A 43,976-nucleotide genomic window follows, 5' to 3' on the forward strand; every position below is an offset into this window, starting at 1 on the left:
CCGTCGCCATGCCCGCCGAATCCGCGGTCACGCGTCTGTACCACGCGCCGGATCTCGCCGACGCGTACGCGGTCCGCCTGCCCGAGAACGCCATCGACGATCCGGAATTGCTGGCGCGCTTTGTTTTCGCGCATCAGGCGGGATGGGTCGGCAGACTGATGGGGTTGCGCGATGCGCTGGTCGCGCGCTTCGGACTCAAGACGGCGAAGCAGTTGCGCACGGAAGCAGCTGTCAGCTCGCGGGAGCGTGTCGACATCTTCAGGATCTACACGCGCAGTGCGCACGAAATCATCCTCGGTGAAAACGACAGTCATCTGGACTTCCGGGTGTCGGTGCTGCAGCAAACCCGTGAGACGCGGGACGGCCGTTCGCGCTATCTGGTGCTGTCCACGGTCGTGCATTGCCACAATGGGCTCGGGCGCTTCTATATTCTCGCGATCGCGCCGTTCCACCGGATGGTGGTGCGCTCGGCATTGCGTCGAGCGGCGCGCATGGGCTGGCCGACTGCGTGAAGGAGGTTGGAAGTTGAGGCTTTCGCGGCGCGGCGCGCCGTTCATCACGCGCCCGCGCCGCCTCTTCTCACGCACTCAAGTGCGTCATCGCATCGTCACGAGCCGATGAACTCCAGCAGATCAGCATTCACCTTGTCCGCCTCGACGGTGCACATGCCGTGCTGGCCGCCCGCATAGACCTTGAGCGTCGCGTCCTTCACGATCTTCGCGGTCTGGCGGCCCGCTGCATCGATCGGCACGATCTGGTCGTCGTCGCCATGCAGCACCAGCGTCGGCACGTCGATCTTCTTCAGATCCTCCGTGTAGTCGACTTCGGAGAACTGCTTGATGCAGTCGTACAGGCCTTTGATCGAGCCAGCCATCCCCTGCGCCCAGAACGAGTCGATCACCCCTTGCGAGACTTTCGCGTTCGGCCGGTTGTAGCCGTAGAACGGCAGCGCCAGGTCCTTGAAAAACTGCGAACGGTCATCGACCACGCCCTTGCGGATCCCGTCGAACACGTCGATCGGCGTGCCGTTCGGATTATTGTCGGTCTTCAGCATCAGCGGCGGCACCGCGCCGATCAGCACGGCCTTCGCGACGCGCTGCGTGCCATGCCGGCCGATGTAGTGCGCGACTTCCCCGCCACCGGTCGAATGGCCGACGAGCGTCGCATCCTTCAGGTCGAGCTGTTCGATCAGCGCGGCGAGATCGTCGGCATAGGTATCCATGTCGTTGCCGTCCCACGGCTGCTCCGAGCGGCCGTGCCCGCGACGGTCGTGCGCGATCACCCGAAAGCCCTTGCTGCCGAGAAACAGCATCTGCGCGTCCCACGCGTCCGCGGTCAACGGCCAGCCGTGCGAGAACACGACCGGGCGACCCTTGCCCCAGTCCTTGTAGAAAATTGCGGTACCGTCTTTCGTCTTGATCGTGCTCATCTGTTGACTCCTGGTGGGTGAAGTCTGCCGTCGCCGGCAGGTGGATGATGCCTGTCGTGAAACCATGACGCGGCGCATGACGGGACGCCCGTTCAGCACGGCCTGCCCTGCACTGCCTGTTCATGACGGATTCGCGACGCGCTCCGCGGCCTGGCTCGCGGGCGTGTCAACGTGACTATTCGAAACGAATAACGGGAATGACGACTTGATGGCTACGCGGCGCGCGTGCCGCTCGAGCGTGCGCTTGCTCGAGAACGCCGACAACTGGCTGCTTGCATGGTAGAGGCAAAGCGATTCATTGGCTAGCCGGTGACCCGGTGGAAGTCGGTTCCGGATCGGCTAATTGTCGGTTGATGACGGGTTGGGCAGGCGCTCCCTATGGGCCCTTTGCGGCGTGAGGTGTGCGGGGTTGCTCGCACTGAATGCGGGCGTTGCACGCGAGCCGCGCGCGTTCAGTGTTGCTGAGGGACACCGGGCGATCGAACGGTCGGCAGACCGGCAATTGCCGAAACCCACCCCAGCGCCGACAAGCTATTCCACCTGCTCCTGCTGTTCCTGCACTTCGATCGCCTGCTTCACACGCAGCAATTGAGCGGCATGCGCCTTCTGATCTTTCTGGATGCGCTCGGTCGGCCCCACCACCGACAGCCCGTACCACTCGCCACCGACCCTCACCGCCACCGCAATCGCCGACAGCTCCGGCGCACTCTCGCCGAGATTCGCGCACCAGCCCTGTGCTCGCGCCGCCGCCGCTTGGGCGACGAGCGCGGGCAGATCGGCCACGGTCGCCGCCGTAAAACGTTCGAACGACAGTTGTGCACCGAGCGCCTGCTGCGCGCTCGAGTCCAACTCGCCGAAAATCGCTTTGCCGATCGAGTTCGCATACAAGGGCCGCAACTCGCCGGGCGCGCGCGTGTAGCGAATCGCCTTGGTCGACTCCACGACGTCGAGATACACCACGGCGGCGCCCTGAATCTTGCCGAGCACCGCGGTCTCGCCGCTCGCGTCGCGCAACTCGATCAGGCGCGGATGCACGATCTCGACCACCGGATCGACCGCATTGATCGCACTGGCGAGCATCTGCAAGCGCCGCGTCGGATAGTAGCCGCCGCGCTTTCTCACCTCGACCAGATAGCCGCGGCTCACCAGCGTGCGCGCCAGCGCGAGACAGCTCGACACCGGCACGTTCAGCAGACGCGCGAGTTCGGTCAGCGGCAGCGGCCGTTGCTCGGCGGCGAACAATTCGAACAGATCCAGCGTGCGGGCAACGAGTTTGACATCCATGGCGGTCGGGAGATACGTCAATACGACTTCGGCAGGCCCAGCACTTTCTCCGCGATGAAACACAGAATCATCTGTGGACTCACGGGTGCGAGCCTCGGAATCATACACTCCCGCAAATACCGTTCGACGTGATATTCCTTCGCGTAGCCCATCCCGCCGAGCGTGGCGATCGCGGTCTGGCACGACTGGAACGCGGCTTCCGCGGCGAGGTATTTGGCGGCGTTGGCTTCGGCGCCGCACGGCTTGCCGGCGTCGTACAGCGAGGCCGCCTTGAACACCATCAGGTTGGCCGCTTCGAGCTGCATCCACGCCTGCGCAAGCGGATGCTGGATCGCCTGGTTCTGGCCGATTGGCCGGCCGAACACGACGCGCTCATTCGCGTACTGCGTCGCGCGCCGCAACGCCGCCTGCCCGAGTCCGACCGCTTCGGCGGCAATCAGGATCCGCTCCGGATTCAGCCCGTGCAGCAGATAGCGGAAACCCGCGCCTTCGTCGCCGATGCGGTCTTCGAGCGGCACGCGCAGATTGTCGATGAACAGCATGTTCGAATCGACCGCCTTGCGGCCCATCTTCTCGATCTCGCGCACTTCCACCCGCTCGCGATCGAGGTCGGTATAAAACAGCGTGAGGCCATCGGTTGGTTTCGCGCACTGATCGAGCGGCGTGGTGCGTGCGATGATCAGCATCCTGTTGGCGACCTGCGCGGTCGAAATCCAGATCTTGCGGCCGCTCAGCACGTAATGGTCGCCCTCGCGCACGGCCTGGGTCTTCAGATGCGTGGTGTCGAGACCGGCGTCGGGTTCGGTTACCGCGAAGCAGGCCTTGTCGCGGCCCTCGATCAGCGGCGGCAGAAAGCGCCGCTTCTGCGCGTCATTGCCGAACACCTGCACCGGGTTCAGACCGAAGATGTTCATATGCACCGCCGACGCACCCGACAACCCGGCGCCCGAGCCGCTGATCGTGCGCATCATCAGCGCGGCTTCGGTCATGCCGAGCCCCGCGCCGCCATACTCCGGCGACATCGCGATGCCAAGCCAGCCCGCCTCGGCCAGCGTGCGGTGAAAGTCGTGCGGAAAACCGCCTTCGCGGTCTTTCGCGAGCCAGTACTCGTCGTCGTAACGTTCGCAGAGTTTTTCGATGGCGGCCTGGATCGACTGCTGGTCGTCGGTGAATTCGAAGTTCATGGCAATGTCCTGTGGAATATCCGCGCGTCACGCCGCGCGCTCATAACGGAAATACGCTGACCAGCACCGCGGTAACAACCATGATGACGGTGGCGGCGAAAAGAAACGGAATCGTGAACTTCTGATGCTCGGCGAGTTCGACGCCGGTCAGCCCGACGATCAGAAAGGTCGCGGGCGTCAGCGGGCTGACCGGAAAACCGGTCGTCATCTGCCCGAGCAAGGCGGCTTGCGCCATCTGGATCGGCGGCACGCCGAGCAGCTTGCCGCTTTCCGCGAGAACCGGCAGGATACCGAAATAAAACGAGTCGGGATCGAACAGCAGGCTAAGCGGCATCGACACGAGCCCGAGCACGAACGGCATGTGGCGCGCATGCTCGACCGGCACGTGCTGCACCATGACCTGCGCCATCGCCGTGAGCATGCCGGTGCCGGACATGATGCCGGTGAACGCGCCCGCTGCGAGCAGCACGCTCGCCATCATCAGCGCGGCCTTGGCGTGCGCGTCGATGCGCTCGCGCTGCTGCCTGACATCCGGATAGTTGATGATCAGCGCCGCGACGGTGCCGAGCATGAACATCACCATCGGATCGACGATGCCCCACACGAGCGTGACCAGCACGACCAGCGTCAAGACGATGTTGATCCAGAAACGGCCTGGGCGCCGCAAAGCCTGCTCCGCCGCGCTCAGCTCGCGCGGCGTTACCGCGACCGACGCGGCACTCGCGCGATCGAGGCCGAGACGCTTCTCTTCACGCTTGCCGAGCATGTACGCCGTGCCGAACACGAAGATCAGGCCGACGATCTGCACCGGAATCATCGGATAGAAAATCACCGTGCCGGGGATGTGCAGCGCGGCCGACGCGCGCAGCATCGGCCCCACCCACGGCAGAAAATTCACGCCCGCAGCCATCGAGGTGACGCAAGCGAGAATCCGCTTGTCGATGCCGAGACGCGTGTACAGCGGCAACATCGCCGGTAGCGTCACGAGGAAGGTCACCGCGCCGGAGCCGTCGAGATGAATCAGCAGCGCGAGCAAGGCCGAGCCCATCACGATGCGTGTCGGATGACAGCCCACCACCCGCAACACGCCATTGATGATCGGATCGAGCATGCCCGCATCCGTCAGGATGCCGAAGAACAGAATTGCAAATACGAACATGCCCGCCACCGGACCGATATTCTGCACGCCGTGCACGATGTATTTGCCCGTCGTAAGGCCGAAGCCCGCCACGAGCGCGGCCACGATCGGCACGACGATCAACGCGACGAGCGGCGACAGGCGCTTCGTGATGATCAGGCCGAACAGCGCGACGATCGCGACCGTGCCGATCAGCGCGAGCATGGGAAGGCTCCTCGTGCACGGTGGTTTTCGTCATCGGCGGATGCTGCGAACGTTGCCGGCGAGCGCCGTCCTGCATGATTCATGCACATGCTGTCTCCTTCGCGGCATGGGCCGCGCTGTGTTGTAGCGAGATGGAAAGCCGATGAAGCGCAAGCGCCCCAGGCCGACTCAAACCGATGGCAACCGTCAGCCGTCCGCCGGCGGCGCGCCGAACACCTGCCCGGCATGCTCGTTCAGCGCAGGCGGCGCACTGCGATAGGTGGCGGGCGTACGGCTTAGCTTGATCGGCGACGCAATGCCTTTGTACGAGCCCAACGCGACCCGCATCGCGCGATGCGCCGTATGCGGATGCTCCAGCGCCGCACCGAGGCCGAGCACCGGTGCGCACGGCACGCCGCGCCGGATCAGCGTATCGGCGAGCAGTTCGCCCTCCCATTCGGCAAAGCGCGCCTCCAGCTCCGCGCGCAATTCGCGGCGATGCGCACTGCGCTCCCGGTTGCTGGCGAAGCGCACATCGGCGGGCAGAGACGGTGTGTCGATCACCGCGCACAGTTGCGCGAACTGCGCGTTGTTGCCGACCGCCAGAAAAATATCGACGCTGCCGGTATGGAACATGTCGTACGGCGTGATGTTCGGATGCGCGTTGCCGCTGCGCTGCGGCTCGTCGCCCGAGTAGAACCAGTTCGGTGTATGCGGATGCAGGATCGACAACGCGCTATCGAACAGCGTGGATTCGACGAACTGGCCGCGTCCGCTCGTCTCCCGTTCTCGCAGCGCCATCAGAATGCCGAGCGCCGCGTTCAGGCCCGTGACGAGATCGACGATCGGCACGCCGATGCGCAACGGCGCGCCGCCGGCTTCGCCGTTCACGCTCATCAGCCCGGTGAGGGCCTGCACCGCCGCGTCGTAGCCCGGCAATGCGCCCAGCGGGCCGTCCGCGCCGAAGCCCGACACGCGGCAATGCACGAGCCGGGGAAAGCGCGCCTGCAACGCGTCGTAGCCGAGCCCCCAGCGCTCCAGCGTGCCGATCTTGAAGTTCTCGACCAGCACGTCGGCCGTGTCGAGCAGATGCAGCAGCTTCGCACGTTCGCTTTCCTGCGCCAGATCGAGCGCCACCCCTCGTTTGTTGCGGTTCACGCCGAGGAAGTACGACGCCGTGTCGCCGTCGAACGGCGGGCCCCAGGTGCGGGTTTCGTCGCCATGGGGCGGCTCGACCTTGATCACGTCCGCGCCGTGGTCGGCGAGGATCTGCGTGCAATACGGACCGCCCAGCACGCGTGACAGATCGACGATGCGAAGGCCCGCGAGCGAACCTGGGGTGAGATTGAGCAAGGCTTGTCTCCTGTGGGCCGACTGAAGAAGCAGCGGCTTTTAATTCCTGTATGTGAATAAAACTTTATGCTCAGGAAATACCGAAGTCAAGCGGGTCGCGGGCAAACACCAGGGCCGAGCCCGTGCGAAGGCGACGAGGCCCATTGCTGCGGCGCGGTCGATTGACGCAGTCGAGGTGCGCACGCGCAGAGTTCACGCGCGAAGACAGTCAGGAAAACTTGATACCCATCAATGGTTTGTCGCTTACAAACACAAAAACGGCTTAAAACAAGGCGGTTTTTTGACGCACGTCGCGGCGCAGCAAAATTGTTCCCGATCCCCTACCCTTTGCGCCATCTGCAGCCGCAGTGCGCACCGACACCGGTCGACGCGCGTAGTCCGCTCTCGCGGCCATCACGCACAAACACGCTCATGAACTCCGCAATATCGGCATTCGATCTCGCCCGCATTCAATTCGCGTTCACCGTCTCTTTTCACATCGTGTTTCCGGCGCTCAGCATCGGTCTCGCCAGTTTCATCGCCGTCCTCGAATGGCGCTGGCTGAAGACCGGCAAGGCGTACTACAAAGATCTTTGCCTGTTCTGGTCGAAAATCTTCGCAGTGGCCTTCGGCATGGGCGTCGTCTCCGGCGTCGTGATGAGCTATCAGTTCGGCACCAACTGGTCGGGCTTCTCCAGTTTCGCGGGCCCCGTCACCGGGCCGTTGCTGATGTACGAGGTGATGACCGCTTTCTTTCTCGAAGCGGGCTTCCTCGGCATCATGCTGTTCGGCTGGCAGCGCGTGAGTCCGCGCGCGCACTTCGGCGCCACGCTGATGGTCGCCGTCGGCACGCTGATCTCGACCTTCTGGATTCTCGCTTCCAATAGCTGGATGCAAACGCCGCAAGGTTTCGAAGTCGTGAACGGCCACGTCGTGCCGCTCGACTGGCTCAAGATCATCTTCAACCCGTCGTTCCCGTACCGGCTCGCGCATATGGCGCTCGCGGCGTTCATCGTCGCGGGGCTGGTGGTGGCGGCCGTGGGCGCATGGCATCTGTTGCGCGGACGGCGCGATCCGGCAGTGAAGAAAATGTTCTCGATGGCGCTGTGGCTGCTGTTGATTCTCACGCCGATCCAGGCATTCGTCGGTGATCAGCACGGTCTGAACACGCGCGAATATCAGCCGGCGAAGATCGCCGCGATCGAAGGTCTCTGGGATACCGAAAAAGGCGGTACCGCGCTGAACCTGTTCGGCATTCCCGATATGAAGGCGCAGACCACGCGCTACGCGGTGTCGATTCCGCACCTGGGCAGCCTCATCCTCACGCATAGCTGGGACGGCGAGATTCGCGGCCTCAAGGAATTCCCGCCGCAGGATCGTCCGAACTCGACGGTGGTGTTCTGGAGCTTTCGCATCATGGCCGGGCTCGGCGTTCTGATGATCGCGATGTCGCTCGCCGCCTGGGCGCTGCGCCGCCGCGGACGTCTGTTCGAATCGAAGTGGTTCCAGCGCTTTGCCGTCGCGATGGGCCCGACCGGGTTCATCACGCTGCTGGCCGGCTGGGTCACCACCGAAGCGGGCCGCCAGCCGTGGGTCGTGTACGGCGTGATGCGCACCTCGCAGGCCGTGTCGCCGCTGACCGCGCAGCAGGTGGGCATCTCGTTGATGGCCTTCGTGGTCGTCTACTTCCTCGTCTTCGGCACTGGCATCTACTACATGCTCAAGCTGATGCGCTCGGGCCCGGCGTTGCCGGGACACACGCCGCACGGCGTGCCGCGCCACGAGCCGAATCAAACCGCGCGCCGTCCACTGTCCGCCGCCGATCAGATGATCGACGCCGCGTAAGCGCAACCCTCACCCGAACCACTTGCGAGAAAGAAAATGGATGTAACCGTCGTGTGGGCCGCGATCATCGCGTTGGGCCTTTTCATGTACGTCGTGCTGGACGGCTTCGATCTGGGCATCGGCATCGTGTTCCCGTTCTTCCCCGACGAGAAGGAACGCGACCTGATGATGAACACCGTCGCGCCGGTGTGGGACGGCAACGAGACCTGGCTCGTGCTCGGCGGCGCCGCGCTGTTCGCGGTGTTTCCGGTGGTGTATTCGACCGTGCTGTCCGCGCTGTATCTGCCGCTGATCTTCATGCTGGTGTGTCTGATCTTTCGCGGCGTGTCATTCGAGATTCGCGCCAAGGCCAATCGCACGAAGCATCTGTGGGACCTCGCGTTCATCGGCGGCTCGGCGGGCGCGACATTCTTTCAGGGCATCGTGCTGGGCGCGTTCCTGCAGGGCATTCCGGTGATCGACGGCGGCTATGCCGGCGACGCGTTCGGCTGGCTTACGCCGTTCAGCCTGCTCACGGGCCTCGGCCTCGTCGTCACGTATGCATTGCTCGGCTGCTGCTGGCTGGTGGCGAAGACCGAAGGCGATCTGCAACGACGGCTGCACCGCGTGGTCTGGCCGCTCACGCTGGTGCTGCTCGGCTTCATCGCGATGGTCAGCCTGTGGACGCCGCTGCAGGACCCGACGATCGCGCAGCGCTGGTTCCACGACAACCTCTTCTACCGCCTGTTGCCGGTGCCGTTCCTCGTCGCGGTCTGCGCGTTCCTGATGCATCGCGCGGTGCGCGCGCGACATCACAACACGCCGTTCGTGCTCGCGCTGCTGCTCGTGCTGCTCGGCTACGCGGGGCTGCTGGTGAGCCTGTGGCCGTATGCGATTCCGTCGAGCATGACGCTGTGGGAAGCGGCCGCGCCCCGCGCGAGCCAGACTTTCACGCTGGTCGGCGCGGCGGTGATTCTGCCGATCATCATCGCCTATACGACGATGGGCTACTGGGTATTCCGAGGCAAGGTGCGCCATGACGACCAACATCACTATCACTAAGCAAACCGGCGGGCTTGGCCCGAACGGCACGCTGGCCGGCTCCCCGGCGCGGCGGCGCAAACTGCCTGGCTGGTTGTGGTTCATCGCGCTGTGGTGCTTCGGCGTGGCCTCGGCGATGTCGCTCGGTTTCGCCTTCAAACTGCTGATGAATGCGACGTTATTTGCCGTCAAATAGACGCGGCCGGCACGCCCTTTCATCCTCCGCGCATAGCCTGTTCGATCTTGCGCGAGAGATTCAAAAAAAGGCTCGCGCGGCTCGTCTACGTAGCAAGCCGGAACCTATGCGCGGGAGACCTGCCTTACACATCACGTGGCGCATCGAACCAGCCGGCGAGTACCCATAGCGCGCCACCAACGCGGCCAGCCGGAAGGCGCGCCGCGCCCCTGACCGGCGCAGGAAACGCGGGGTAGCCGACCATGATGCGGTTCACGAGAACAGAAGTAAAACGAGATCCCACAACGGCGGTAGTCCACAACGGGCAGGCCCGACTCGCGGAGACATCATGAAGTTTCTTGTGGCCGACGACCATGAACTGATCCGGCAAGGCGTCAAGGGCATGCTGCGCGGTTTCGATCCCGACGCCCAGTTCGACGAAGCCGATAGCTGGGAAACCCTCGCCACCGCCGCACGGCCCGACGCCGATCACGATCTGGCGATCGTCGATCTGCACATGCCTGGCATGACCGGCGCGTCGTCGCTTGAAGTGCTGTTGAAGGCGAACCCGGCGCTACCGGTGGTCGTGCTGTCCGCCGAGGAATCGCCGGACGAAATGCGCGCGGTGCTAGCCGCAGGCGCGCTCGGCTTCGTGCCGAAGCGGCAGCCCGCGAGCGTGATGCTCAAGGCGATTGAACTCGTGCTGTCGGGCGGCGCTTATGTGCCGATGGAAGCGCTCAGCCTGCTCGGCTCGCGTGATGCGCAGGGGGCGGTGGCAGGCGCCGGTTCGGCTGCGCCATCCGCTGCACAGGCGGCGCCCGGTCAGGGGGGCGCCGCGCTGACCGAGCCGCTCACCCAGGTGCCCGCCTTGCAGCCGCATCAGCAGCATCTGCTGGAAAACCTGTCGCCACGTCAGCAGGACATCATGCGGCTCGTGCATCGCGGCTGGACCAACAAGATGATCGCTCGCGACCTGGGCGTCGCCGAGGGCACGGTCAAGGTGCATCTGTCGGTGATTTTCCGGGCGCTCGGCGTGCACAACCGGTCGACCGCGATTGCGGTGGTCAACGGCTGGCTGGAAGCGGGGAAGACTTTGTAGGCCCGGGCTGACTCACGCTGCCGTCTTCCTACTTCTGCGGTTCGCTCCTGGAGCGCGGCTGCGAGCCGCCGGCCGCGCCTCGCGATGAACCTCCCGCATCGCCTGCCGCGTCATGCGCCACGCCCGCATCGCCACCCGCCCCGCCCTCGCGCAACGCAGGCGTCGCCACCGCCCGTCCCCGATCCAGCTCCGCCTGCTGCCACAGCATTTCCAGCGTGCGTCGCAAACGCGCGGGCGTCACCGGCTTATGCAGCACCGGAATGCCTTGCAACGCGAGCGCCGCCAATTCCGCCGAGGCCATGTCGCCGGTAATCAGCAGGGTCACCACGTTCTCATGGCCTGCGCGCGCGAGCACGCCGCGCACCGCCGTCAGCGCCTGCGCGCCGGTGCGGTGATGCGCGAGCTGGTAATCGCACAGCACCGCATCCGGCACGAAACCGCTGGCGAGCGCTGCAAGCGCCTCGGCCTCGTCACGCGCGCCGAGCACGTCGCAACCCCAGCGCCCCAGCAGACTCGCGAGGCCTTCGAGGATCGACGGTTCATCGTCGATACACAGCACGCGCCGCCCTTGCGCCGACGGACCGCCCGCGACCGCTTCGTTCAGGCTAGCGACGATGCCGCCGGCGTCGCCCGCCTGTACCGGAATGCGGAACACCGACCCGCGTCCGGGCGCGGAACGCAGTTGCAGCTCGCCGCCGAGCATCCCGACCAGACGCTTCACCGTCGGTAAGCCGAGACCGTGGCCCTGGCGCGCGTCGCGCTGTGGATTGGCGACCTGATAGAACTCTTCGAAAATGCGCTCGTGCTCGTCGGCCGGAATGCCGATACCCGAATCGCGCACCTCGATATAGCCGCCCGTCTGCCGCCCCGCGCGGCGAAAGCCGAGCCAGATCGCGCCGTCCTCGGTATAGCGCACCGCGTTCGACAGCAGATTGCTCAGCACGCGCTCGAGCAGCACCGGGTCGTCGTGGACGACCATCGTGGTTGGCGCAATGCGTAACGCGAGCCCCTTCGCTGCAGCCTGCGGGCGGTACTGGCTACCCACCCGCTCGAACAGTTCGGAGAGCCGGAAGTGCAGGCGGATCACCTGCGTTGCGCCGCTTTCGAGCCGCGCGAGATCGAGCACCTGATTGAAGAGCTGATTCAAGGCCTCGACGTTGTAGACGATGTGCTCAGCGGTCTTCGCGTGCTGCGCGGGGGTGGCGGTGGCGTCGTTGAGCGACGCCGCGAGCAGGCCGATCGCGTGCAGCGGCTGGCGCAGATCGTGGCTCGCGGCCGCGAAAAAGCGCGTCTTCGCGAGGCTCGCCTCTTCGGCGACGTGTTTCTGCGCCGCCAGCGATTGCGCCAGGTACTGCTGATCGACCCGCGCCTGCACGACCTGGCGAAACAGCTTGCGATAGCTCATCGCGTAGACGTTGATCGCGCAGAAGAAAAACGCGAGGACGATCGCGAGTATGGTGCGGTCGAAGGTATGCGAGCCGAAGTGCAGCACGATCGATGGAAACAGCAGGAACGGAATGGCGGTCGAGAAGTTCAGCAGGTCGAATCCGTTCGACATGAACACCCCGGCCGCCAGCGTCACGAGCAGGACGGTGTGCAGCAGCGGCAAATCGCTCTGCGGGACCTGGAACGCGAACCACACCGCAAGGCCGGGTGCGCTGTACAACAACACGCCACGCAACGCGTGCAGGTAGATCCAGTCGCGCGGCGAGAAAAACTGCGGATAACGTCGATTGAGAATCCACAGCACGAGGCCGCCGCAATTGGCCGCCGCATAAAAGCCAAAACACGCGACGAACAGCGGCGGCGACGGAATTCTTGGCCAGTAGACCGCCACCAGCACCGCGATAGAAAACCAATGCGAAAAGAAGGCGATCGGGTCTTGCGCGTACAGCACGCGCACCAGGTCTTCGTCGATGGCACGCTGGATCGGGTCGGCCCGCATTGCGCGGTCTCCTTGGGCACGGCAACTTCGGTGAAGGGCGCGCGAGCCCGGCGCCGCGGGCAGCCCCAGCGGTACAGGCCGGGCGAGGCGCGCCGCAGGAAACGCTGCGGGCACGGCAGAGGGTCATGCAACACGGTACGGCGGTTGCGAGAGTCGGTTTTCCGCTGCTGCTGAGCGCCCTCTCGTCAGACGAATGACTGGTTTCTCGTCAGAAGGTTTACCCGGCAGTTTACCCATCGGCTACCACTTAATCCATATAGGCGAAGCGGTTGCCGCGACCCATACTGGACTCACGTTCCAGCGCGGCTTCTCCACTCCACCCTTCACTTGCCAGCCCGCAGCCAAGGCTCACCGCGCTCCTCGCCTTACCCCTGACGGAGGTTTTCATGGGCGCAGTTCCGAGCGACGAGTTCGTCCGCAATCTCGACGATGCGATCCTGCCCGATCTATGGCGCCGGCGCACCCGCCTGTCCGCGCACGAAATGGTGTCGATGGTCGAGCTGGTCAAGCGGGCGCTGCGCACCTATCACCCGCTGGAACTGCAGGCGCTCGGTGAGGACAAGGAAGAACTCGTCGCGCAGTTCATCTACGCGAAAGTACTGCGGCTCGCGCCGGGCCACACCGAGACCCGTGCCTGTGCCGACAGCGCGCCGTCGAACGGCTACGCGGTGTGCGCGTATTTCCGCCGCTATCTGATCGACTGTCTGCGCAGCGCGGGCCATCAACGCAACGTGTCGATGGAAAGCGAAGGCATGGCGCAGGAAATCGATCTGCGCGCTCATGCACTCGAAGACCCGGTGGAAAGCGTGCTGCTGCAATATGGCCTCGACGAACAGCGCGTGCGGCTCGCCGCGCGCGAGCTCATCGATGGTCTCGACGAGCCCGAGCGCATCGTGCTGGCTGGCAGCCTCGGCTGGTGCTCGGAAGGCAAAGGCGGCCTGTCGGCGGTCGCGGCTCAGCATCGGGTGCCCTCCTATCACTATCGCGCCGTCAAACTCGGCGTCACGATGAAAAAGACGGCTGGCGCCGAGGATTTTTCCGATACCAGGATCGGCCGCTGGCTCACCGAGGTGTTGGGGATCACCATCGACATCGACAATCGCGCGGCCATTCTGCTCGCACTGAATCTGCTCGCCGCCGAATCGAGCGACAGCGAAATGAATGAAGTGGCCGCATAAAAGAGACGAAGTGAGCGGCGTCGGCCGCACGCGACACGCCCTTCACATCGCGCATTGCGCACGCCACGCTTTTTTTGTCCCCCCGCACCACGTACGATAAAAAAGCCGCGGCCGCGCACCGTCTTCCTTCCGAAGTCCGGCGCTCCCTTCCCGCATTCGATTCCAGACGAGGTGGTCCTGATGAACCGCTTATCGAGCGCGCCGACGGCGCTGAAAGACCATTACGACGTGGTCGTGGTGGGTTCCGGCTACGGCGGCGCGATTGCCGCGAGCCGCATGGCGCGCGCCGGCCGCAGCGTGTGCGTGCTCGAACGCGGGCGCGAATTCATGGCCGGTGAATTTCCGCGCACGCCGTTTCAGGGCGCCGCGCAGATCCAGTACAACACCGCCGCCGCGCACATCGGCTCGCCGCTCGCGCTGCTCGAAGTGCACGTCAACGAAGACGTGAACGCGGTGGTCGGCTGCGGTCTGGGCGGCACCTCGCTGATCAACGCGAACGTCGCGCTCGAGGCCGACCCGCGCCTATGGGACGACCCGCGCTGGCCGGCCGCGCTGCGCGCCGACAAGACGGCCCGCGATCACGGCTATGCATTGGCCCGCGCGATGCTGCAACCGTCGGCGGTGCCCGCCACATTTCCCACGCTGCCGAAATTGCAGGCGCTCGAGAAATCGGCGCGGGCACTCGGCATGGCTGACCGCTTCAGCCGCCCGCCGATCACCGTCACCTTCACGACAGGCGCGAACGCCGCAGGCGTCGCTCAGAAAGCCTGCGTGGGCTGTGGCGATTGCAATTCGGGTTGCAACTACGAAGCGAAGAACTCGACCCACATGAATTATCTGCCCGATGCGCTCGCGCACGGCGCACAGATTTTCACGGGTGCCGCGGTGCATGCGGTGACGCGTGAGCCCGGCGCGCAGCGATGGAAAGTCGGCTTCCAGCTCGTCGCGCTCGGACGCGAAAGCTACGATGCGCCCGATCTGTTCGTGAGCGCCGACATCGTCATCGTGGCCGCCGGCACGATCGGTTCGACGGCGCTGCTGCTGCGCTCGCGCAAGGAAGGCCTGAGCAGCTCGGACATGCTCGGCCGGCACTTCACCGGCAACGGCGATGTGCTCGCCTTCGCCTACAACACCGACGATCCGATCAACGGTGTCGGCTGGGGCTCGCACGAAGAAGGCGAGATTGCGCCGGTCGGGCCGACCATCACAGGCCTGATCGACAATCGCAACACCGCGAACGTGAAAGACGGCTACGTGATCGAGGAAGGCTCGCTCGCGGGCCCGGTCGGCGCGGCGCTCGTCAGCATGCTCGGCGCGGCCGCGCCGCTCGAAGGCGTGGACGTGGGCGGACCGCGCTCACTGCATGAGCGGCTTGCCTATGACGCGCGCGTGATCGAGGGCCTGCTGCGCGGCCCGTACCACGGCGCGCTCCATCACACGCAAAGCTATCTGGTGATGGCGCACGATGACGAAAGCGGCCAGATCGGCATCGATGACAGAGGCCGCGCGCGCATCGCGTGGCAAAACGCGGGCCGCCAGCCGATCTTTCAAACGATCGAAGACGCGCTGAAACAGGCGACCGTGCCGCTCGGCGGCAAGTACCTTCGCAATCCGATTTCCACGGAGATCGTCGGCAACCGGACCGTCACCGTGCATCCGCTCGGCGGCTGCGGCATGGGTGAGGATGCCGAACGCGGCGTGGTCGATCACATGGGCCGCGTGTTCAGCGGCGCAGCGGGCAACGCGGTGCACGACGGCCTGTACGTGATGGACGGCGCGGTGATGCCGATGTCGCTCGGCGTCAATCCGCTGCTGACCATTTCCGCGCTCGCTGAACGCAATTGCGCGCTGCTCGCGGCCGCGCACGGCTGGTCGATCGACTATCAGTCCAAAGGCAGCGCCGCGACGCCACCTGCCGAAAAAATCGGCCTGCGATTCACGGAAACGATGGTCGGCACGTACACGCCGGTCGGCCCCGGCCTCACAGGCGACGCCGCCACGAGTCCGATCGGGTTCACGCTGACCGTCGAATCGGACGACCTCGCCGATATGCTTGGCAATCCGCAGCATCTCGCCCACACCGCCGGCACGCTGACCTGTGCCGCGCTCTCGGCTCAACCGATGACGATCACAGACGGCACGTTCAACCTGTTCGTCGTCGACGGTTCGGACGTGGACGAGCGCGACATGAACTACCGTATGACGCTCAATGCCGTCGATGGGAAAACTTACTACCTCACCGGCCAAAAGATCATCACGCGCACGTCACCGGTCAATCTGTGGGAGCAGACCAACACGCTCTATGCGGAGCTTCGCGCTGCGCCGCAAGCCGACGCGCCAGTGATAGGCAAAGCCACGCTGATCATCACGCCCGAGAACTTCCTCAAGCAGCAACGCACGCTCGAAGTGACCCATGCGCCCGATCTGGAGACCCGTCTCGAATGGACGCTGAAGTTCGGCAGATTCTTCGCGGGCGTGCTGTTCACCGAATACGGCGGTGTGGCCGCACCGTTGCAATACTTCGACCCGAAGACGACGCCGCGCCCGAAGCGTGCGCTGCGCGCGCCGGCGCCGCAAATCTTTTTCTTCGATACACCCGACGGCACGACGCTGCGGCTCACGCGCTACGTCGACCCTGCGCGTAAAACGGCGCGACCGGTGCTGCTGATTCACGGCTCGGGCGTGTCGAGCCGTATCTATTCGACCGATCTGATCGCGACCAACATGGTCGAGTACCTTTGCGCGGCCGGCTACGACGTGTGGCTCGTCGATCTGCGCGTCAGCATCGAAATGCCGAGCGTGCTCACGCCGACCAACGTCGACAAGGTGGCTCGCCAGGATATCCCCGCCGCGGTCGCGAAAATCCGCGAGCTGACCGGCGCGCAGCAGATACAGGCGGTCGGCCATTGCCTCGGCGGCCTCGCGTTGAGCATGTCGTTGCTGTCCGGACTCGAAGGGGTGCGCTCGGTAGTGATCTCTCAGGTGTCGACGCATCCGGTGCCGGGCACGTTGCAGAAGATCAAGGCCGGCCTGCATATCCCGGACATCATGCAGCATCTGAAGGTACGCGATCTCACCGCGTACGCGCAGGACGACACGTGGCCCGCGAACCTGCTCGACGAAGCGCTGCGGCTTTACCCGATCGATCATGACGAGGGCTGCAGCAACCCGATTTGCCATCGCGCGACCTTCCTGTACGGCCTGCTCTACGAGCATGAAAAACTCAACGAGACACTGCATGCGAATCTGCAGGAATTGTTTGGCGTGCATGACGTCGAGGTCTTCAAACATCTGGCGACGATGGTGCGCGCGGGCAAGGTCGTCGATGCCGACGGCAAGGATGTCTACCTCACAGGAACCGACGGCATGAAGGGGCTCGCGGGCATGCGCCTGCCGATCGGCTTCATCCACGGCGACAGAAACGAAACCTATCTGCCGCAAAGCACTGCGCTGACTTTCGACCTGCTCGTGAAGCACTTTCCCGAGCAGCCCTACGAGCGGCACCTGATTTCCGGTTATGGGCACATCGACTGTATCTTCGGCAAGAACGCGTCGGTGGATGTTTATCCGCTGATTGCGCGGTATCTCGACGCGCACTGACGGCGTTCGGGCGAAGCGCCGTTCGCCGCATCAACCCGGCCTGTTTCGTTCATGCACGCCGCCTGATCGCCGTGCACGGGTTCTCCTGCTGCTTCCGTTCAGGTATGGTTCATCCTGCGCGGCATCAGCGGCCGCAGGCTGCGCGCCGCGTTTCATTCCGCTTTCATCACCTTTCGCACTACCCTACCTATTCCGATGAAAATCTTCTTTCTGTCCATGTTGACCGCTGGGCTGCTAGGCAGCGCGGTCGCCGCCCCCAACGTGCGGGCGGCGGAGCTTCGCGTCATGAGTTCAGGCGGCTTCACCGCCGCCTACAAGCTGCTCGGCCCGCAGTTCGCGACCTCGACCGGCAATACGCTCGACACCATCCTCGGGCCGTCGATGGGCAAAGCGCCCGAAGCCATTCCCAATCGACTCGAACGCGGCGAAGCTGCTGACGTGGTCATCATGGTCGGCTACGCGCTCGACGACCTGATCAAACAGGGCAAGGTGATCCCGGGCTCGCGCGTCGAACTCGCGGATTCGCGCATCGGCATGGCGGTGCGCGACGGTGCGCCGAAACCGGACATCGGTTCGGTCGAGGCGTTGAAAGAGACCTTGCTGCATGCGAAATCGATCGCTTACTCGGACAGCGCGAGCGGCGTGTATATCCAGCGCGAATTGTTCAAACGCCTCGGTATCGAAGATCAGGTGAAGGCCAAGGCGACGATGGTGCCGAAGATCCCGGTCGCGTCGGTCGTCGCCAGCGGCGACTACGAAGTGGGCTTCCAGCAGGTCAGCGAATTGCTGCCGGTACAGGGCGCCACCTTCGTCGGGAAAATCCCGGAGTCGGTGCAATCGGTTACGCGATACGCAGCGGGCATTCCTGTCGGCGCGCAGCATCCGAAGGAAGCGAAGGCGTTGCTCGACTATCTCGCCTCGCCGGCTGCGCAGGCCACCGTCCGTTCGACCGGGCTCGACTCCGTCAGCACGCATTGACGATTCACGCGGCGCATGTCGGGCATGCCTAGGGTGTGTTCGCAACGCGCCGTGCGCTTTCCTGCATCTCTCGTCAACAAGGGCCCCCGCGCTCAGAACAGCTTTCCCGGATTCAGAATGCCATGCGGGTCCAGCGCCTGCTTGATCGCGGCCATTGCCGCCAACTCCGCCGGCGACCGAGAGATCGGCAGAAACTCGCGCTTGAGCAAGCCGATACCATGTTCCGCCGACACCGAGCCGTGCAACGGCCCGAGCATCTCATAGACGAACGCGTAAACCGCATGATGATCGACACCAGCGATCGAATGGCCGTCGACGGTTACATGCAGATTCGAATCGCCGATATGCCCGAAGAAATACGACGCGTTGCCGGGCCAGCGTCGTTCGAGCGCCGCGCGGCAACGTTCGACGAACGCGCCAATCTCGCCGATCGGCAGGCTCACGTCGAAGTTGATCGCGTCGAGGCGCACCGGAAACTCCGCGGTGCATTCGCGAATCGCCCACAGCGCGCGCGCGTCGGCCACCGATTGCGCGATCACCGCATCGCGGATCGCGCCCGCATCGAGCGCGTCGGCCAGTGCGGCGGACAAGCGTTCACCGTCGTCGCTCGCATCGAAGCTCGCGTGTTCGATCAGCGCGTAGAGCGGATGCGCGTCGGCGAACGGCGAACGCGCCCCAGTCAGCTTGACGCCGAAGTCGTAGAAGTCCGGCCACATGATCTCGAACGCGCCGATGTCGTTGCCGAAGCGAGTCGACAAACGGCGCAGCAGATTCACGGCGGCGTCGTAATGATCGAGTGCGACGAGCGCCGTATGACGCGCCGCGCGCTGTGGATGCAGCCGCAACACCGCGCGCGTCATCACGCCGAGCGTGCCTTCCGAGCCGATGAACCAGTGCTTCAGGTCATAGCCGGTGTTGTTCTTGACCATCTTGCCGAGCGACGTCAGCACGTCGCCATTGGCGAGCACGACTTCGAGACCGAGCACCTGATCGCGCGCGGTGCCCGACTGGATCACGCGATTGCCGCCCGCGTTGGTCGCGAGATTGCCGCCGATCTGGCATGAGCCGCGTGCGCCGAGATCGAGTGCGAGTTCGAAGCCGGCATCGGCGGCGGCTTCCTGCGCGGCCTGCAACGTGGTGCCGGCGCGCACGGTCAGCGTGGCCGATGCGGTGTCGATCTCTTCAACGCCGCTCAACCGTTCGAGCGACAGCGCGATATCCGTGGCGCGCGCGATTGCGCCGCCCGCGAGGCCGGTCATGCCGCCTTGCGGTACCACGGGCTGGTGCGCCGCGTGACAGATAGCGAGCGCGCGCGAGACCTCTTCGGTGGTGCGCGGCAAGAGCAGCGCAGCGGGACGCGTCGGGTCGTGACGCGTCCAGTCGGTCAGCGCGCGTTCGCCGATCTGTTCGCCGACGCGCACCGAGTCGTTGCCCAAGGCGGTGCGCAGTGCGTCGAGAGTCTGCGCGAGCGGCGCGGCGCCGTGAGTGTCTTCATGCGTTGTGCCATGCGTGCTGCCGAGATCTGTCATGCAGGGGTTCCTTGCGTTCCTTGAACAGCGTGTTTCTTCCGATAGCCCATCGAATCGTTGATGCGTCCGAGGATATAGTCGCCTGCGGCGACCGGCTGATACTTGAGTTCGGCGTCGCTCGCGCCAAGCTCGCGCGGATCGACCATCGCGCCGTAGGTCGGATCATAGAACGTTGCGATCGAATAGCGCTCGCGCCCCGACGCATTGATCACGCGATGCAGCGTGGAGCGAAAGCGGTCGTTGGTCCAGCGCGCCAGCAGATCGCCGACGTTCACGACGAAGCTGCCTTCGACCGGCGGCGCCTCGACCCATGTGCCGTTGGCGATCTCGCGCACCTGCAGGCCACCCACCTGATCCTGCCATAGCAACGTGATGCAGCCATAGTCGGTATGCGGCGCGACACCGAACTGATCTTCGTCCGACTGAGGAGGCTGCGGCGGATAGTAGACCATCTGCGTGCGCTGCATCCGTTTCGTATAACGCGGCGCGAAGAAGTTTTCGTCGACGCCGAGGCTTACCGCGACCGCGCGCAGCAGATCGGCGCCGCACGCCGCTACCGCTTCATAGTAGCCATACAGTGCGGGACGCAGCTCCGGCATGAAGTCCGGCCAGTTGTTCGGCCCGCGCAGGGCCTGGCCCGCGAGCACGTCGGGATCGTCTTCGGGCAACTCCAGGCCGATGCTGAAGAACTCCTTGTAGTCGGGCCGCTTCGCCTGATACATGGTGGCATCGCCAAGCGCATTGAAGCCGCGATGCCGATGATTGACGGCCGCGCGCCGCTTGGTCTCCGGTGGAAACGCAAAGAACCGGCGCGCCGCGGCGGCGGCGGCGTCGATCGACACTTGCGGCACGCCGTGATTGACGATGTAGAAGAAGCCGATCGTGGTACACGCTTCACGGATTTGCGCCGCGACTCGCTGCAAGGCCTGCGGCTCGCCCGCGCGCACGCCGGCGAAATCGATGATCGGAATGCGGGTGACGGGCATCGCGTTGCTCCCTGAAGGCCGGTTGAATCGACTGACGAAACACGCGCACACTGCGCCGCGTCGGGAGCGCGCCGAAGCATCGCGCGCCCGGTGCATTGCCGTTGTATATACCGCCAAAAGCGTACCCGCAAGCTGCATTTCATCCCTTCATATCAGGGCTTTTCTCTAGCTGAACGTTTATTTATTTTGCGCCAAAAACGCGGTATATACTGCCTCGCATGACTCGCGCCGACCCCGACGAACGCACCGTTTTCGCGCGACACCGCTTTGCCAACCGGAGAATCCCATGCGTATCCTTGCAGGCTGGAAGTGTCGTCTGGTCATGGTCGCGTTGTGCGCGGCAAGTGTCGCCGCCCACGCGGAAGACCAGCTCGCCAAAGTGAAGAAGGCCGGCGAACTGGTGGTCGGCACCGAGATGCAGTTCGCCCCGTTCGACTTCCTCGAAAACGGTCAGCAGGCGGGTTTCAACAAGGACCTGTTCGCGGAGGTCGGCAAGGAAATGGGCGTGAAGGTGCGCTTCATCGACCTGCCCTGGCCGAGCGTGCTGCCGGGTCTCGAAGCGGGCAAATTCGACATGGTGGGCGGCCCGTTGACGGTCACGAAGGCGCGCATGGAACGCTACACGTACACGCTGCCGGTCGCGGACGCTACCGACGCGCTGCTCAAACGCGCGAACGATTCATCGCTCAAGCAATCGGCGGATATCGCGGGCAAGACGGTCGGCGCGGGCAAGGGCTCGGCGCAGCTCGATCAATTGAAGGCCTACGTGGCCACGTTGCCGAAGCCGCCTGAAATCCGCGAATACGTCGACAACAATCAGGCTTACGCCGATCTCGCCGCTGGCCGCATCGCGGCGGTCGCGAACTCGATGACCAATATCGCGTACGTGGCCAAGCAGCGCCCGGAGACGTTCGCCGTCGTGCAGCCGCCGTTCGGCGCGAAGGTCTACTTCGCTTACGCGTTGCGCAAGGACGCGGACAGCAAGCCGCTCGCCGACGCGTTCAACGCCGCGCTCGTGAAAATGCACAACGACGGGCGCCTCGCGGCCTTGCAGAAGAAATGGTTCGGCGTCGCGATGGACGCGCCGACCACGATGCCCGTCCCGAACTATTGATCGTCTCACGCGGCGTTTGACGCACGCGATGCGCGCCGCGACGCGTTGCATCGCATCACATCGCCCCCCGTCGGTCCAGCGAGTGCTCCGCCTATGTTCAGCACGACCGTCTTCGTTCAGGGCTTGCCGTTGCTGCTGCACGCGGCGCTCGCCACCATCGGCATTTCGCTCACGGGGCTCGTGATCGGCTTCTTCGTCGGGATCGGCGTGTGCGCGGCGCGGCTCTCGCCGAAGCGCGCGGCGCGCATGTTCGGCGGCACTTACGTGTTCTTCTTTCGCGGCGTGCCGATGCTCGTGCAGTTGCTGCTCGTGTACTACCTGCTGCCGTTCGCGGGCATCAACGTATCGCCGGTCGTCGCGGCGATCAGCGCGGTGTCGCTATGTTCCGCCTCATACATCGCCGAGATTTTGCGCGGCGGTTTTCTCAGCATTCCACCAGGTCATCTCGAAGCCGCACGCATGCTCGGGCTCTCGCCGTTCGATATGCTGCGGCGCATCCTCGTGCCGCAGGCATTCCGCCTGACGCTGCCGTCGCTTGTCAATGAAATGGTGCTGCTGATCAAGGCTTCGTCGTTGATTTCGGTGGTCGGCGTGGCCGAGTTGACGCGCACCGCGCAAAACATCGCCGCCAGCACGTACCGGCCACTGGAAGCGTATCTCGCGGCGGGGCTCATCTACTTCGTGATCTGCGGTACGCTCGCGCTCGTCGCGCATACCGCCGAATATCGTTTGCAACACGCCTGATTTCGCGCCTACATCAACCACGCCATGCAAACGCTCGATCCCACCGTCATCACGCACAACCTGCAGCCGATCGCAGCGGGTCTCGCGACGACGCTCGGCACCTGGGCCGCGGGCGTCGCGATCGGCCTCGTCATCGGGTTTCTGATCGCCGTGCTGCAACTGTTCTGCGGACGCTGGGTGCGCGGCGCCCTGCGCATCTATATCGAACTGTTTCGCGGCACACCGTTTCTCGTGCAACTGTTTCTGCTGTACTACGGCGGCCCGTCAATCGGCCTCACGCTCGAACCGATGACAGCCGGCGTGCTGGGCCTCGGCCTCTACGGCAGCGCCTATTTTGCCGAAGCATTCCGCTCCGGCTTCCAGTCCGTGCCGCCCGGACATCTCGAAGCGGCGTCGTGTCTCGGCCTCACGCGCTGGCAAGCCGTGTTGCGCATCCAGGTGCCGCAAATGCTGGTGCTGATCGTGCCGGCGCTGACCAATCTGATCATCGTGCTGAGCAAGGAGACCGCGGTGCTGTCCATCGTCACCGTGCCTGAGCTGACCTTCGTGCTGACCGGCATCGGCTCGGCCACCTTTGCTTTCGTCGAAACGCTGCTGGTGCTGTGCGTGTGCTACCTCGCGCTGGTCGAGCTGACCTCGCGCGCGGGCATGTGGGCCGAGACCCGCATCGCACGCTTCATCGCATGAAACCGGAGCCTTTATGAACGCCATCACCGACCTGCCCTCCTCCGCGCCCGCCGCCGGTGCCACCGCGGTGCCCGGCGCACCGCTGGTCGAAGTGCGCGATCTGCGCAAACGCTTCGGCGACGTCGAGGTGCTGCGCGGCGTCGATCTGCAGATCGCGCGCTCCGAAGTCGTGTGCATCATCGGCCCGTCGGGCTCCGGCAAGAGCACGCTGTTGCGCTGCCTCGCCGCACTCGAAACGTACGATCAGGGCGACGTGCGCATCGAAGGCGAACTGCTCGGCTATAGCGAGCGCAACGGCAAACGGGTGCGCGCGTCGCAGGGCGAAATCAATCGCGTGCGGCGCAACGTCGGCATGGTGTTTCAGCAGTTCAACCTGTGGCCGCACATGAGCGCGCTCGGCAATGTGATGGAGGCCTTGCTGCGCGTGCGGCATCTGTCACGCGACGAAGCGCGCCGCCGCGCCAACGCGATGCTCGACACGGTGGGTCTCGCGCACAAGGGTGACGCGTATCCGGCGAAGCTCTCGGGCGGCCAGCAGCAACGGGTGGCGATAGCGCGAGCGCTCGCGATGGAGCCGCACATCATGCTGTTCGACGAGCCGACCTCGGCGCTCGATCCGGAACTGGTCGGCGAAGTACTGCAAGTGATGAAACAGCTCGCGCGCGACGGCATGACGATGGCGGTCGTCACGCACGAAATGGGATTTGCCGCACAAGTCGCGGACAAGGTCATGTTCATCGACCAGGGCCGCATCGCCGTGCAAGGCAGACCGCGTGACGTGTTCCACGATGCCGGGCAGCCGCGTCTGCGGCAATTCCTGCAAAACTACTTCGATCGCAACGCGTTCTGGACGCGTGAAGCCAACGACGCGCCGCCGCGATGAATACGCGCCCCCGTCCGCCCGTGCCCACGCCCGCATCACACAATCGCTAGCGAGCGCCGCCGATGACCTCTACGGTTCGCAGCAAGGCTCACGACAAACCGCCTGCCGCCGCGGCGCTGAAAACCGCGCGCGCCGCCGACGAGATCCCCGCTGCGCGCTACGAACAGGTCAAGCACCACATCCGCCAGATCATCGAATCGGGCGCGCGCCAGGCGGGCGACCGTTTGCCATCGGAACTGGATCTCGTCGCGACGCTCGGCGTGTCGCGTATGACGGTCAATCGCGCGCTGCGCGAACTGGCCGACGCGGGGCTCGTCACGCGAGTCTCGGGCGTCGGCACCTTCGTCGCGCAAAGCAAGCCGCAATCCACGCTGCTGATGATCGCGCATATCGGCGACGAGATTCGCTCGCGTGGGCACGAATACCGTTGCGATACGGTGCTGTCGCAACGCGAGACGGCGTCGGTGAGCGTATCGAACGCATTGGGACTCGTGCCTGGCGCGTCGGTGTTTCACGTGACCTGTGTGCACCGGGAGAACGGCCGCCCCGTGCAGTTGGAAGACCGCTATGTGAATCCGGCAATCGCGCCGGACTTTCTGCAACAGGATTTCTCGGCGGTCAGGCCGTCGGAGTATCTGCTCGAAATCGTGCCCGCGCACGACGTCGAGCATGTCGTCGACGCGGCGCTGCCGACGCGCGCCGAAGCCGAGCTGCTGGAAATTCGCGCGGAAGAGCCCTGCCTCACGCTGATGCGCCGCACGTGGACCAGCGGCGTGGCGGTGACGTTCGCGCGCTTCGTGCATCCGGGCTCGCGTTATCGGCTAGGTTGCCGCTTTTCGCCGGACATGTCGCAGCGTCAGGGCTGACGCCCCTCACGCTGCCGCGCCGATGCCTTGATATGAACCGCGCTAGACGTTCCCCGCCAGATGAAAGCGCGACGCCGGATGCCATAAGCGCACCGACGTCGCCACATCGTCGCCGACCCACGTGCGACGCCAGAGCTGCAAGCACGGCTCGCCGATATCCATCGTCAGATGCCGGCGCACATGGGCGTCGGGCTTCTGCGCATAGATGCGAAAGTCCGCGCGCTGGATCGGCGCGAGCCGCACCATGTAGTGATTCGGCGTTTCGGCCGTGAAGTCTTGCTGCAAATACTCGGGGAATACTTTCGGATTGACGTAGCGGTCCTCGTACTGGATCGGCTCGCCTTCCTCGCTGTGCACGATGCAGGAATGAAACGCCGGGCCGCTCGCGAGTCCGAGCGCTTCGAGCGCCTGCGGATCGTCGCTTGGTTCGAGCGTGAGCACGCGCGCGGCGTGACGATGGCCGCGCGCGGCGATTTCGTCGGCGATATTGCGGATTTCCAGCACCGTCGATTCATAACGCTGCGGCGCGACGAACGTGCCGGAGCCTTGCACGCGTGTGAGCACGCGCTCGGCGGTCAGCTCGCGCAGCGCGCGCGACACCGTCATACGCGCGACGCCGAACTCCTTGACCAGCTCCATTTCGGATGGGATCAGCCCGTTTGGCTTCCAGTCGCCTTCACTGATGCGTTTGATCACGTAGCGCTTGATCTGCTCATAGGCAGGCATTGCCCTGACCGGCATCTCGCGGTGGCGCTCGCCGTGGTTCTGCGTCTGGGCGCCCGGCGCGGCGGGTGCGTTTGGTGCGGTTTGCGCGTTTGTGGTTGTGTTCACTCCGACCTCGTGGGTGGTACGCGGTGGTACAGGGTTGTGCACCGAAGCCGGTTCGCCGGCAGGTCAGCCCGCTCACCGGCATGGTGGTCCATCATGCCATGTGGGCGGCGGCGTGCCCGTCATTGATCGCGGCGCTCGCGGCTGCACGGACGTTGCCCGCGGCCGCCAGATTCGTCACCGTCACGCGCGCGAGCTGCTGCGCACCGTCGACGGAGGTGGCCGACCTGGGCCCAAGGTTACCGGGGTTCGGCAACGGCGGCGGCGCCTCGTCGGCGATCATCCGGAACGCGACGCTCATGTCGTCGGCGAGCGGGCGGTCGTCGCGATATGTCGGCACGACGCACCGCACGCGTTGCCGCAGCGCTTCGGTATGCGGCGCGCGCGGCGCGTCGATACTCTGCAGATCGTAGGCTTGCGCCGCCGCCAGCAATTCGATCGCAACGATGCGCCCGGCGTTGTCGATGATTTCCAGTGCCTTGAGCGCGGCAGGCGTGGCGTGGCACAGGTGATCCTCCTGCAGGCCCGACGTGATGCCGCCGTCGAGACTCGCGGGCATCGCGAGGCGCCGGTTCTGCGCCACCAGCGAGGCCGCCGTGTACTGCGCGATCATGAAGCCCGAACAGGTGCCGCCCGGTTCCGCGAGAAACGCCGGCAAGCCGCTGACCAGCGGATTGACGAGACGGTCGAGGCGCCGCTCGGCCATCGCGGCGACCTGGGCGATCGCGGTGGCGAGGCTGTCCATGGCCAGCGCGATCGACGCGCCCACCGCATGCGCCTGCGAATGGACGCGCGGCGCGTCCGGCGTGCCGGCGACGATCGGGTTGTCGGTGATGGACGCGAGTTCGCGATTGACCACGTCGGCGGTTGCGGCCAGCACGTCGCGCGCGGCGCCGTGCACATGTGGGATGGTCCGCATGCTCAGCGGGTCTTGCGTACGTTGACCGACCACCGCCGCGAGAATGCCGCTGTCGGCGAGCGTGATGCGCATCCGCTCGCCGACCAGATTGAGGCCGGCGGAAATGCGCAGCGCGAGCGAGTCTTCGTCGAAGGCCGCGAGCTGCCCGCGCAGATTCTCGAAGCTCATCGCGGCGACCATGTCGGTCCAGTCGAGCAGACGTGCCGCGCGCGCCATCGCGAGCGCCGCGAGGCCGGTGACGCACGGCGTGCCGTTGATCAGGCTCAGCCCTTCCTTCGCTTCGAGCACGAGCGGCTCGAGCCCGAGCATGTGCAAAGCGTCGCGCCCCTTGAGCCGCTCGCCGCGATAACGCACATGTCCCTCACCGATACAAACCAGTGCGATATGCGCCATGTGGCTCAGATAACCCACCGAGCCGAAGGCGGGCACCTCGGGCAAGCAATCCGCGTTGAGCAAGGCCACCAGTTGCTCCGCGACTTCGAGGCGAATCCCCGAATGCCCGTGCGCGAAGTTGTTGACGGCCGCGGCCATGATCGCGCGCGTCTCGGCGGATCCGAGCGGCGCGCCGACACCGACCGCGTGGCTCATCAGAATGTTGCGCGACAGCGTGCGCTGCTCGGCCGGCGACACGATCACGTCGCACAGCGCGCCCACGCCGGTATTCACGCCATACGCGCGAATCCCGCGCGCGACGATCTGCTCGACGAGCACACGCGCCGCCATCATGCGCGCGCGGGCATCGCTGCAAAGTTCGAGCGGCTCGCCGGCGGCGACTGCCGCCACCTGAGACCAGTCGAGAGGACGTTCGGAACGGATCACGGCCATGATAGTGCTCTGCTCGGTCAATTACCTGGTGATAGTGATCAGTGGGTACTGCGGTCCTGATGACTCGACACGAATTGCCGGAAGCGCTCAGACTTGCATTGAACGAACACTTCGTCGGGCGTGCCGTCCGCTTCCACTTGCCCCTGATGCAGGAACATCACGCGGTTCGACACATGACGCGCGAAACCCATCTCGTGCGTGACGACCAGCATCGTGCGACCCTCTTCGGCGAGCGAGCGCATTACGCGCAGCACTTCGCCCACCAGTTCGGGATCGAGCGCCGAAGTGGGTTCGTCGAACAACATCACCTTCGGATGCATCGCGAGCGCGCGTGCAATTGCAACGCGCTGCTGCTGACCACCCGACAGATGCGCCGGATAGTGGCCGCGCTTCTCCGCAAGACCGACTTTCGCGAGCAACGCCTCGGCCTCTTCGACGGACTCGGCGCGGCTGCGCTTTTGCACACGCATCGGCCCTTCGATCAGATTCTCCAGCACCGTCATATGCGACCAGAGATTGAAGTTCTGGAACACCATGCCGAGTTGCGAGCGCACGCGGTCCACCTGGCGGCGGTCGCTCGGTTGCAGCTTGCCGTCGCCGCGGCGTTTCATCTTCAATTCTTCGCCAGCGAGCGCGACCGAACCGTCGTCGGGTGTTTCGAGCAGGTTCAGACAGCGCAGGAACGTGCTCTTGCCCGAGCCGCTCGCGCCGAGAATCGAGATCACGTCGCCCTGGTGCGCATCGAGCGAAATGCCTTTGAGCACGTGATGCTCGCCAAACGATTTATGAATGTTCTTGACCGACAGTGCGACGGGTGCCGTAGGGTTCATGTAATTCTCCAGGTTCAATCCAGATTCAAGCCGGACGGGCCGGTCATTCAGGACGCGGCGCGGCGGGTTTCAGTGGTGCCCGAGACCGGAGGGCCTGGTGCGCGCTGCGCGGGCGCCGCGCGCAAATGGCGCGACAGACGCGTTTCGAGCAGCCCGAGCGCACGCACGATCAGGAAGTTCAGAAACAGATAGATCAGCGCCGCACAGATGAACACTTCAGTCGTGCGATAGCTCTGCTGGATGATCTGCTGCGCGACGCCGGTCACCTCCCACACCGTGACGAGGCTCGCGAGCGCGGTCGACTTGACGAGCAGCACGGCTTCGGTCGAATACGCGGGCAGACACTGGCGCAAGGCAATCGGACCGATCACACGGCGCAGCAGCGCGAAGCCCGACAGGCCGATCGCATGACCCGCCTCGATCTGCCCGACCGGCACGGCCATCAGGCCGCCGCGAATGATCTCGGCGGTGTATCCCGCCGTACACAGCGCGAGCGATAAAACCGCGCACAGGTACGGCTCGCGCAATACCGGCCACAGGAAGCTCTCGCGAATCACGCCGAACTGGCCCATGCCGTAGTAGACGAGGAACATCTGGATCAGTAGCGGCGAGCCGCGAAACACGAGGATATAAGCGCGTGCGAAGCGGTTCGGCAACCAGTGCGGCGAGACGCGCATCGTTACGATCACGAGCGACAGCAGGCCGCCGAGTATCAGCGAGCAGAAGAACAGCCCGAGCGTGGTCGGCACCGCGGCGATCAGTTGCTTGAGCGTGTCGAGCAGAAAGTCGAAATCGAAATGCATGGTGGCCGCTCCCGTCAGTTGCGCGCGAAGTTGCGCTTGAAGGACCGGCCCACGCGCGCCTCGGCGTGGTTGAAGACCCGGTTCGAGATGCTGGTCATCAGCAGATACAGCGCGCCGCCCACCACGAAGAACGTGAAGTACTGGTGCGTGGAGCCGGCCGCCACCTGGCTCGTGCGCAGCAGCTCCGCGAGCCCCGTCACGGAGATCAGCGCCGAATCCTTAAGGCTGAGCTGCCAGACGTTGCCGATGCCCGGCAGCGCAAAGCGCAGGACTTGCGGAATCAGAATGCGGCGCGCCATCGTCAGCGTCGGCATGCCGATCGAGCGCGCGGCTTCGAGTTCGCCGCGCGCCACGGCCAGCACCGCCGCGCGATACACCTCGGCCTGATACGCGCCCGAAATCATGCCGACCGCCAGTGCGCCGACCACGAACGGCGGCACGCCGACGAAACCTTCCGCGCCGAACCACTGGCCGACGGTGGTCACGAGCGTCGAGCCGCCGAAATAAAACAGATAGATCACGAGCAGCTCAGGCACGCCACGAAACACCGTCGTGTAGATATCGCCGATCACGCGCAGCGTGCGAAAGCGCGATAGCTTGGCCGCCGCCACCAGCGCGCCGAGCACGGCGCCTACCGCGAGCGCGGCCAGCGTGAGCGCGACCGTCATCAACGCCGCGAGCAGCAACACCCCGCCCCAGCCTTCCGGCCCGAAGCCGAGCATTTCTATCAGAGCCATTCCCTACTCCTCGTCTATGACCGCGGATCGAACCAGCCGGCATGCGCACGCTCGTTGCGCGCGCCGCCTCTACCGAGCGCTCGACGCATCAAGGCGTGACGTCGGTCTTGAACCACTTTTCGGAAAGCTTTTTGACGGTGCCGTCGGCGAGTGCTGCACCGATCGCGGTGTCGAACTTCGCCCTCAGATCGGCGTCCTGCTTGCGGAATGCGAGCCCTTCGCCCGGCCCCCAGATCGGGCCGCCGATCTTCGGTCCGGCCATCGTGATCGACGCGGTTTCCTTCTTGTCGATGTTGGCGGCGTAGTAGGTCACGTCGTCGAACGAAGCGTCGATGCGGCCGTTGGCCAGATCCAGATCGCGTTCAGGCGAGGTCTTGTAGACGCGAATGCTGGCGACGTCCTTGAAACCGTCGTTGATGAATTTGGTGTAGACCGTGCCCGACTGGATGCCGATGGTCTTGCCCTTCAACTGCTTGCGCAGCGCGTCGATGGCCGGCTGGTCGGCCTTCGGGTCGCCCGAGAGCTTGACGAGGGCGGCGCTAGGCGCAGCCTTCGGCAAGATCTTCGCATCGGCCACGGCGAACGTGGCAGGCGTCGCGGCGTAGGGCCGCGAGAATGCGATGACTTTCTCACGCTCCGGCGTGATCGAGATCGCATCCATCAGGACGTCGAACTTTCCGGCTTGCAGACCGGGAATCATGCCGTCCCAATCCTGCGCGACGAGATTGCATTGCAGCTTGGCGCGCTCACACAGATTGGCGACCAGTTCGGGTTCGAAGCCGCCCAGCTTGCCACCAGGCAAGGTCAGATTCCACGGCGCGTAGCCGCCTTCCAGCGCGATCGTCACCGTCTTCCAGTCTTTGGCCTGCACCGGGGCCGCGAACATCGCCACGGCGCCGAGAACGGCGCCCATGAATGCGTTTGCTGCCGTTCTGCGCTTCACTTTCACGTCGAAACTCCTTTTGATTGAGGAAACCGTCGAGCTGGGTGCTTGAGCTTTTTTTTCACGTTGATTTGTATAGACAAGCTTGCACGAGTCAAAAAGCGGCTGCAAGTGGATTCAATGGAAATGGCCGCGATCATCGGGCAAACCCCTACTTTACGCCGTGCGATAAGGCTCTTCAGGGGGGGGTTAGTGGCCGGACGTCGCGTAATGAAGCTGCCGCGTGCATGACGCGCCAATCACTTTGTCTAGACAGGTTCACGCCTGAAGACCAATTCGCACTACCAGATGAACGGCACGAAGCGATAACGCACGCGCGCCATGTACTCGCTATAACCCTCGAGTTGCTCCGCGAGGACGCGCTCCTCGCGCACCGCGCGCCAACCCATGCCAAACACCATCACGGGCACGAACGCGAGTCCCCACCATGACCCGAGCAGCAACGGTGTACCGACGAGCAGCAGCAGCGCGGCGGCATACATCGGATGCCGGACGTGCGCGTAAGGGCCGGTGTCGATCACCTTATGGCCGCGGCTTGCCTGAATCTTGACGACGGGCGCGGCATAACTGTTGGCCTCGAACACGAACCGGCACATGAAGAGGCAGAGGAACACGCAAAGCGAACCGAGACTGACCAGCCAGACAGGCAGCGGTGCGGACCATTGGAAGCGCATCGCGTCGAACCCCATCGCGATGAGCCAGGCGCACCACACGAGCGCGACGCCGATCATGAAGAGACGGTCCCAGCGGCTTTGCTGTGCCTGCACGAACGGTGCGAGACGTTCAGCGAGAAGGCCTGGATCATGGCGCGCGAGCCACAGGCCGATCCACAGACTCAATGCGCCCAGTTCGATCAGATACCACCAGGCGGCCGGCCACGCGAAGCTGCCCGCCGCGCCGAACAGCAGCGCGCCCATCGCCGCCAGCCAGACCACCGTTTGCAGGACGAGGCGCTTGATCATCGCGGCGGCGCTGCACGTTTAACGCTACACGTTATGCGCTTTGCGCCGGCGTGCGCACGCGTTCGAACACCTCGGCGATGTCGATGTCGCCGGTGTCCAGACCGAAGCGCTCGTGCAGGCATACGGCGAGTTCGTCGGCGCTGACGAGTTGCCGCTCGCTAATCATCTGCCCGCTGCCAGCGCGCTCGTTCAGCTGATCGTTGAACAGCGTGAGACGTGCTTCCGGCAACACGCGGCACACGATCAGGTTGCTGGCGAAAATCGAATCGGGCGACGTCGACGTGTACCAGTTCGAGGTTTCGTAATCGATCCACTCCACCGGCTGCAAGTCGAAGCGATAGACGCGCGCCCAGCTTTCGTCGAGAGCCTGCACTTCGAGATACAGCGCGTCGCGCGATGCATCGGCGAGGCGGAACGTGCCAAGCGGCGTCGGTTGCGCGAGACCCGTGGTTAACCGCAGCGGCGCGGTCAGCGTGACGCTGCCGAAGCCGACGTCGGCGATCCACGCATCGGTTCCAATGTCGATGCGCAGCACCATGTGCGTGCGAGGTGGAACCGCGTCGGACTCGCGCCCCCACACTACGCGCCCGAGCAGCGGCGTGACCTTGAAACCCAGTTGCATCAGCACGTTGGCGAACAGCGCGTTCTGTTCGAAGCAATAACCGCCGCGCCGTGCGGTGACGAGTTTGCTCTCGACCGATTCGAGGTCCAGCTTCACCGGCCGCCGCGTGAGCGGGTTCAGATTCTCGAACGGAATCGCTGCGGGATGCAGCCTGTGAATCGTCTGAAGGACTTCCAGCGTGGCCGCGCGCGGGCCTTCGTAGCCGATGCGGGCAAAGTAGTGTGGCAGATTGACGACGTATGACATCGGCGTGGTCCGGTAGGTTACAGAGCTGGACGCTGACGGACCTGCACACTCGGCCCGGTACGCGATCCGACGGTTTCGGGACAAGATCATAGCCGCATTTGCCACGCCTGCTTGCCGCTTGCCCGATGCGCGCGCCTCGCCGCTTTTCCGTCACCGCGTGGGGCGCGGCCCTACTGCATGAGCGGCGCCCGACACGTGTACCGCCCGCTACTGCATTCCCTTCAATGCCGACGTCGCGATCGACGGCACGGTAATGCCGTGGCTCGATGCGAACTGCACCGCCGAATTCAGCGTGGACATCAGCGATTGCAACTGGCCCGGCGCCGACTGTGCGATGTAAGACGCACTCTGCGCCGTCTGCGGATTCAGCCCCGACTGCAACAGCGAAGACGGGCTCATCTGACCGATGCTGCCAAGTCCTGACTGCAGGCTCGAATACTGGCTCACGCCCTTGCCGAGCGATGACAGGCCGTCCGTGAACGCCTGCTTGTCGACCGGTGCCGCCGACGCGCTGCCGCTCGCATGACTCGCGAACGCATCCGTCAGCTTCTGCGAGAGCGACTGCTGCGTGCTGCCCACCTGCGTCAATTGACTCACCGAGGGCGTTCCGCCGCTCAGCAGACCCGCGGCCTGCTGCGCCTCACCTGCAGCACTGCTCATGCCCATCGCCGACGCGAGGCTCGACTGGCCGCTCAGCACCTGCTGGTTCGCCCCCGCATAGGTTTGCAGCAGCTGCGACATGCCGCCTTCGGAAGCCGGCGCGGTACCCGCCGAACTATTGCCGCCGCCAAGGCCGAACTGCTTCAGATTCAGTTGCGCGCTTGCCACGCCGCTCGCAAGCACACTGCCGCCGATCAGCATCGACATTAAAAGAATGCGGGTTTTCATCTTTCTCTCCTTACTGTGTAGGGCTTCGGGGTTGATCGTGCGCTTCGACATGTCACGTGCGAGGACGTTCGACCTGACCACACCCATGCGATTCAATGACCTTTTCATTCGGTTCAAATGACGTACAACTATCAATGAGTAGCTGCACGAAACGGACAAAATGACATGCCATCAATATTGATGAGAACCGTTCTCATCTAAATTGACGCCTGCCCCACGCGTGGGTACGATTCGCGCTAATTTGCTGCACGACGTCGCCGGCTGTTAGGCAAATCGTGGGCTGGCAACATCGCCAGTTCCCGTGATGAGTAATCAGTCGGAACAAAACCAATAAGGATTTCGATGAAGTTCGCCCATCTCAATGGCGCCGTCGCGCAGGCACGTTCCGTTCGCGATAGCGCGGTGCGGGCCAGCGCAACTTATCGTACCCGCTTGCCTTCGATGCGGCGCGTCGCCCTGTGCACCGCATTCGCCTGGGCATCGTTGACGGCCTCTGCCGCGATGGCCGAAACCAATCCCGAAGCCAATCCCGATGCCGCACCGGAAGCCCCCGAAGCCGATCTGAAGATGAAGGCCGCCCAGACGGGCCAGTGGACCAGCTTCTGGAACCGCGAGCAGATGCTCGGCGACATCGGCGGCCTGCGCCCCTGGCTCGGCAAGTACGGCGTGACATTCACGCTCACCGAGACCAGCGAAGTGCTCGCCAATCTGCGCGGCGGCCTCGCGCGCGGCGCGGACTACGACGGTCTGACGACCGCCACTGTGCAGATGGATACGCAAAAAGCGTTCGGGCTGCCCGGCGGCCTGTTCAACGTCAGCGCGTTGCAGATTCACGGCGCCAACCTGAGCGCCAACAAGCTCGGCACACTGAATACCGCAAGCGGCATCGAAGCCGAGGACACCACTCGCCTGTGGGAATTGTGGTATCAGCAGTCGTTTCTGAACAAACGTCTCGACGTGAAGATCGGTCAGCAAAGTATTGACCAGGAATTCATCACGAGCCAGTACTCGGCTCTGTTCCTGAACACGATGTTCGGCTGGCCCGCCCTGCCCTCGTACAACATGCCGTCCGGCGGTCCGGCGTATCCGCTGGCGGGCCTCGGCGTGCGCGTGCGTGGCCAGATCACGCCTTCGTTGACGGCGTTGGCGGGCGTGTTCTCCGGCGACCCGCTCGGCAACAACCCGGACAACCTGAGCGGCACCAACTTCAATCTGCACAACGGCACGTTGTGGATCGGCGAGTTGCAATACGCGATCAACCAGCCGGCCGACGGCGAAATGGCCCGCACCGGCAGCAAGGCATTGCCCGGCACCTACAAGATCGGCGTCTGGTACAACAACAACAGTTTCGCGGACCAGCGCTACGACAACAACGGCTTGTCAATGGCGAATCCCGCATCGACCGGCGTGCCCGCGAATCATCGCGGCAACTACAGCATCTACGCGGTAGCCGACCAGATGGTCTGGCGTCCTGATCCTGACGAGCCGCGCAGTCTCGGTGTGTTCGCGCGCGTGATGGGCGGCCCCGGCGACCGCAACCTGGTGAGCATCGCGGCCAACCTCGGGGTCGTGCTGAAAGCACCATTCGCCGGCCGCGACGACGATAGCGTCGGCCTCGCGCTCACCTACATCAAGGTCGGCAATCACGTGCACGGACTCGATGAAGATTTCCGGGCCTTCACCAACGGGCCCTACGGCGTGCGCACCAGCGAAACCACGCTCGAGGCGACCTATCAGTACAAGGTCAATCCGTGGTGGCAACTGCAAGCTGACGCGCAATACACGTTCAATGCCGGCGCCGGCCAGAATCCGAACGACCCGACGCAGCCGCTGCGCAACACGTTCGTCATCGGCGTGCGGACCAACATCAATTTCTGATGCCGTTCGCGCCCGACCCCGTACGCTACCGATAAACCAGAACCCGTGCTTCCGGTCATGACCGACACCGCCGCTTTGTGCGCAGGCACGGAGGTTCGCGCCGCTGCTCTCGCCGCTCGGCACGCAAACGCTCGCGAATTTCACCTACACGCCGACCCCACGCGCCGGCGCGCGCAACGACAGATCCTGCACCATCTGCGCAGCCAGATAATCGCAGGTCGGGCGGTCCGATTTGGCGCTGCGCGCCACCACGATTTCCAATGGCGCGATCTTCGGCAAGCCTTGCGCTTCGCCGAGAATCGCGAGCCGCGCCGGCACGCTGCAACGCGTGAGTGCGATCACCGACAACCCCGCATCCACGGTCGCCACCAGTCCCATCAGGCTCGCGCTGCTGAACGCCGCCCGATAGCGGATCCGCGCGCCGTCCAGTGCGGCCAGCGTGTGCCGGCGCGCGACACAGCCGGGCTCGTAGAGTCCCACCGGTAACGGCGACGCCGCCAGCACCGGCGTATCCACCGACGCCCCCACCCACACCATCGGCTCGCTGCGCACGAATTCGCCACGCAACTTGCGGTCGCGCGTGACGAACGCGAGATCGATCTTGTTATCGGCCAGCATCGGTGCGAGCGACGTGCTTTGTGCGCAGACGATCTCGATCTCCACATGCGGATACAGGTTCGAGAAACGCCGCAACACCGGCGACAGCAGCGACGAGACGTAATCGTCCGGCGCGCCGAGCACCACGCGTCCCGTCACCTCGGGCCGCACGATCGCCGACCAGGCCTCCTCGTGCAGCGCGAGCACGCGCCGCGCGTATTCGAGCAGCGTATTGCCGGGCCGCGTGAGCGACAGATTGCGCGTATTGCGCGCGAACAACGTGGTGCCGAGCATGGTTTCGAGCCGTTTGATCTGCATGCTGACGGCCGCCTGCGAGCGATGCACGGTGGTCGCCGCTTTCGTGAAGCTGCCCGTCTCCACCACCGCGACAAAGCTGCGCAACAGGTCGACGTCGAATTCGGGGTGCATGATTTATCAATCCGGCTGATGGAATTACTCAATTTAATTCGTTTGTCGGTGCCACGCAAGCCGCGCAATACTCGGGATATCACGTTTCGGAGCCGCTTCGCATGTCCCTCACCCAACGTCAACAAGGCGCGATCACGCTCGCGAGCGGCGGGCTGCTGATGGGCACGCTAGGCGTCTTCGTCGAGGAGGCGCGGCTCGGCGCGCTGACGCTCGTGTTCTTTCGCTGCCTGTTCGGGTTTCTGGCGCTTGCCGCGTATTGCGCATGGAAGGGCTTTTTCAAGCGATCACATTTCACGCGCCGCACCGTCGCGCTCGCGTTGCTCTCGGGCGTGCTGATGGTCACGCAGTGGGTTGGCTTTTTCGACGCGATCCATCGCACCAGCATTGCCGTGGCGACCGTGGTGTTTCACGTGCAGCCGTTCTGGGTCGTGCTGATCGGCGCGGCGCTGTTCAATGAGCGGCTCGGTATGGATCGGCTCGGCTGGATCGCGACCGCGTTTGTCGGGCTCGTGCTCGCCTCGGGCGTCGCGGCCACGGAGCATCTGCAGGGCCATACGGGTTATCTGATCGGGATCGGCGAGGCGCTAGTTGGGTCGCTGCTGTATGCGAGCGTGACGTTGATCGCCAAAGGGCTCGGCAATCTGCGCCCGCATCTGCTGACGCTCGCGCAATGCGCGGTCGGCGTGGTGTGTCTGCCGTTCATCGCGCCGCTCACCGCGGTGCATATCGGCCCGACGCAGTGGTTCTGGCTGGTCGGCATGGGCGTGCTGCATACGGGCTTGGCCTATGTGCTGATCTACGGCGCACTGCCCAGGCTAAGCACGCCGGTGATCGCGGTGCTGCTGTTCGTCTATCCGCTCACCGCGATCGTGGTGGATGCGGTGGTGTACGGCCGGGCGCTGTCGCTGCCGCAACTCGCAGGCATGACGCTGATCGTGGTGGCGAGCCTCGGCGTCAATCTGGGCTGGCCGCTGCTGTCGCTGCTGCGGCCTCGTGGACAGGCGCGGCGGCACGCGGATTGAGATCCTGTCTCACTGCGGCAAAAAAGTGGCGCCAGATTTCGCGCTTCATTGTTTCTGATGTTCCGGTGATCCAGCGTTCGACAGTTTGCGCGGCATCACGCCGTCAGCACGCCACTCGCAAGGGGGCTTCCGCGTCGCCGCGCGTTCTTCGCGGAACTCAACAGTCACGACGTCTGCTCCGCGCTACCGCTGGCAGCTTCTTCGCCTGCCGCACGTAGCAGGCAAACCGGTCTTCAAAAGTGAAAGTCTTCATTGCTAACAGGCTCGGAGAAGCACCGTCCCGGTGTACTCAAAAAAACAGTGGCGCGAATAGTGACAAATGCCGTTATCACTGCGGTACTGGCAGGTACTGGCTGAGCGCAAGGTCATCCGGAGAACGAACCGATTGCAAAAAAATGGATTCAGACAACGCTGTGCTGAATCCATTCACCTGGGCTGGCCTGCCTAATTCGTGCTGAAGGCCTGTTCGCGCCACCCCGCCAAACTCACTGCGGCAACACCTCCCCCTTCGTCTCCGGTGCGAACGGAATCACGAACAAACCAATTACGAACGCGAGCGCCGTCAACGCGACCGGCACGCCGAGCGTATGCATGCGCAGCACCGCGGCACCGAGCAGAAAGTTGACGCCCGCGCCGACAAACCGCCCGAACGACGTACAGAACGCGAACGCCGTGGCCCGCACGCGGGTTTCGAACTGCTCCGGCAGCCACAGGCTGAACAACGCAAAATTGCCGCCGAAAAAGCCCAACACGCAGAGCCACGCGATAAACGGCGCGAGCCCGTTCGGCAGATAGAACGCCCAGCCGAAACTGCCGGCGATCGATACCGCCATGCCGGTGAAGTAAATCGCCAGTGTCTTCTTGCGGCCGATGCGCTCGGCGAGCGGCGGCAATGCGAGACAGCCGATGATCGTCGCGATGGACAAAAGCCCCGTCGCCACCGACGCCATCCTGATCGAATCGGCCTTCGTCATGCCGGCGCGGGTCGCCAGCTGAATCACCGCGGACGGCTCGTACACCGCACCCGCCCACAAGCCGATGATCGCGATCGTCAAGAGGATGCACGCCACCCAGGTCCGGCGCCGATAGGCCGGCCCGAGGATTTCGCGCAGGGGCTTGCTCCGCACGGCGTTGGCTTCGGCCTTCTGCCACTTCTCCGGCTCTTTCACGCGCAGCAGAATCAGAATCGCGACCACCACCGGCACCGCGCCGGTAAGGAACATCGCGCGCCAGCCGAAGTGCACGCCGATCGTGTAGTTGAGCGCCGCCGCGAGAAAGAAGCCCGCGTAGTAGCCCGTTTGCAGATAACCCGCGCCCATCTTGCGGCGATCCTCCGGCCACGCTTCGGCCACATAGGTGCCCGCCAGCGCCCACTCGCCGCCGATGCCGACGCCCGCAATGAAGCGATAAATGCCGAGTTCCCACACGTTCGAGGACGTCGCGGCGAGCCCCGTGAAAATCGCGAACGTGAAGATGGTGCCGGCCAGCACCTTGGTGCGCCCAAAGCGATCGGCGAGCGGCCCCCAGATGAACGACAGCCCCCACCCCACCAGGAACAGCGCAAACAGGATCGAGCCGGCGAGACCCACGTTCGCCGGCGTGGCCGCAAAACCGGAGCGCGGCAACAGCTCGGTCAAGGCCGGCGTCAACACGAGCGCGTAGATGAACGAGTCCATCCCGTCGAGCGTCCAGCCGGCCCATGCTCCCCAAAAACCTACGATCTGCGAACGATTGAGCGGCGTGCGGCGCCGCGCGACCGGTGTACTGTCGGTCAGTGAATTCATCATGCTCCTCCGGCCCTGCGATGGGCGTACGTAATCGGAACTACCGGGAACGACGACATGGAATGGCGCGCGCAGATCGACAGATACAGGCCACCTTTGTACGGCGGAGGCGTGGCCTGCGGGGCAGGCCCGGCAAAAACTTTCCGGGTTTGCCCGCGTGTAAAGCGCGTCTTTTTATATATAATATTTGATACCATGAGCGAAGCAATAGATGGTTTTCCCCTGGACGCCCCGGCACGCGGGCCGCTTTTGCCCGCTGCGGCGCCGCGCGAGAGCACTTCGCGTGTGATCGCGGAGGCCCTGCGCGCGGCGATCGTCGACGGCACGCTGGCGCCGGGCGCGCCGCTGCGCCAAGATGCGATCGCGCGGCACTTCTCCGTCAGCGCGATTCCGGTGCGCGAGGCGCTGCGCCAGATCGAAAGCGAAGGCTGGGTGAGAGCCGCAGTGCACAAAGGCGTGACAGTCGCGCCGTTGTCGGCGGATGAAGCGCGCGAGATCTACGAGATCCGTTCCGCTCTCGAGAGCCTCGCGATCGGCCTTGCAATTCCCAACCACAGCGCCGTGACGCTGCGCGACGCCGCGAACCTGTGCCACTCCGCCGAACGCGAGCCCGACCCGTCGCTGTACGTCGCGCGCAATGCCGCGTTTCACATGAGCCTGTATGCGCCCGCCGGGCGTCCGCAACTCGCGGATATGATCGGCATGCTGCATCGGCGCGGCGAACGGTATCTGCGCCTGAAGTTCGGCTTGCCCGCGTACAAGGGCGAGTCCGACAATGAGCACGCCGCGCTGCTCGACGCCGTGCAGCGGCGCGACATCGCGATGGCCCAGTCGCTCGTTGTCGCGCATCTGCTCGGCACCGGCGAGCTGCTCCATCGTTTTCTGACCGAACGGGCGCAGGCGGAAGCCGCGCTTGCGAATCAACCGAAGCCGCGCGGCAGACGCGCGCGCACCACCACCGGGAGTTGACCGAGCCGATGAACCGCCCCGCCGAAGCCGCTGCGTCATTACCCTCCGCCCGTTCATGGACCACGCGCCGCGACGAGAAGAACCGTCGCCTCGCCGCCATCGCTCCGTGGCTCGAAGACGGCATCCTGCCGACCCACCGCATCGTCGATGCGCTCGAAACGCTGATCCAGCCCGGCGACCGCGTCGCGCTCGAAGGCGATAACCAGAAGCAGGCCGACTTTCTGTCCCGCTCGTTCGCCAAGGTCGATCCGCAAAAGCTGCATGACGTGCATCTGCTGATTTCGAGCATCAGTCGTCCTGAGCATCTGACGCTGTTTGAGCGCGGCATCGCGCACAAGGTCGATTTTTCGTTTGCCGGGCCGCAGAGCTTGCGGGTCGCGCAACTGCTCGAAGACGGCCAGCTGGAAATTGGCGCGATCTATACGTACGTCGAACTGTATGCGCGCATGTTCGTCGATCTGACGCCGCGCGTCGCGCTGCTGTGCGCGGAAAAGGCCGACCGCCACGGCAATCTGTACACCGGCCCGAATACCGAGGACACGCCGACCATCGCCGAGGCCGCCGCGTTCCGGCACGGCATCGTGATCGTGCAGGTCAACGAGATCGTCGACGAATTGCCGCGCGTCGACATCCCGGGCTCATGGGTCGACGTAATCGTGCAGGCGGACCGGCCATTCGGCGTCGAGCCGCTCTTCACGCGCGATCCGCGCCACATCGGCGACCTGCAGGTGCTCACCGCCATGATGGTGATTCGCGGCATCTACGAGCCCTATGGAGTGAGCTCGCTGAATCACGGCATCGGCTTCGATACCGCGGCGATCGAATTGCTGCTGCCTACTTACGGCGAATCGTTAGGACTGAAGGGCAAGATCTGCCGCAACTGGACGCTCAATCCGCATCCCACGATGATCCCCGCGATCGAATCGGGCTGGGTCGACAGCATTCATTGCTTCGGCAGCGAGGTCGGCATGGAGGCCTATATCGAGGCGCGTCCCGACGTGTTCTTCACCGGCAACGACGGCAGCCTGCGCTCGAATCGCGTGCTGTGCCAACTGGCCGGGCAATACGGCGTCGATCTGTTCATCGGCTCGACTTTGCAGATCGACGCCGACGCGAATTCGTCGACCGTCACGCGTGGGCGTCTCGCCGGCTTCGGCGGTGCGCCGAACATGGGCCACGATCCGCGCGGCCGGCGTCATTCGAGCGAAGCATGGCTCAAGCTGCTCAAGGATCAGGGCCCGGTGTCGCGCGGCCAGAAGCTGGTCGTGCAACTGGCCGAGACGTACAAGAAAGGCGGTGAACCCGCTTTCGTCGATGAACTCGACGCGGTCGCGGTCGGCGCGAAAAACGGCATGCCGGTTGCGCCGGTAATGATCTACGGCGACGACGTGAGCCACGTCGTCACCGAGGAAGGCATCGCGCATCTGCACAAGGCCGAAGGCATCGAGGAGCGGCGCGCGGCAGTCGCCGCCGTGGCCGGCGTCACGCCGATCGGCTTGCGCGCCAGGCCTGAAAAGACGGCCGAGCTGCGCCGGCGCGGCATCGTCGCGTATCCGGAAGATCTCGGCATCCGCCGCGGCGAAGCCAAGCGTTCGTTGCTGGCCGCACGCAGCATCGACGATCTGGTGACGTGGTCGGGCGGTCTGTATGCGCCGCCGGCTCGCTTCAGGAGCTGGTGACGATGGCGCCCGCTGCCTCGCTCAAGCGTGCGCAGGAGCGCTCGTCCGCGCTGGAGGGCGACGCGCAATCGCCCCGCGCGGGTGCCCATGCCACGCGCGCCGATTCGCGCCGCGCCGCGCCGTCCGACGCGCAACTGGCCGGCTATGCGACCACCGCGCTGATCGAAGAAGCGCAGCTCACGCCCAAGCCCGCGCTGGTCGACCAGCGCGGCAGCGGCGCGCATCGCGATCTCGATCTCGCGACGATGCTGTGTTCCGCACAGGCACTCGAACCGACCTTCGCGGCGCTCGCGCGCGCAGCGCGCCGCCGTGGCGAACCGTCGGCGCTGCTGCGCACCGAGCTCGCGCAGATCGGCCGCGCCGGCGAGCAGGACATGTTGCGGGCCACTGGCGGCAGCAATGCACATCGCGGCGCGATCTGGATCGTCGGCTTGCTGGCCGCGGGGGCGGCGATGGACGCCCGCGCGGTTTCGCCCGTGAGTACTTTTGCGGCTGCGTCCGATCCTCGCTCGACCGGCGGTCATATCGAGCATCCAGACGCATCGCAAATCTGCACGCGTGCCGCGCAAATTGCCTGCTTCCCGGACCGCTTCGCCGCGCCCTCCGACAGTCACGGCGAACGCGCGAGGCAGCGCTACCAGGTCGGCGGCGCACGCCGCGAAGCGCAAGACGGTTTCCCGCACGTGATCGACGTCGGCTTGCCCGCGCTGCTCGCGGCGCGTGCCGAAGGCATCGACGAAAACGCCGCGCGCGTCGATGCATTGCTCGCGATCATGGCCTCGCTCGACGACACCTGTCTGCTGCATCGCGCAGGCTTGCCCGGCCTGCACGCCGGACAGCATGGCGCGCGCCGCGTGCTGCAAGCCGGCGGCAGTTCGACGCGCGCGGGCCGGGCCGCGCTCGCCGCGCTCGAACACGAGTTGCTGTCGCTCAACGCATCGCCCGGCGGCGCAGCCGATCTGCTCGCCGCCACCCTCTTTCTCGACATGCTGGCGCACCACCACGCCGGCCGGAGCCCAGACCCATGGAACATCTGACCTTCGACTATCCGGCGCAACGCGCCGTCACGACCCGCGCGCATGTCGGCGTGGTGGGTTCGGGCGATCTGGAAGTGCTGCTCTCGCCCACCGATCCCAGCGGCTCGCTCGCCGCGCATGTGGTCGTGCGCACCAGCGTCGACGGCTACAGCCACATCTGGAAAAGCGTGCTCGACCGTTTCTTCACCCGCTACGACGGCGCCGCGCAAATTGAAATCAACGACTTCGGCGCGACGCCGGGCGTGGTCGCGTTGCGGCTCGCGGAAGCGGTCGAAGCCGCCGAAGAAGGGGACGACGCATGACCACGAGTGCAAGCACCCATTGCGCGCCGCTGTTGCGCGACAGTTTCATCGAATTGCCCGCGCGCGAGCGCGCGCGCTCGCTGCTGGACGCGGGCAGCTTCCGCGAATTGCTCGGCCCGTTCGACCGGATCGAGTCGCCGTGGCTGCCGCTGCAAGGCGTCGTCTGCCAAGCCGACGACGGCTGCGTGATCGCGCGCGGCACGATCGACGGGGAGCCCGCCGTCATCGCCGCAATCGAGTCCGCGTTCCAGGGCGGCAGCATCGGCGAAGTGTCGGGCAGCAAGATCGCCGCGACGCTCGAAATGGCGCTGCGCGACTGCGAACGCGGCAAGCGCGTGCGCCCCGTCGTGCTGTTCGAAACCGGCGGCGTGCGGCTGCAGGAGGCGAACCTCGGTCTCGCGGTGATCGCGGAGATTCAGGCCGCAATCGTCGCGTTGCGCCGGCACGTGCCGGTGGTCGGCGTCGTGGCGGGGATGG

General features: G+C 64.8%; 39 protein-coding genes. 20 read left to right on the forward strand and 19 right to left on the reverse strand.

Annotation, left to right across the window (positions count from 1 at the left end; translation table 11 throughout):
* Nucleotides 1-512, forward strand: a 512-nt coding sequence (locus CIC12_RS10015) for a DUF2867 domain-containing protein (RefSeq protein WP_168663971.1), incomplete at its 5' end; no start/stop codon positions are given.
* A gap of 95 nt (nt 513-607) precedes the next feature.
* On the opposite strand, the gene CIC12_RS10020 is transcribed toward CIC12_RS10015, so the two are convergent.
* The 5 genes from CIC12_RS10020 to CIC12_RS10040 all read right to left on the reverse strand — a co-directional run bounded on the left by CIC12_RS10020 (nt 608) and on the right by CIC12_RS10040 (nt 6,571).
* Nucleotides 608-1,429, reverse strand: a complete 822-nt coding sequence (locus tag CIC12_RS10020; RefSeq protein WP_168663972.1) for an alpha/beta fold hydrolase — start codon at nt 1,427-1,429, stop codon at nt 608-610.
* 531 nt (nt 1,430-1,960) lie between these two features.
* The gene (locus tag CIC12_RS10025; RefSeq protein WP_168663973.1) at nt 1,961-2,713 is read right to left on the reverse strand and encodes an IclR family transcriptional regulator; all 753 of its coding nucleotides are present in this window, start codon (nt 2,711-2,713) and stop codon (nt 1,961-1,963) included.
* A 17-nt stretch (nt 2,714-2,730) separates the two neighbouring features.
* Entirely contained in the window at nt 2,731-3,897 is a 1,167-nt protein-coding gene (locus CIC12_RS10030) for an acyl-CoA dehydrogenase family protein (RefSeq protein ID WP_168663974.1), read from the reverse strand.
* 40 nt (nt 3,898-3,937) lie between these two features.
* Nucleotides 3,938-5,239, reverse strand: a complete 1,302-nt coding sequence (locus tag CIC12_RS10035) for a CitMHS family transporter (RefSeq protein ID WP_168663975.1) — start codon at nt 5,237-5,239, stop codon at nt 3,938-3,940.
* 186 nt (nt 5,240-5,425) lie between these two features.
* Nucleotides 5,426-6,571: a CaiB/BaiF CoA transferase family protein gene (locus CIC12_RS10040; protein ID WP_168663976.1), complete on the reverse strand. Its 1,146-nt coding sequence runs from the start codon at nt 6,569-6,571 to the stop codon at nt 5,426-5,428.
* Nucleotides 6,572-6,982: 411 nt separating this feature from the next.
* Between CIC12_RS10040 and CIC12_RS10045 the strand changes: the two genes are divergently transcribed.
* The 4 genes from CIC12_RS10045 to CIC12_RS10060 all read left to right on the forward strand — a co-directional run bounded on the left by CIC12_RS10045 (nt 6,983) and on the right by CIC12_RS10060 (nt 10,689).
* The gene (locus CIC12_RS10045; protein WP_168663977.1) at nt 6,983-8,395 is read left to right on the forward strand and encodes a cytochrome ubiquinol oxidase subunit I; all 1,413 of its coding nucleotides are present in this window, start codon (nt 6,983-6,985) and stop codon (nt 8,393-8,395) included.
* A gap of 36 nt (nt 8,396-8,431) precedes the next feature.
* Entirely contained in the window at nt 8,432-9,436 is a 1,005-nt protein-coding gene (cydB, locus tag CIC12_RS10050) for a cytochrome d ubiquinol oxidase subunit II (RefSeq protein ID WP_168663978.1), read from the forward strand.
* Nucleotides 9,411-9,611: a hypothetical protein gene (locus CIC12_RS10055; protein ID WP_168663970.1), complete on the forward strand. Its 201-nt coding sequence runs from the start codon at nt 9,411-9,413 to the stop codon at nt 9,609-9,611. The genes cydB and CIC12_RS10055 overlap by 26 nt, the downstream gene beginning before the upstream one ends.
* Before the next feature lie 328 nt (nt 9,612-9,939).
* On the forward strand, nt 9,940-10,689 hold the full coding sequence (locus CIC12_RS10060; protein WP_168663979.1) for a response regulator transcription factor: 750 nt from the start codon (nt 9,940-9,942) through the stop codon (nt 10,687-10,689).
* Nucleotides 10,690-10,717: 28 nt separating this feature from the next.
* Here the strand turns inward: CIC12_RS10060 and CIC12_RS10065 are convergent, their stop codons facing one another.
* Nucleotides 10,718-12,634 carry an ATP-binding response regulator gene (locus CIC12_RS10065; protein WP_168663980.1) on the reverse strand — a complete coding sequence of 639 codons (1,917 nt, stop codon included), beginning with the start codon at nt 12,632-12,634 and terminating at the stop codon, nt 10,718-10,720.
* Between the two features lie 386 nt (nt 12,635-13,020).
* Between CIC12_RS10065 and CIC12_RS10070 the strand changes: the two genes are divergently transcribed.
* The 3 genes from CIC12_RS10070 to CIC12_RS10080 all read left to right on the forward strand — a co-directional run bounded on the left by CIC12_RS10070 (nt 13,021) and on the right by CIC12_RS10080 (nt 18,390).
* Nucleotides 13,021-13,812, forward strand: a complete 792-nt coding sequence (locus CIC12_RS10070) for a hypothetical protein (protein ID WP_168663981.1) — start codon at nt 13,021-13,023, stop codon at nt 13,810-13,812.
* Nucleotides 13,813-13,992: 180 nt separating this feature from the next.
* Nucleotides 13,993-17,412, forward strand: coding sequence for an alpha/beta fold hydrolase (locus CIC12_RS10075; protein WP_168663982.1), 3,420 nt, complete (start codon nt 13,993-13,995; stop codon nt 17,410-17,412).
* Between the two features lie 195 nt (nt 17,413-17,607).
* On the forward strand, nt 17,608-18,390 hold the full coding sequence (locus CIC12_RS10080; protein WP_168663983.1) for a substrate-binding domain-containing protein: 783 nt from the start codon (nt 17,608-17,610) through the stop codon (nt 18,388-18,390).
* 92 nt (nt 18,391-18,482) lie between these two features.
* Here the strand turns inward: CIC12_RS10080 and CIC12_RS10085 are convergent, their stop codons facing one another.
* Together CIC12_RS10085 and CIC12_RS10090 are read right to left on the reverse strand one after the other, a co-directional pair.
* Complete coding sequence (locus tag CIC12_RS10085; RefSeq protein WP_174771994.1) at nt 18,483-19,919, reverse strand: FAD-binding oxidoreductase; 1,437 nt, start codon at nt 19,917-19,919, stop codon at nt 18,483-18,485.
* On the reverse strand, nt 19,916-20,905 hold the full coding sequence (locus tag CIC12_RS10090; protein WP_168663984.1) for an isopenicillin N synthase family dioxygenase: 990 nt from the start codon (nt 20,903-20,905) through the stop codon (nt 19,916-19,918). Before CIC12_RS10090 ends, CIC12_RS10085 begins: the two co-directional genes overlap by 4 nt.
* 286 nt (nt 20,906-21,191) lie before the next feature.
* Between CIC12_RS10090 and CIC12_RS10095 the strand changes: the two genes are divergently transcribed.
* The 5 genes from CIC12_RS10095 to hutC (CIC12_RS10115) all read left to right on the forward strand — a co-directional run bounded on the left by CIC12_RS10095 (nt 21,192) and on the right by hutC (CIC12_RS10115) (nt 25,199).
* Entirely contained in the window at nt 21,192-22,019 is an 828-nt protein-coding gene (locus tag CIC12_RS10095) for a transporter substrate-binding domain-containing protein (protein ID WP_168663985.1), read from the forward strand.
* Nucleotides 22,020-22,112: 93 nt separating this feature from the next.
* Entirely contained in the window at nt 22,113-22,763 is a 651-nt protein-coding gene (locus tag CIC12_RS10100; RefSeq protein ID WP_168663986.1) for an amino acid ABC transporter permease, read from the forward strand.
* Between the two features lie 24 nt (nt 22,764-22,787).
* Nucleotides 22,788-23,450 carry an amino acid ABC transporter permease gene (locus CIC12_RS10105; protein WP_168663987.1) on the forward strand — a complete coding sequence of 221 codons (663 nt, stop codon included), beginning with the start codon at nt 22,788-22,790 and terminating at the stop codon, nt 23,448-23,450.
* Nucleotides 23,451-23,463: 13 nt separating this feature from the next.
* The gene (locus CIC12_RS10110; protein WP_168663988.1) at nt 23,464-24,333 is read left to right on the forward strand and encodes an amino acid ABC transporter ATP-binding protein; all 870 of its coding nucleotides are present in this window, start codon (nt 23,464-23,466) and stop codon (nt 24,331-24,333) included.
* 62 nt (nt 24,334-24,395) lie between these two features.
* Nucleotides 24,396-25,199: a histidine utilization repressor gene (gene hutC / locus CIC12_RS10115; RefSeq protein WP_168663989.1), complete on the forward strand. Its 804-nt coding sequence runs from the start codon at nt 24,396-24,398 to the stop codon at nt 25,197-25,199.
* A gap of 42 nt (nt 25,200-25,241) precedes the next feature.
* Here the strand turns inward: hutC (CIC12_RS10115) and hutC (CIC12_RS10120) are convergent, their stop codons facing one another.
* The 9 genes from hutC (CIC12_RS10120) to CIC12_RS10160 form a co-directional block, all read right to left on the reverse strand.
* On the reverse strand, nt 25,242-26,030 hold the full coding sequence (gene hutC, locus CIC12_RS10120) for a histidine utilization repressor (RefSeq protein ID WP_168663990.1): 789 nt from the start codon (nt 26,028-26,030) through the stop codon (nt 25,242-25,244).
* A 91-nt stretch (nt 26,031-26,121) separates the two neighbouring features.
* Nucleotides 26,122-27,771: an HAL/PAL/TAL family ammonia-lyase gene (locus CIC12_RS10125; RefSeq protein WP_168663991.1), complete on the reverse strand. Its 1,650-nt coding sequence runs from the start codon at nt 27,769-27,771 to the stop codon at nt 26,122-26,124.
* A gap of 38 nt (nt 27,772-27,809) precedes the next feature.
* On the reverse strand, nt 27,810-28,601 hold the full coding sequence (locus CIC12_RS10130; protein WP_168663992.1) for an ABC transporter ATP-binding protein: 792 nt from the start codon (nt 28,599-28,601) through the stop codon (nt 27,810-27,812).
* A gap of 47 nt (nt 28,602-28,648) precedes the next feature.
* Nucleotides 28,649-29,404 carry an ABC transporter permease gene (locus CIC12_RS10135; protein ID WP_168663993.1) on the reverse strand — a complete coding sequence of 252 codons (756 nt, stop codon included), beginning with the start codon at nt 29,402-29,404 and terminating at the stop codon, nt 28,649-28,651.
* 14 nt (nt 29,405-29,418) lie between these two features.
* Nucleotides 29,419-30,141: an ABC transporter permease gene (locus CIC12_RS10140; protein ID WP_168663994.1), complete on the reverse strand. Its 723-nt coding sequence runs from the start codon at nt 30,139-30,141 to the stop codon at nt 29,419-29,421.
* Nucleotides 30,142-30,229: 88 nt separating this feature from the next.
* The gene (locus tag CIC12_RS10145; protein WP_174771995.1) at nt 30,230-31,054 is read right to left on the reverse strand and encodes a transporter substrate-binding domain-containing protein; all 825 of its coding nucleotides are present in this window, start codon (nt 31,052-31,054) and stop codon (nt 30,230-30,232) included.
* Nucleotides 31,055-31,365: 311 nt separating this feature from the next.
* Complete coding sequence (locus CIC12_RS10150) at nt 31,366-32,046, reverse strand: methyltransferase family protein (protein ID WP_168663996.1); 681 nt, start codon at nt 32,044-32,046, stop codon at nt 31,366-31,368.
* Between the two features lie 31 nt (nt 32,047-32,077).
* Complete coding sequence (locus CIC12_RS10155; protein ID WP_168663997.1) at nt 32,078-32,914, reverse strand: arylamine N-acetyltransferase family protein; 837 nt, start codon at nt 32,912-32,914, stop codon at nt 32,078-32,080.
* 207 nt (nt 32,915-33,121) lie between these two features.
* Nucleotides 33,122-33,802, reverse strand: a complete 681-nt coding sequence (locus tag CIC12_RS10160) for a hypothetical protein (protein ID WP_168663998.1) — start codon at nt 33,800-33,802, stop codon at nt 33,122-33,124.
* Nucleotides 33,803-34,144: 342 nt separating this feature from the next.
* Here CIC12_RS10160 and CIC12_RS10165 point away from each other — a divergent pair, with 342 nt between their 5' ends.
* The gene (locus tag CIC12_RS10165) at nt 34,145-35,680 is read left to right on the forward strand and encodes a carbohydrate porin (RefSeq protein ID WP_168663999.1); all 1,536 of its coding nucleotides are present in this window, start codon (nt 34,145-34,147) and stop codon (nt 35,678-35,680) included.
* A gap of 144 nt (nt 35,681-35,824) precedes the next feature.
* Here CIC12_RS10165 and CIC12_RS10170 read toward each other — a convergent pair whose 3' ends face one another.
* Nucleotides 35,825-36,706 (reverse strand): LysR family transcriptional regulator, encoded by an 882-nt coding sequence (locus CIC12_RS10170; RefSeq protein WP_168664000.1) that lies wholly within the window; start codon nt 36,704-36,706, stop codon nt 35,825-35,827.
* A gap of 101 nt (nt 36,707-36,807) precedes the next feature.
* On the opposite strand from CIC12_RS10170, the gene CIC12_RS10175 reads away from it, so the two are divergent.
* On the forward strand, nt 36,808-37,728 hold the full coding sequence (locus CIC12_RS10175) for a DMT family transporter (protein ID WP_168664001.1): 921 nt from the start codon (nt 36,808-36,810) through the stop codon (nt 37,726-37,728).
* A 485-nt stretch (nt 37,729-38,213) separates the two neighbouring features.
* Here the strand turns inward: CIC12_RS10175 and CIC12_RS10180 are convergent, their stop codons facing one another.
* The gene (locus CIC12_RS10180; RefSeq protein WP_174771998.1) at nt 38,214-39,512 is read right to left on the reverse strand and encodes an MFS transporter; all 1,299 of its coding nucleotides are present in this window, start codon (nt 39,510-39,512) and stop codon (nt 38,214-38,216) included.
* A gap of 195 nt (nt 39,513-39,707) precedes the next feature.
* On the opposite strand from CIC12_RS10180, the gene CIC12_RS10185 reads away from it, so the two are divergent.
* The 5 genes from CIC12_RS10185 to CIC12_RS10205 all read left to right on the forward strand — a co-directional run.
* A complete protein-coding gene (locus CIC12_RS10185) occupies nt 39,708-40,481 on the forward strand; it encodes a GntR family transcriptional regulator (RefSeq protein WP_168664003.1) in 774 nt (257 codons plus the stop codon).
* A gap of 8 nt (nt 40,482-40,489) precedes the next feature.
* Nucleotides 40,490-42,160, forward strand: a complete 1,671-nt coding sequence (mdcA, locus tag CIC12_RS10190) for a malonate decarboxylase subunit alpha (protein WP_168664004.1) — start codon at nt 40,490-40,492, stop codon at nt 42,158-42,160.
* Nucleotides 42,161-42,162: 2 nt separating this feature from the next.
* Entirely contained in the window at nt 42,163-43,197 is a 1,035-nt protein-coding gene (locus CIC12_RS10195; protein ID WP_168664005.1) for a triphosphoribosyl-dephospho-CoA synthase, read from the forward strand.
* A complete protein-coding gene (locus CIC12_RS10200) occupies nt 43,185-43,499 on the forward strand; it encodes a malonate decarboxylase subunit delta (RefSeq protein WP_168664006.1) in 315 nt (104 codons plus the stop codon). Before CIC12_RS10195 ends, CIC12_RS10200 begins: the two co-directional genes overlap by 13 nt.
* On the forward strand, nt 43,496-43,976 hold a 481-nt coding region (locus CIC12_RS10205), incomplete at its 3' end, for a carboxyl transferase domain-containing protein (protein WP_274597550.1). The genes CIC12_RS10200 and CIC12_RS10205, both read left to right, overlap by 4 nt.

This window comes from Paraburkholderia sp. SG-MS1 (assembly GCF_012275575.1).
Taxonomy (GTDB): Bacteria; Pseudomonadota; Gammaproteobacteria; order Burkholderiales; family Burkholderiaceae; genus Paraburkholderia.

Coding starts and splice junctions, on each gene's coding strand:
- CIC12_RS10020 (WP_168663972.1), bottom strand. CDS start 1,429: ATGAGCACGATCAAGACGAAAGACGGTACCGCAATTTTCTACAAGGAC.
- CIC12_RS10025 (WP_168663973.1), bottom strand. CDS start 2,713: ATGGATGTCAAACTCGTTGCCCGCACGCTGGATCTGTTCGAATTGTTC.
- CIC12_RS10030 (WP_168663974.1), bottom strand. CDS start 3,897: ATGAACTTCGAATTCACCGACGACCAGCAGTCGATCCAGGCCGCCATC.
- CIC12_RS10035 (WP_168663975.1), bottom strand. CDS start 5,239: ATGCTCGCGCTGATCGGCACGGTCGCGATCGTCGCGCTGTTCGGCCTG.
- CIC12_RS10045 (WP_168663977.1), top strand. CDS start 6,983: ATGAACTCCGCAATATCGGCATTCGATCTCGCCCGCATTCAATTCGCG.
- cydB (WP_168663978.1), top strand. CDS start 8,432: ATGGATGTAACCGTCGTGTGGGCCGCGATCATCGCGTTGGGCCTTTTC.
- CIC12_RS10055 (WP_168663970.1), top strand. CDS start 9,411: ATGACGACCAACATCACTATCACTAAGCAAACCGGCGGGCTTGGCCCG.
- CIC12_RS10060 (WP_168663979.1), top strand. CDS start 9,940: ATGAAGTTTCTTGTGGCCGACGACCATGAACTGATCCGGCAAGGCGTC.
- CIC12_RS10065 (WP_168663980.1), bottom strand. CDS start 12,634: ATGCGGGCCGACCCGATCCAGCGTGCCATCGACGAAGACCTGGTGCGC.
- CIC12_RS10070 (WP_168663981.1), top strand. CDS start 13,021: ATGGGCGCAGTTCCGAGCGACGAGTTCGTCCGCAATCTCGACGATGCG.
- CIC12_RS10075 (WP_168663982.1), top strand. CDS start 13,993: ATGAACCGCTTATCGAGCGCGCCGACGGCGCTGAAAGACCATTACGAC.
- CIC12_RS10080 (WP_168663983.1), top strand. CDS start 17,608: ATGAAAATCTTCTTTCTGTCCATGTTGACCGCTGGGCTGCTAGGCAGC.
- CIC12_RS10085 (WP_174771994.1), bottom strand. CDS start 19,919: ATGACAGATCTCGGCAGCACGCATGGCACAACGCATGAAGACACTCAC.
- CIC12_RS10090 (WP_168663984.1), bottom strand. CDS start 20,905: ATGCCCGTCACCCGCATTCCGATCATCGATTTCGCCGGCGTGCGCGCG.
- CIC12_RS10095 (WP_168663985.1), top strand. CDS start 21,192: ATGCGTATCCTTGCAGGCTGGAAGTGTCGTCTGGTCATGGTCGCGTTG.
- CIC12_RS10100 (WP_168663986.1), top strand. CDS start 22,113: ATGTTCAGCACGACCGTCTTCGTTCAGGGCTTGCCGTTGCTGCTGCAC.
- CIC12_RS10105 (WP_168663987.1), top strand. CDS start 22,788: ATGCAAACGCTCGATCCCACCGTCATCACGCACAACCTGCAGCCGATC.
- CIC12_RS10110 (WP_168663988.1), top strand. CDS start 23,464: ATGAACGCCATCACCGACCTGCCCTCCTCCGCGCCCGCCGCCGGTGCC.
- hutC (WP_168663989.1), top strand. CDS start 24,396: ATGACCTCTACGGTTCGCAGCAAGGCTCACGACAAACCGCCTGCCGCC.
- CIC12_RS10125 (WP_168663991.1), bottom strand. CDS start 27,771: ATGGCCGTGATCCGTTCCGAACGTCCTCTCGACTGGTCTCAGGTGGCG.
- CIC12_RS10130 (WP_168663992.1), bottom strand. CDS start 28,601: ATGAACCCTACGGCACCCGTCGCACTGTCGGTCAAGAACATTCATAAA.
- CIC12_RS10135 (WP_168663993.1), bottom strand. CDS start 29,404: ATGCATTTCGATTTCGACTTTCTGCTCGACACGCTCAAGCAACTGATC.
- CIC12_RS10140 (WP_168663994.1), bottom strand. CDS start 30,141: ATGGCTCTGATAGAAATGCTCGGCTTCGGGCCGGAAGGCTGGGGCGGG.
- CIC12_RS10145 (WP_174771995.1), bottom strand. CDS start 31,054: ATGGGCGCCGTTCTCGGCGCCGTGGCGATGTTCGCGGCCCCGGTGCAG.
- CIC12_RS10150 (WP_168663996.1), bottom strand. CDS start 32,046: ATGATCAAGCGCCTCGTCCTGCAAACGGTGGTCTGGCTGGCGGCGATG.
- CIC12_RS10155 (WP_168663997.1), bottom strand. CDS start 32,914: ATGTCATACGTCGTCAATCTGCCACACTACTTTGCCCGCATCGGCTAC.
- CIC12_RS10160 (WP_168663998.1), bottom strand. CDS start 33,802: ATGAAAACCCGCATTCTTTTAATGTCGATGCTGATCGGCGGCAGTGTG.
- CIC12_RS10165 (WP_168663999.1), top strand. CDS start 34,145: ATGAAGTTCGCCCATCTCAATGGCGCCGTCGCGCAGGCACGTTCCGTT.
- CIC12_RS10170 (WP_168664000.1), bottom strand. CDS start 36,706: ATGCACCCCGAATTCGACGTCGACCTGTTGCGCAGCTTTGTCGCGGTG.
- CIC12_RS10175 (WP_168664001.1), top strand. CDS start 36,808: ATGTCCCTCACCCAACGTCAACAAGGCGCGATCACGCTCGCGAGCGGC.
- CIC12_RS10180 (WP_174771998.1), bottom strand. CDS start 39,512: ATGAATTCACTGACCGACAGTACACCGGTCGCGCGGCGCCGCACGCCG.
- CIC12_RS10185 (WP_168664003.1), top strand. CDS start 39,708: ATGAGCGAAGCAATAGATGGTTTTCCCCTGGACGCCCCGGCACGCGGG.
- mdcA (WP_168664004.1), top strand. CDS start 40,490: ATGAACCGCCCCGCCGAAGCCGCTGCGTCATTACCCTCCGCCCGTTCA.
- CIC12_RS10195 (WP_168664005.1), top strand. CDS start 42,163: ATGGCGCCCGCTGCCTCGCTCAAGCGTGCGCAGGAGCGCTCGTCCGCG.
- CIC12_RS10200 (WP_168664006.1), top strand. CDS start 43,185: ATGGAACATCTGACCTTCGACTATCCGGCGCAACGCGCCGTCACGACC.